Here is a 57,671-nt window from a genome sequence, read left to right on the forward strand (position 1 = left end):
ACGCGTCGTCCGCCTTGACTGCCGGCTGGTTGTCCCGTTCCGGAGGGGCGGGTTCGGCATTCTCCGTCGTCGCTGCCGGTTCGGGCTCGGGTTCGGCCGGCGCGGCGGGGGAGGAGGTCGCGGACGCCTTCGGCGCCTGCAGCCGCTCGTCCTTCGCGTATTCGGCCTCCGCCTTGGTCACGGCGTCGGCCAGCGTGACGACCGACGCCGCCTCGTCGCCTTGGGCGAACGCGGCCAGGGCCGACGCGTATTGGCCGCCGGTGTGTTCGATGAGTTCGCACATCGCGCGACCCAACGCTCGGATCGCCACCGACGGATCCCACGGAGACTTGCCCTCGGCCGATTTCACGGTGGCCTTCCAAACCTTCGGTGTGAACTGCGCGATGCCCTGCTCACCGGCCGGACCGAGTCTGTCCGGGTCGAAGCCGCTGGTCACCATCAACTGCGCCGCGACCCGGGCCGGCGGCATGTCGGTGCAGACCTTTCCGGCCGCGGCGACATCCGTCACGTACGCGTCCGGCACGGGCCGCACGACGCCGGGTTCGCCTGCGGGGCGAGATGCGGGCGCGTCGCCGCTCAGCGTCGGCTGCAGGGCGTACCAGTTCGCGTATCGCGCGACGGTGTCCACGTATTCCTTGGCCTCATCGGGAATGCGGTTGGCCGCGACCACCTTGTCCATGCCGGTCCGGTACGCCGCGAGCGCGACACGCCACGGGCCTTCTTTGACACGTACGGCGCGGGCCTGTCCGATGAGCCCACACATCAGATGGGCCAGAGCGGTGACGGCGGCTTCGCGATCGGTCGGCTTGGCATCGGGCCATGGCGCGTTCTGCTGCCACTGCACCGGGGTCAGCGCCGCCACCCCCGAGGCGCCGGCGCCGCGCATCTCGGCCACCGGCTGATTGCCGAAGTGCGAGGCGACCATGACCTGCCCGGCGAGCCGCGCCGGGGTGAGTGCGGGGCAGGCCGCCGCCGCGCCGTCGAGAATCCGCACGTCCTCGCCGGAGAGCTGGCTCCCCTGCAACGGCTCGGCGGCCTGGGCTGCCTGCCGCGCCACGAAACCGCCGGCGCCGGTCAGGACGGCAAGGGCCAGGGCGGTGCCCAGCGCCACCGGACGACTCAATCTCGGCATCCGCACGGTCAGGCCCGCGTTTCCGTCGTCGGGGGCTCGGCGCCGACCGGGGACATGTGCGCGAGCACCTCGTCCTCGGTGGGAATGTCGTCGCGGTTGCCCCAGCGCAGTGTGCCGACGATCGCGTCGAAGACCAGGACGACCGCTTGCACGGCGTCCGCCTCGACGTCGCCGTCGCTGAGCACCGTGAAGGTCAGCAGCCCCCACACCCCGGAAACCTCGGGGTGGGCGACGTAGTAGCTGACCCGCAGCGAAGGGGACGTACGCCGGAGGGCGGCGCTGTCCACGACCGCCGCGACGCGGGCCGCCGGCGCGCCGGCGATCTCCAGAGACGTCCCGTTCTCTCCGGCGTCGGCGAGGATCGAGCCCAGAACGGTCTCCGTGGTGACGTTGTCGTCGCCGCCCTCCAGCACCGACATGACCATCGAGCCGGGTAGCCGGACACCGTTGAATTCCCGCAGCGGCAGCAGCACCGCCCGGGCGCCGTTGCGGGCGGCCTCGTCGGTCGCTTCGGTGAGTTCCTTGCGCAGAATGCGCCGCCACGGACCGGCCTTGTCGCGGGGCAGGGAATCGGGCAGGTGATGCCGGACGATGTCGTCGATGATCCGTTTCCGGACCCGCGCGAACTCCGGCGTCGTCGGAATGTTTGCCCATCCCTCAGGCACCACCACATTGAAATCGATCATGACGGGCTCCGCTCGGTGGCGAACTGCATCGGGGCCGGCCCGCCGTCCGGCTGGTCGGCGGCATCCGCGGCGATCATGTGCATCAGCGTTTCCACCCCGGAACCGATCACCGCCATCTGGTCCAGGCCGAAGACACGTGTCCGCAGCAGGACGTCCACATCGGGGACCGGTCCCGCGCCGGTCCCCGGCACTTCCAGGCGAAGGGCCGCATCCACCCGGCCGTACGTCCCCTCACGCGCGGATTGGGCCAGCGCGAAAACCCGCAGCCCGTCGCCGTGATCGGTGGTCACGTAGTCGACCGTCGGTTCCCGGACGTCCTCGGCGAGGCCGTCGACGCCGACCTCGGCCATCAGGTAGGCCGGGTCGTCGGCACGAGGTCGGCAGAACTCGGCCAGCACGAGCACGGGCATCCAGCGCAGGTCACCGCGGAGGAACCCGGCGCCCCAGAAGAGCCGGGCGTGGGCGGGCATGTGGTCGGCGCGTGCCAGCAGGCTGTCCGTCACGGTCGGTCCCAGCTCGTCGATCGCGAACGGGAATTCCTCGTCGGCGTCGGCGGGCCAGGCGGCCCGGGCGGCGGCCACTTTGTCCCCCACCCACTCGTCGAGCAGGGCGGACACCTGTGCCTTCCACGCCGCCACTTCCGCAATGTCGCGCCCGGCGGCCGGAACGGCGTTCCAGAACCAGGACACGTCAATGGACGCGGCGCTGTCGTGGTCCCCGGCGGTCGCTCTGTCGATTCGCGGTACCGCCATCATCCCCACCCCTCCTTCTGCTGGTGTCCCGCAAAGCCGAGACCCGCACCGAGGCTGAAGAGGATGTTGGGGATCATCCAGGCCAGCCAGACGCCGTCCGCGAGGCTGGCCGATCTGCCGAGGAGTTGAGCGGACTCGGCGAAGAAGTTCCTGCCGATCGTGCCCTCCCACCACAATCGGGCGAACTTTCCGAAATCACGAGTCTTAAAAAGGTCCTTCCACATGTCCCAGCCCGCCCAGAAGTTCTTCCCGTCCGAGGCGAAGAAGCCTGGCCTGGCGGCGGGAAATATCTTTCCGGTGCTGCCGAGTCCCTTGAAGAAACCGGGATTTTTGAGCACCTGAAAAACCCCCTTGACGGATTCGAAGATCTTGGAGCCGAACTTGGCGAACGCCAGCCCGGCTCCGCCGAGAGCGAGTCCGACAACGCCGAGGATGACGTCTTCTACTCCAGCCTCTCCGGCGGCGTAGAGGACGCTGTCCGCTATCAGCGCGATCCCGCCCGCGATTAACCCGCCGATCACCAGCACGTTGAGCCCCGGGATGAGCAGGGCGAGCCCGGTGATGACCATCGCGAGGGCTCCGAAGATCCCGCTGATCCACTCGAACGCCTCATGCATCCGGTCCTTCCAACCGTCGCTCAAGCCGTCCTTGTACTGCTTGCAGTTGACCGCGTCACCGAACCGCTTGCCGGCCACATCCAACGCGTCCAGCGCCGCGGTCAGGCGATTCTTCGCCTGGTTGACCTGCGATTGCGCTTCGTCCTGCGCGCGTTGCCTGTCGGCGGCCTTCTGCTGTTCCTCGGGCGTGATCGTGCCATCCGGGTCCGGGACCGGTCCCGGCATGCTGTTGGCGCGCGTGACGGCGTGCACCGCCTCCGTGCGATCGTCCAGCGCGGCGGCGACCTCGGTCTGGGCGTGTTCCAGGTCGGGCTCGTACTTGGCGATCTCGGTGGCGACATCCTCGTATCGCACGGCGGCCTTGGCCAGGTCGTCGCGGATCTCGCCGGCCTTCTCCTTGAGCGGGCCGACGTATTCGCCGCGTAGGCCCTCGCTGCCGCCGTCGACGATCATGGCGAGTTTGGTGAGCGCGTCGTCCAGGGTGGTGGCGATGCCCGCATATCGCCGTTGCGCCGCGCCGATATCCGCGAGGTCGGCCCGGTACAGCGTCGAAAGCCGGTTCTTCTCGGCGATGTCGGCGAAGTCGTAGTCATCGAAGCCGAAATAGCCGATCATTTTTTCTCCAAGCCCTTGACCATTTCGCTCTCCGCCTCGGACCAACTGTTCTCGGCAGAGCTGACTTGCCCCTGGAATTCCTTCATGGCTTCGATGATCTTTTTGCGGTGGAGTCGCCAGTTGAACGCGAAGTCACCCATCGAGAGGTTGGCGTTGAGCTGACCCCATCGACCCTTGTAGTCGTCCTGGAATTTGCTCGCATGATCGAATTCATCGATCAATATCGCCAGGTCATCGACCAGCGCGCCGAGGTCCTGCACCACGATGTCTGCCATCAACTCACCGTTCCTCTCGTCACCTGCGACGGCCCGGACCCGGTCTCGGGCAGGGGAATTTGGACGGTCTGCAATTCGCCGTCGCCGAGGTGCGCCCGGGCGATTCCGGGAACGACCCGGTCGCTCAGTGCGGCCCGGCTCAGGCGTACGCCGATCAAGTCGCCCGCGCTCAGCGCGGGCGGCGACAGCAGCGCGCCGCGGCGGTTCTTCTTCACGTCGACCTGCCAGCCGGAGAATCCCATCGCCACGGAGGCGACCTCCCCGGCGATGACGACCGCTCGCGCGTTCCCGGCCGCGCCGCGCACCAGTCGGCGCAGCCAGTCCTTGCACCGCACATCACGCCACGCCTCGGCGTCGTCCACCAGCAGAGCGACCGGACCGTCGCCCGGATCGATCAGGGCCGCGAACTCCTCCTCGGTGGGGTCGTCGCCGGTGACGACCCCGCGCACCCCGGCGCGGCCGGCGAGACCGAGCAGCGGCGTCCGGATCGGAGCCCCGATGACCAGCTCGGTGCCGGACCGCAGCAGCGACTCCGCCATCACCCACAGCGCGGTGCTGCGCCCGGACCGGGACGGCCCGGCGATCAGGAAGGTCGGCTGGTCGGCCAGCAGATCCGCGCCCATCGGCTCCAACTCGTCGCCCCCCACGCCGAGCAACGCCCACATCGGCCGCGGCTGCCCGACCTGCTCCCACGCCTGGTCGAAGGTCAACCGGCTGGGCAGGACCGCGATCCGGCCGGGCCGCTGGGCCTTCGGCACCGCAGCCTCGCGGTCGGTCAGGGTCGCGGCGAGTGCATGCATCGCGGCAACCTGCGCCGGCCCGGCCGGGTCGGCGGCCACCAGGTCGACCTGCACTTCCACCGCGGTGACGGCGCGATACCCGCGGCCCGGCGGCATGCTCTCCGGGATTTTCCGCGGATTGAGCCCGGCGAGCGTGGCATCGGTGCGGTCGGAGAGGCGCAGCACCAGCTTGTCTTCGCACAGGGAGCTCATCCGGCCGCTCAGCAGGCCGTGGTCGCCCGTCACGATGAGGTGAATCCCGGCGCTGGCACCCTCCCGCATCAGGACATGCACGAGGTCGGTCAACGCCCCGCCGTCGTGCTCGCTGAGGGTGCCCAGGAAGCCCTCCCAGCGGTCCAGAAGCAACAGGATGTGCGGCAGGCGAGCGTCCGCTGAGACGGCCGCGCGCTGTTCGGAGAGGTCGGCGAAACCGCCGTCGCCGAGGACTCTCTGACGCTGCTGCAATTCCTCGTGCAGACGGCGCAACAGACGGCTGGCACGCTCCACATCGGTGCGTTGTGCGACCGCGCCGCAGTGCGGGAAGCGGGTGATCGGCAGAAGAGCTCCGTTGCCGCAGTCCAGTCCGTAGAGGTGCAGGTCGGCCACGCTCGTGGCGGCAGCCGCTGCGGTGGCTATCGTGCGTAGGGCCTGCGAGCGGCCGGACCGGGGAGCGCCGACGATGTGCAGGTGGCCGAACGCGGACAGGTCGATCGTCATCGGCACCTGCTGCTGAGTCGTCGGCAAGTCCTGTACCGCCCACGCGAACGAGGGCTCGCCTCGTGCATCGCGCAGCGGTTCGTCGGGCAGGTTCACCACCGACACCGTCGGCAACGCCGGCAGCCAGGGGCGGCGCTGTGCGGGCAGACCCAGCATGTCGTTCGCCCGCCGGATGGCCGACACCAGCACCGACAGGTCGGTGGCCTCGTCGGTCTCGGCCGCGTTCCGGGGGCGTTGCGGCACCGGCCGGCCCAGGTCGGGCCACCGCACCGGGTGCAGGAACGGCGCTGCCACCGCCGTGGAGTCCCGCTGCGGCCGGCGACCGCCGACCCGGCCCGTTTGGAACGGGATGAGCGAACTGTGCCCGAGCCGGGCGTACGCGCGTCCGGGGTGGGACGACGAGATGCTCGCCGCCTCCCGGGCATCGATCACGTCGGCGCTCTCCCCGGCGTCGGTCACCCGCAACGCGACGCGCAAGTTCGTGTTGGCGCGGATCTCCGCGGACACCACGCCGCTCGGGCGTTGCGTGGCAAGCACCAGATGGATTCCCAGCGATCGACCCCGCTGCGCGATGTTGACCAGGCCGGTGACGAAGTCCGGCAGTTCCCTGGCCATCGAGGCGAACTCGTCGATGACGATCAGCAGCCGCGGGACCGGGGCCGGCACCGGCCGCCGGGTCGCATAGTCGACGTAGTCCTCAAGGTCCTTGGCGCCGACCGCGGCGAGCAGGTGCTCCCGGTGGGTCAACTCCGCGCCGAGCGAGGTGAGAGCCCGCTCGACCAGGTGCGTGTCCAGGTCGGTGACCATGCCGACGGTGTGCGGCAGGTCGACGCAGTCCTTGAACGCGGCGCCGCCCTTGTAGTCGACGAGCACGAAGTTCATCGCGTCGGGCCGGTTCGCCACGGCGAGCGACGCCACCACCGTCTGGAGGAACTCCGACTTCCCGGAGCCGGTGGTCCCCGCGACCAGTCCGTGCGGACCGTGTTGGACCAGGTCGAGTGCGAACGGGCCGTCCAGGCTGTACCCGACGATCGCCCGGGTGCTGCGCGGTGCGGCGTTCCACCGGGCGCTGATGTCGGACACCGACGGGTCCTCCATGCTCAGCACCTCAAGCAGACGAGCGGAGGCGGGGAGCGCGGCGTCGCCGTGCGAGTCACTGATGTCGCGTACCGGGGCGAGTCGGCGTCCGGTGATCGGGAACCAATCGTCGATCACCTCATCGACTCGGACGTCCTCGACCATTGCCGCCCGTTGTTGACGCAACGTCGTCGGCCGCCCGTCGCCGCCGACCACCACGGTCGTGCACTCCTCGGGAAGCGTGCGCTCATCCGCGTCGATGCAGAGGAAGTAGACGCCCACGGCCGGACCGCTCAGCAGCAGAGAGACCATGCCCGGCAGGGCACGCAGCCGGCGGGCCCCGTCCAGCACCACGACGACATCGGGGTCGGTGAGAGACGCGCCTGATCCGGCGTTCAGGCGGGCCTGACGCCGCACCTCGATCAGCTCGGTCAGCTCGGCGATCCGGCGCGCGATCGTCTCGGCATCGGTGCCCAGCAGCGTGAGGGTTTGCTGGCCCAACGCCGGTCGGGTGTGCGGCAGCCATGCCGCCCATTCCCACAACGCTTCGCCGTCCGGGTCGGTGAGCACATAGAGCTGCAGGTCGCGGGGGCTTTGCGCGACGGCCAACTGTCCGGTCATCCAGCGTGTCAGACGACGTGCCCACGCGCCGCGGCCGGCGACGCCGACCACGCCGGCGTGCTGGATGGAGAAGGCGACCGGCACATCGACCAACTGCCGCGGCTCGGCTCGCCGGTCCTGGCCCGCCGCCTCGACACTGATCATGCTGGGGAGGTCGGCGACGCCGATGCGCACCATGAGGTGGTCCGGATCGGTGCGGCGGCGTTCCCACAGCCGGGCATGCGGACCGGTGGCCACGATGAGCAACTCGGCCGGATCGGGCGCGGCGACCCGGCGGTCGTGGCGCTCCAGCACGATCGTCTCGGCGATGTCGGCTTCGATGGCGGCGACGCGCGCGGCGTGCTCGGCCACCTGTCTGCGGTGGCTGCGGCTGCCCTGGCGGCGGCCGGTCCACCAGTTGGCCATCACCATGAGCGGCGACATGCCCGCGAACATCAAATACATCGGGTTGCCCAGGACCAGCGCCATCGCACCGCCGAACGCCGCCGGAAGCGCGGCGGCCAGCCACGGCAAGGCGTTCGGCGTGGGAGCCTTCGGCTCGGACGGGATCTTGAACTTGTCGGGCCGGGTCGGTGGAAGCAGCCGCGGCGGGCGGTTGTAGTCGAGATACTCGCTTTCCGGGGACGGCCCGACCACCGCGTCGGGACAGCACACCGGGTGTGCCTCCAGCGCCGTTCCACCGGCGGTCAACTGGGCGGTCTCCCGCCAACGGACCTCGCCGGCCGTCAGCGCCTCCCGGTCCAGCAGCAGGCCACCACCGACCCCGCGCACGTGGACCTCGGCGTCGAAGGTGACCCGGACGACGCCGGCCACCGCCGGCACGTCATCGGTGAGCCGGACGGCGCAGCCCCGGGCCGAACCGATGCGGTGCTCGCCGGGGCCGAGCGACCAGATCCGCCCGGCCCCGGTTCCCGTCACCGCTCGGACCGTCACCAGGCCACCGATGGTGTAGGGCACCGGCCCCGGCCCGCCGATCCACAAGATCGAGCCGTCGCGCACCCCGCTGGACGACAGCGGCAGGTCGAGGTCGAGTGGCCGGTCCTCAAGATGGACCGGGCCGGGGGACGCTCCCGGTGTGGCATACGACGGGCCAAGGCCGTCCAGCAGGTTCTTGACGATGTCCCGCACCGGGGTGCCCGGGTCGGCGTCCACGACCACGTCGGCCGACCACGCTTGCGGGGACGCGAGGGTGATCAGCATGTGCACGGCGTATCCCTTGGCTACTTGTTCAGCGAGTTGGCGAGTTGGGAGTCCATGTCGCGCAGCGCGTCGACGGCCTTGTCGAGCCACTGGGAGAGCAGGTCGAGGCTCTCCATCACTTCGTTCGCCGAGTTGACGAACTCGGTGTGGACCTCGTCGAATTTTCCGGAAGCCTGGTCGGTGACGAAGCCGGATCCGGTCAAGCTGTCCACAATCGACTTACATTCGGTCAGCCGGGAGTCGATCTCGTCCTTGTTGTTGCGCATCCGAGTCGCGCTGTCCGACATCTCCGCGTAGGTGATGTTGAGGTTCGCCATCGGGCCGTCCCTTCGAATGGTGCGGGCCGCGCAGCACGCACGTCCCAGCGATAAGCGACGCGGACCAACGTAGGAAGGACGTCCACGCGCGGTCCAGATCGGAGGGTGCGGATGTGGGTCCCTGGGCCCACGGTTCGCGTTGACAGTCGTCTCCCCATCCGTCGACGATTTCGGCTGACCCGGGAGTGGCGTTGTCAGGGGGGTGCGATGAGCTACCAGCAGTCCGGGGCCTGGGCCGTCGACCAGGCCATGCGTGTGCTGGCCACCGGATGCGCCGCGGAATGCCGGCCGGCGCCCGCCGCCGGCGCGGTGGTCCTCGGCTCGGAGTCGATGCTCGTACGCATGACCACCCCCGACGAGGCGGCGCCGCCCGGCTGGACGGTGGCTGACCACGGCCGCACCTGGCGGACGGAGCTGCGCCGGCTACAAGACGCGGCCGTGGACGACCGGATTCCCGATCCCTACCCGCTGCTCGTGTCCCTCGGTCTGATAGACGACGGGCGGCTGCTGCTCAACCTGGCCGCGGCGGGCGGCCCGATCAGCGTGGAAGGCGAACCCGATCTGGCCCGGAGCCTGATCCGGGCATGGTCGCGGAGGCTCACCACCAGCCCGTGGGCGACCGGGAACCGGGTGATCCGGGTGGGCTTCCCCCACGATCCGGACTTCTGCGGATGGGACGTGTCCCGCCTGGTGGCGGCGGCGCCGGTGCTGGACGTCCCGGAAGGCGGCATCGTCCTGTTCGCCGCCCCGCCCGCGGGCCGCGATCTCTACCTGGTGGACCGGTTGCTCCGCGAACCGGTGCGCCGCTGGTCGGTGGTGGCCGTCGGCGCCGGCGACGCGACGTGGCGCTTCACCGTGCGAGCCGACGGCACCGCGGAGACCGGTCTGCTGGCCGAGCCGGTACGTCTTCGCCCGTGAGAGCCGTATGAAGCGTTCCTGAATCGGGGCCGAGCAGACTGGGCGCATGCTCACGGTTTCCGTTCCGCCGGGCCCGACAGGCGGCCGGCTGCGCATCGCGATCTCCAGCCCGGAGATCCTCGCCCACATCCGGCACAAGTTCGCCAGCAGGGGCCTGGACGTGCGGATCGACGGCCTGCCCTCGGTCGAGGTGATCGTCACTCCGGTGACCGGCGCCAGGCCCGCGGCGAGCGCCCTCGCCGACGCGCTCAACGTGCTGGCCGGGCCGCAGACCCGGCGGCGGGACCCAGCCACCGCGCGTTATCGCCTGGCGCTTGTCGCACACCACCGCCGGGTCGACGATCCGCCCCGCACGGCTCACCAGGTGGACCGGCACCGGCCGCTGTCGCCACGCGAGGTGGAGGTCATGGAATCGATCAGCCGGGGTATGGGCAACGCCGACATCGCCGCTCTGCTGTGCGTCCGACAGAAGACCGTGAAGAACCACGTGAACCGCATCTTCACCAAGCTCGGCGCCCGCAACCGGGTCGAGGCGGTGCTGACGTGGCAGCGCATCCAGGCCGCCACGCCCGGATGACCGCCGACACGATCACGACGGCAGGCCGGCCAGAAAGGCACGCACGTCGGCCGCGTCCTCGGCGTCCAACTCCTCGAACCGGGCGAGTGCGCGGCGGGCGAGACCGGCTGCGACCACCGCGTTGCCGGCGCCCATCCGCGCCAAGCCGAACAGGGCCAACCCCTCGTGATAGCGGTCGCCGGCCTCGGCGCTGATGCGTAGCGCTTCACCGAAGGTCATCTCGGCCTCCGCATGGCGCCCGAGGCCGAACCGGGCCAGTCCCACATTGATCAGCAGGTTGGTTTCGATGATCTGGCTCTGCGAACGGCGGGCGTGCATCAGCCCCGGCAGCCCCTGCCGCAGAGCCTCGTCCCACCGCCCGGTCTCGGCCTCCAGCTCGCAGAGGACGTCGTAGGTCGCCGCCAGGTAATAGTCGACCCCCTCCCGGCTTGCCAGCTCCAGCGCCTCGCGGGCCGGTGGACGCGCGGCGTCGTACCGTTTGGCCTCGCGCAGCGTCGATGCCAGGTTGCCGAGCAGACTGATCCGGTGCTGCCAGTCGCCCGGCTCGACGAGCAACTCCAGGCCGCGGCGCAGGTGGAACACCGCGGTGTCGTTGTTCCCCAGCCGGGAATGGGCGACGCTGGAATGGTTGAACAGGATGGCACGGCCCACGCGGTGGCCCGCGGCCTCGGCGGCGCGCATCGCCACCTGCAGCAGCTCCAGCCATTCCACCGGACGGCCGGTGGTGTAGAAGTAGTCGAACAGCACGAAGGTGAGATGCCACGCTGGCCCGTACTGTCCATTGCGGCTGGCCCGGCGGATCAATGCGGTGATGTTCTGCCATTCGATGCCGCACCAGCGCACGAAGTCGCTCTGGCTGTGGAACAGCACCGGCGGAACGTCGCTCTGCGGCGGTTCGATCCCCATGCTGCGGCCCACCGGCCGGTCGGCGATCGTGGAAAGGGAGACCCGGTACCACGACAGCACGCGTGCCAGGGCCTCTGCGCGCTCGCCGGGCGGGAGCTCACCGGACAATTCCGCGGCGTACGCGCGGACGAGATCGTGCAGGGTGAATCGGTCTCCGTCGCGTTCCATCAGACACAGCGCGCACAATGTGTCGAGTAGCGTCGCCGCCCGCTGCATGTCGACGCCGAAGAGCGCTGCCGCGGTGCGCCGGGTCAGGCTCGGCCCGGGAAAGATCCCGAGGCGCCGGAACGCCGCGGCGGCGTCATCGTCCAGAGCCGCGAACGACCAGGACAGGACGCCGCGTACGGAGAAGAGCGGATCGTCGGACATCTGCAGGGTGTCGAGTCGATGCTGGACATCCTCCAGCTCGGTGACGAGGTCGGCGATGCCCACACCCGTGGTCGACACGACCTGCTCGGCGGCGATCTGCAGCGCCAGCGGCGACCGGTCGCACAACGCCGTGAGGCGGCGGGCCGACGGTGACTCGATGCGCACCCGGTCCGCGCCGATCAAGCTGGTGAGCAGGGTCAGCGACTCCTCGTCGCTCAGCGCGCCGAGTGGAATCCGCCGGGCTGCGTGCCGAATGGCCAGTCCGGACAGCCGATTGCGGCTGGTCACGATGACGAAACAGGTGTCGCCCCCGGGCAGCAGATCCTCGACCTGGTCGGTCGAAGCGGCATTGTCGAAGATCAGGAGCATGCGTTTGTCGGCCAGCACGCTGCGCCACAACGCCGCCCGCTGCTCGCGCCCACTGGGCACATGCCGGACACCAGCCGAGGTCAGCAACTGGTGAAGCGCGGCCTCGGGAGTCAGTGCGGCGTACGACGGGTCGAACCCACGGAGGTTGATGTAGACCTGCCCGTCCGGATGGCTGTCTCGCAGCATGTGTCCACCGCGCACGGCGAGTGTCGTCTTCCCGATCCCGCCGACGCCCGAGATCATGACTATTCGTCGTCGCGGCGCCGTCTCCCTGGCCGCGCTCCGCAGCAGGATGAGCAACTCGGCGGCACGTCCGACGAAGGCGTCGTTGTCGTGCGGGAGCTGAGCCGGCCGCAGATCCCCGTGCGCTCGTGGACGGGCCGAGGGCCGATCGTCCGCCAGAATTGTGGCGTAGATCTCCTGGCTCGCCGGTGACGGGCTGATGCCGAGTTCGGAGGCGAGCGCGCGGCGCAGTTCCTCGAACTGAGCCACGGCCTCGGCCGTGCGGCCGGTGCGGTGCAGCGCCTTCATCAGCACGCCCCGCAGCCGCTCGTCGAACGGATGGGCCGGAACCTCGGCGAGCAGTCGTCCGATCACCTCCGGAAGCATGTCGGACCGCGCCCGTTCGGCGTGTCCGATCAGCATGTGCAGCCGCAGGCCGGTCAGCCGGTCGCGGGCCTGCGCTGCGAACGGCCCGGGAATCCCGGGCAGGATCGTCTCGGTCGTCCACGGTGTCAATGCATTCTCGTACGCCTCCAGCGTGCCGTTTTCCCGTGCCCGCGCCCCCAGGTCCTCGGCGTGTGTCACGTCGAACATCTGCGGCTGGAGCAGCAGCGAGTAGCCGCCACGAGTGCTGACCAGCCGGTCCTGCGCCGGTCCCAGGGCGCGGCGAAGCCCGGAAAGATATGTGTGCAGGCTCCCCGCCGCCGTGGAGGGAACCGACTCGCCCCAGACCCGGTCGACGAGTTGCTCGCGAGAGACGGTCTCGCCCGCGCACAGTGCCAGCACGGCGAAGACCGCGCGTTGTTTGGGCGGGCCGAGATCGATCTCGGCGCCGTCGACGAAGACCCGGAGCGGTCCGAGGGCGGACACCCGCAGCCGACTGTCGATCGAACAGGTAGCCATGAGGCCTCCTCTCGGTCGCCGTCCGGCACCGCGCCGGCTCTTCGGGTCCGCCGCGCCCAGCCGAGGGCACGGTGGAGAGACGCAAGAACGGCAGCCGCGAGCGTAAAGGAGCTATGTGGACTATGTACCCTTTCCGTCACTCTCCGGACACCGGTCGAGAGTGGACGAAACGGGGCTCAGATCCGGAACTCACGTGCCGCCGGTCAGGTGGAGGCCGATGCTAGTGGGGCGCTTCAACACGGTGCCCGCGCAGTTCGCGACAGGTGCCGGCGCCGGGCGACGGGTCCTTGCCCCGTGACCTCGCCCGGCACAGAATCGTCCGCATGGCGGCTACCGGATCCACCACCACGGCCGCGACGCGACAAGAGGGCGAGGCGAAGAGACTCATCGAGGGGGTTCGGGGCCTCGGCGAGCGGATTCGCGACAACGCCGAGCAGATCGAGGCGGTGCGCCGGGTACCTGCGGAGATCGTCGACGAACTCGCCGCCCTGGGAGTCTTCCGGATGGTCGCGCCCGGCCCCGGCCAGGCCGACCCGGTCACCTTCGTCGGGGTGTGCGAGGAATTGGCGTACGCGGACGGGTCGACCGGCTGGATCGCCGGGATCGCGGGTGCCACCAGCGTCGTAATGGGCTACCTGGGCCCGGACGTGGCCGACCGGATGCTGGCCGACCCGAAGTTCCTCATCGCGGGCGTCGCCGCACCGGTCGGCCTGGCCACGCCATGCGACGGGGGCTATCGGGTGCGCGGGCGGTGGTCGTTCGCGAGCGGATGCGAGCACGCCACCTGGCTGGTCGGCGGCTGCCGTGTGCCGGGAGACCGGCCCGTCCGCCGGATGATGATCATGCCCGCAGCGGCGATGAGCATCCACGACAACTGGGACGTGGCCGGCCTGCGCGGCACCGGCAGCCACGACATCGAGGCGGACGACGTGTTCGTACCGCAAGAGCACAGTTTCTCGCTCGCCGACCCGCACGAGGGTTTCCCGGTCATGTCTCAACTGGCCCTCGGCCTCGGTGCCGTGCCGCTGGGCATCGCGCGGGCCGCGATCGGCGAGTTCATCGCGCTCGCCCAGGTCAAGAACGATCCGATGACCGGCCAGTCCCTGGCCGGCAAGGGGTGGGCGCGGGCCGCGGTGGCCGAGGCCGAGTCCCTGCGCGCGTCGGCCCTGGCCTACCTGCTGTCCGAGGCGGCGAAGCCCGATCCGCGTGGTGTCGACGACGTGGCCCGGCTACGCCTCGCCATCGCGACCGCCGCCCGCAGCGCCGCCCGCGCGGTCGACCTGATGTACGACGCTGCCGGCGGCGCCTCCCTGTACACGTCCAGCCCGCTGCAACGCCATTTCCGCGACGTGCACGCCGCGACCCAGCACGCGATGGTCGGCCCCGACCTGCGCGAGACCGTCGGCGCGGTGCTGCTCGGCGAGGACGTCAACACGGCCCGGCTCTGAGACTTGCCGCCGGGATACACGCCGGACCCGAGGGGCTCCACGAGGAATAGGCTCACGTCGCCGCCGTGACCGGCACCTCCCAGAAGGCACCGACTGGCATGGCGCGGAGTTTGTCGCCGAACGGCAGCGTCGACGTTCCCGTGTAGAGGACGATGCCGGCGATGAAATCGTCGCCGAGACGGTCGGCGAGGCGTCGTAGTCCGCGGAAGTCATCGGGTCCGACCGTGGTGGCCGCCTTGACTTCGATGCCGACGACGTGACCGGATCTGTTTTCGAGCACGGCGTCGACCTCGTACCTGTCTCGGTCGCGAAAATGTGACAGGTCGACCAGTTCGCCGGACCAAGTGAGCTGGCGTGACAGCTCGGAAAGGACGAAGGATTCGAGCAGCGGACCGAACGGGGCGCCGGGCCTCAACAGCCCTTGAGCGTCGGTGGCGACTTCGTTGGACGCGATGCCAGAATCGACGAATATCAGTTTCGGTGCGGCGGTGGTTCGGGTGCCCGGATTGCGTGACCAGCCGGGGATTCGTTTGACGAGGAAGATCTCCTCCAAAGCTTGGAGGTAACGCGCGATCGTCGGTCGGCTCAGCCCGAGCGCGGACTCAAGAGAATTCGCCGCGATGATGGTTGCGGATCTGGCGGCGAGTAGGCGTACCAGCTTCCGTAGCTCCCCCTTGTGCTGAATATCGGAGAGCTGCCGGACGTCGCGGTCGATGAGCGCCTGGACGTACGCATCAAAGAATCTTCGGCGACGCCGAGTGTCGTCGCGGGCTGTGGCTTCGGGCAGGCCGCCTCGTACGACTCTGGCCGCGTAATCGGCGCGCGTCAGCCGCGACTCGTGCCGTAGGTCCGGCCCGGTGGCGAAGATGGCGTCGATGAACCCGTCCGGTTCGCCGCCGAGTTCCCCCTGGGACAACGGCCAAAGCTCGACCGTCTCCATCCAGGTCCTGCGCACGGTCCAGGTCGCGGCGCTCGGCGAGCCGATCTCCGGCGACGACGCGGACGAGGGTGCTCTTGCCAACTTGACGCACTCCGCTGACCAGCACGACTCGTGTGTCGCCCAGCGCGGCGTCCACCTGCGCTGCGGCGCGGCGAGGTATCAAGTGTGAGGTTGGCACACCTCATGGTAACCACGGGGTTTCGATTTGCGGGCCGGCCGGCTTTCGATTTGCGGGACCCTCCGTGTTCGATCCGCGGGGCTACGGACGTTCGATCTGCGCACCCTTGGCCGCGTCGTCGGCCGAGGTACGAGGCCCGTGCATGCGCCAATCTCCATCGACTGCCATGGCTAGGCTGACCCCGGCCGGACCGAAGAACTGAGGAGCACGGACTGCGGTGTGGCAATCGTCGCCGGGCCGGACAGGTGGAGGGTATGAGTCACCACCGAGGAGCACCTCAATGAGGGGGCCCGACGCCGACGAGCGGTTCCGGAAACTCCACCGGGACACGTACGCCGACCTGCTGCGGTTCGTCGAGCGGCGGATCCCGGCGGACGAGGCGGAGGACGTCGTGTCGATGGTCTTCCTGACCGCCTGGCGGCGCTTCGACGAGCTACCCGACGACACCCGGCCATGGCTGTTCGCCGTGGCCCGTAACACCATGGCCAACCGCACCCGCGGCTGGCTGCGGCGGCGGGCCCTGGACATACGGCTGACGGCCGCCGAGACGCCGCAAGTGCCGGACGACAGCGCCGGCGCGGCGGCCCGCATCGACCTGGAACGGGCGTGGCGTTCACTCAGCGCCGCCGACCGCGAGGTGCTGGCGCTCGTCGCCTTCGACGGCCTGACCTCCGAGCAGGCGGCCACCGTGCTGGGCTGCCGGAGATCGGCCTTCGCGATGCGGCTGGGCCGCGCCCGTCAGCGGCTGCAGGCAGCCCTCAACCCCGCCCTCCCGGACACCGTCAAGGAGCAGACATGGACGACGGCATGAACGACCTGAAGCGTCTCGCCCTGCTCGACCCCGCGCGGGGACGCGAGCCGAGCGCCACCGAACGGGCGCGATCGGAGGCGTTCATCGAACGTACGATCGTCGGCGGTGTGCAGGCCGCGCCGGCGCACCCGGCCCGGCGTCGCTGGTTGATCGCCGGGGCCGTGGCGGCGGTGGCGACCGGCGTGGTGGGCGCGATCGCCGTGCCCATCCTGATCCCCGGGGCGGCCGAACGCGCCGTGGCGTCCTGGACGGCGATGCCGACCGCGCGCACCGGCGACCAGGTGCTGCCCCAGGCAACGAGGTGCGGCGAGAGCGACGTCGGCGGTGCGACCAAGCCGACCGCGGCGGACGTCCTGCTGGCCGAGCAACGCGGCGAAGCCACCCTGCTCATCATGCGCAAGGGCGAGACCATCGTCGAATGCCTGAGCGCCGACGGCGACCAGTTCGCGTCGATGGGTCTGGCGGACGGCTCGGCCACCCCGGCGTTGCCCCCCGGCGTACCCGCAGACCTGCAGACCATGAGCTCCGTGGGCGACGGCGACGACACCTGGTCGAACATCGTCGGCCTGGCCGGTCCGCAGGTGACCGGCGTCGAGGTGCGCCTGAACAGTGGCGCGGTGCTGCAAGCAAGCGTGAAATCGGGCTGGTGGGCAGCATGGTGGCCGGGCCCGGAAGGCGGCGAGGTGGACGCGCTAACCGTCACGGTGCACACGGACGGCAAGGCGACAAGCTATCGCCCGTCCGACATGGCCTGACCCCCGAGTCCGGCCGGAGCGACAGGCCCGGCCGGACTCACCGGGTGGCGAAGAAGGCCGCGCATGAGCGCTCGTCGGCGTTCTCAACCATCGCTACTCTGCAGTCCATAGCCGTCCGACTTTGACGTAATCGGCATCGGCGCGATCCACCACAAGGATGGTTTCGCCGGTTCGCCGCGTGCGCGGTGTCGGGTGATCGACGCCCAGAACGTGGATGAGGTGTCCGCTGGCGCCATCACGCAGGCGAGGAATGCCAATGAAGTCGCCGTTGCTGGTCGACCCAACGGCGATGAGGCCGCCGCGTGTAGGAATATCAAAGATCTCGTTGACGTGAAACTGCACAGCGGTCATGGCGAGTCGTTCCTATACCGTTCCAAGGCGGGCATCTCGCTGTCGTAGGCCAGATCCTCAAGCTCCCTCAGCGGCCGGTGTAGATGCGCCCCGGCGCGCTGCTGCATGACATGAGTGTGTTCGTGGGCGATAGTAGCCGCCAACGTTTCGTCGTCGGCGAAGCTGGCTGGCCCGAATCGAATCTGCGCTCCGTTGAGCTCGGAGGGCGTGTACGCGCTTGCGTCCATGTGATCGAGGTAGCGGATCTCTTCTGGTTCGCTGATGATGACGACCTCCACGTCTCGCAGGTCGATGTCCATCCGACCTGCGACGACGTGGACGTTGTCAAGTGTCATCGGCGTGCCCGCGCCGCTGTCGAGGATATCTTGATTGCTGCGTACCGGGCTCTTGCTGAAGAATTCCGGCCTGGACGGCATACCACCGGCCGTGGGGTCCGTGCGGCTGAGCCGTCGTAGCGTCTGCCGGAGGCGTTCAAGCAAGTCGGTCAGTTCGGTGAGCTTGCCGCTCAGCCGCCGCAGGCTGTCGAGCAGGGCGCGGATGAAGCCCTGAATCCGGTCGACCCACTTGGCGACCAGCGCAGCCACCTGGCCGACGACGACCGGGGTAGCCAAGCCCAACGTCAGACCCTCCTCCGCCAGCCACTGAGGTAGGCGGGCCGCGAGCGTGCCCACGAACTGCGCGATCAGGTCACGGACGATGCCCCGGACGAGGCCAACGATCAAACCGGCGCCTTCGACCGCGTACGAGATCCCCTCGGACACCTTGGCGATGCCACCGAGGGCGTCGGCCTGCTGGGCCGCATGGCTGCGGTAGGCGTCGCCGGAAGCGCCGGACCACTCGCCGGTCTGAGCCCGGACCAGTTCGGTGTAGTGCTGTTGGCTGGCGGTCGTGGCCGCGGCGACGTTGCGCCAGGTCGCCGCGTGCGCGGCCACCTCATCCGGGTTGCCGGCCAGCCAGTCCAGCGCCTCCTGCAGGGGTCGGACGTGTTCCATCAACCACGAGACTCCCCAGGCCATCAGCGAGCCGAGCGGATCGATCGCCATGCCGAGGATGTCGAGACTTCCGCCGACGCCACCCAGCGTGCCGTCCACCCAACTGTTGTCTTGAATGCCGCTGCTGATCTGCTCGGCGTCCTCTATCAGGCCGAGCCCGGTGTACCAGGTGGTCGAGCTGTGCACGTCGGCGACCAGCGGGTTGTCGGTCACAGCGGTAGCTCGATGGTCGGGCTCGCGGCCGCGGTCAGCTTTTCGGCGCTACCCGTGTCCGTGGCCGTCATGGTCGACGCGGTGGCGCGCAACTTCAGCGCGGTCTCCCCGAGCGCATCCACTGCATCGTTCATGGCCTCGGTGGCGTCGCCGAACAGCGGGCTCAGCAGGGTCGGCAGGAACTGGCAGAGCTGCCCGTAGGCCTGGCTGTCCATGACAACCTGATCGACCGCCGCCCGGGCCTGCGCCATCTCCTCGGACACCCCGCTCACCGCGGTGGCGTGCCGCAACACCGCGTCAGCCGGAAACTGCACGCCCGAGCTCACCACTTCTCCTCAGCGGCATCGACGTCGTCCATGGCTCAACCCCCATCGACATCTTCCGATAGGTTATCGAGCTGGCGCCAACTACCCGGCGCGGCGAGATGGAGGAGCCGATGGCCGGCATCTTGTACTACCCCTTCGCCAACGCACCGTTGCCGATCCTGCACCAGGCTGTGCTCTATTGGGATGATCTTGCGACGGTGGTCGCGCCCGGTTGGGAACGCCGGCTGACGCCCCACATGCGGGAATTACGCGAGTCCGGCCTCTATCGTCCGGTCGGGCCGTTCTTGACGTACGAACCTGTCGATCTCATGTCCATGCGAGAGGAAATCGCGCAGGCGATTGACGGCGTTCCGCTGGAGGACCTGACCCCGCCGGATGATCGCGGCTATACACGCGGCCACTCCGACATCCTGCACGCCCAGAAACTCGACCCGGCGATCAGCAAGGATCTGATCCGCAGGGGTCTGGTGCGGGAAACCCCGGGAGCGCCGTGGCGGCTGGTCGTCTCACCTACCCTGCTGAACATCGTCGTCAGCATCATCGCGAATTCGATAGCCCGCTCCGCCAACGCCGAGTCGGGCTGTTCCGGGCGTACCGGCCTGAGGCCCCACACGGACGTGCTGCACGCTCACCGGATTGGCACATCCCCGATGTCCGGGATTGACGTTACCGGGTGCTGGCAGGTTGACCTCAGCCCTCTTCTGCCGGTCCCCGAGGGCGACGTGATGATCGCCGACGTCCTCGACTTTCGCCGCCGCTACGAGAGCGAGCGAGCTCGCATGATGGCGGCGATAGACGACCTCCTGCACGAGCTGTCGCAGACGCGACGCCACCCCCAGGATGCATTTGGACGCGTGAAGCGCGAGATGGAACAAGCCGTGGCCGACCTTCATGGTGCCGCCCGAGCATCGAAGATCACCTGGGTGGTTCGGCCCCTGTCCGTGACGGTCGCGCTCGTGGCGTCGGCGTCGGCGTCGATCCTTCCGGCCGAGGCGGCGATTCCGCTGAGCATGAGCAGCACCGTCGGCGCCATCATGGTCAACTTGGCCACCAGTCGAGTCCGCGAGAAAGCCACCGGACCGGCGAATCCCACGGACTATCGATACCTGCATCGCGTCCAAGGGGAACTGGGACTGACCTTCCCAGAGCCTCCGTGATCGCGAAGAATCGATGAAGACCATCCTGTCAGCGACGCCCCGGTAGTCCACAACGAGGCGCACCCGACAGTCTCGTTCGGTACGCGTCTGGTTCGCATGGTTGAGCGGTCCTACTCTCAAGGCTCATGGAGGAGGCGGGGCTCGCATGGACGGACCTGGATTCCACGTCGAGATCGGCACCCTGAAGTCGGCATCCGCCGGCATTGAGGAGAGCGTGGCCAACCAAAATGGATCAACGCTGTCGCATCTGGACCGCGCGGAGAGCGTCTACGGTCACGATCGCCTGCGCGAGTCGATGGAGAATTTCTGCGTCGCTGGAGCGATGGTATCGACATCCTGATCAAGGATGCCAAGACGATTGGGGACGTGCTCGACAAAGTCGCGCAGGCTTATCAGTCGGCTGACCATGCTGCAGCCGGCCGCCTGCGGGTCGACCCGGGCGAGGAAGCCGTCGATGGCTGAACTCGGCCAGACGCACGACCCGCGGGGACTGATCCAGGGCGACCCTGCCGCGATCCGGGCGAACGTCGAGGCGCTGCGGGCGAGGTCGGCACATGTCGAGAAGGCTGGCGACGGACTTGGCGACATCGATACCGGAGCATGGACCGGCCAGGCGGCCGAGGACTTCCGGGACAAATTCAGCTACGAACCGAACAAGTGGTACGTGGCGGCCGATTCGCTGGCGACCGCGGCGAGTGCCCTGAACACGTATGCGCATGTCTTGGAGTGGGCGCAGCAGCAAGCGGCCGAAGCAATACGGTTGTGGGACGAGGCCCAAGCGGAGACTCGGAAGGCTCAGCAGGGGTACCAGAAGGCGGCCGCGCAGGCGCCGCCCGAGCATCCGGTGGGCCCGTTCGTCGACGTCGGCGCAACCAGACGGCAGAGTGCCATCGATACTCTGGGTGCCGCCCGTCAACAGGTCGCAACGGCGGGTGATGTGGCCGCTGGCTTCCTTGACGAGGAGGCAGAATCGGCTCCGAAGAAGTCGAGCTGGCTGGGCAAACTCGGTGGTTTCCTTGAGACTGCAGGAGCGCATGTCGTCAACGGCCTGGCCTCCTTCGGCAACGCGATGGCGCACCACCCCGGCGAGACAGCTTCGCTCGTCGGTGGCCTACTGCTGACTGAGGTCAGCACCCTTGGTGAGGGTGCTGGCTTCGCTCTCGACGCGACCGGGGTTGGCGCGATCGGCGGTGTGCCGTTGAACGTGGTCTCGGCGGCGGGAATCGCTGCCGGGGCAGGCATGACGGCCACAGCGAGTGGACTGCTGATGCAGCACGCCGCCTCGGACGATGCGATGAGGCCCGTGCGTACCGGGAGGTCTGAGCCGGCCGGACCGACGAAGACCGACAACTGTAAGGAGCATCTCACCGAAAAGGACCTCGACGCAGCCCGCCGTGAGCTGGACGGCGAGGTGGTGGCGACCAAGTCGACCCGAAAGCCTTGGGATCATGTGGACGAAGTGCGAAATGCCCAGGATGGCTTGGTCAACCGCCTCGGTCAGCTCAAGCGCTTGCTCGGTGATTCGAGAGTGTCGGCCGCCGACCGCGCGCAGTATCAGTCCGAGCTCTCTGAGGCCAGTCGGCTGCTGGACTATTCCGAGCAATTTGTTCCACGGTCTTAAGATCGTTCTGCCGATGACGGGTGAAACGGGTAAAGGAGAGCAGGTGTACGAGCCTGACAAGAGCCGGACGCTCGAGGAGATCGAGGACGACTATTGGGGCGAACCGCCGACCGACGCAACCCGGTTGATCAGCACCGCGTACGCGCTACACAAGCAGCCGATCGGCGCGCTCGGCGTGGAAGGCCTGCGCCTGCTCATCTCGCAGCAGATCGGGCTGGAAGCGCTCGTCCCCGTGGCGCTTGACCAGATCGAGCGTGATCCGTTGGCCGAGGGCGACTTCTACCCGGGCGATCTCCTCGATGCCTTGATGCGACGTGTGCCCGAATCCCATTGGCAGGCCCACGAAGATCAGCGGGCTCGCGTGCGTACCGTGGCTGAGTCGCTCGATCCCGAAGAGACCTTCGATCTCTTGTACGCCCGCGCCACCGAATTCCTGAGCCGGTGAGAGGGTCATAAGTTCGGTTATGGCCGGTTGGGGTGAGTAAGGGTTTTCGCGGTCTATCGAGCGGTTCGTCGTCGCTCGATGTCGTGACGTTCTGGCCGCGGGTGATACCGGCGCGGTCGCGGCGCGTAGGGCCTGGTCATGGCACGTCGCGCGTATTCGACTGATCTCACCGACGCCCAGTGGGCGTTGATCGAGCCATTCCTGCGGGTCTGGAAGGCCAGACGGGTGTCCCCGTCGGGTTACGAAGGCGGCTACGACCTGCGGGAGATCGTCAACGCGTTGTTCTACCAGAACCGGACCGGTTGTCAGTGGGCGTTGCTGCCGCACGATCTGCCGCCGTGGTCGGCGGTGTACTACTACTTCGGGTTGTGGCGTGACGACGGGACTGACCAGGCCATTCATGATCTGCTGCGCTGCCAGGCGCGGGAGAAAGCCGGTCGGGCGGAGGACCCGAGCGCGGTCGTGCTGGACACCCAGTCCATCCGGATAATGACCTTGGCAGTCACCCGTTCCAGCGCGCGCTCAGAGCAACCCAAACGGCTCGACTCGCGACTTCGGACGCCAGTGCTGGGTCCGCGAAGGCGATGACGTCGTCAACGACTTGTTCGAAGGTCCCGGGGAGCTTGGCGGCGTCTGGTCCGAGGCGTCGTCGGTAGGCGGTATAGGCGCCGGCCCGGTCACGGCCGTAGTCGCCGATGACCTCGGCAAGCGGCCGAAGGGCGACACCACGATGCTCGGACGTCGCGGCCAGCGCGGTAAGCAGGTCTGCCGCGGTGATGTCGTGGCTACGGGTGAGCGTCCAGATGTCGGCGTAGTCGCGGACTCGGCTGTTGCCAGCACCGAGCTCAACGGCGGTGCAGAGCTTCTCGGCCAGGACGACCGGTAGCGGGTACCCCAGAATGCTCAGGCGCGGATGGCCGTCGAGCAGGGTTGGGTAGTCGACGAAGGTCGGTGGCGGGGCAACCGGGTCACCGGTGCTGATGTCCAGGCGCAGCTTCACCACCGCGCCGGCGACGGTCGCATCCATAGCGATCCGAAACCCGCCATAAAGGTCCCCGTCGCGGATGCTGCTCGCCGTAACGGTGTCGGGGTGAAACTCCACCCCGTCTTCGGCCGGCGCGGGCAACGCGGCGATCTCGACGACCCGCCGCAGGACCGATTCCACGTCAAGGTTCAGGTTGCGGACGAGAAAGTCAGCGTCGACGGTGGCACGGCGGGCGTCCCAGGCAGCCAGCAGCATTCCGCCCTTGAGGACGAACCGGTCCGCATACTCGCTGACCTCAAGGCGGGCGAAGAACCGCTCAAGAACGTAGATGACCATCAGCGTCTGGGTCTGACGGCCTTGCCTGCGGGCCAGGTTCTGCAGGTCCAGATAAGCGCGGCCACCCGCGTCGGCGCGGGTAGGTCGGGTCACGGCATCCCCTTCATGACGCGGCCAAGACGTCAACCGCGGCCCGGACCGGCCCGAGCACATCCAACGCCTTCGCGTACGCAAAGAGGTCAGCCACCCGAGCGTCACGCCGGGCCAGGTAACGGCGCAGGGCGATGTGCGCGACCGACTCTCCGAGCTTGTTCCGCATGCGCATCAGATCAACGGCGGTCCGGCCCGGCGAGTAAATCCTTACCCGCTCTCCCGGCGCAACCTCGACTGAGTCCAATCCCAGCTCGAAGGTCGCCGGGTCCCAGACGAACACCTCAACCGGCGGGTGGTCGAGCTTCGGCGGCCACGTTCCGCGCGGTACGGCGATCTGCACCGCCATCGGGATCTCGTCGGTCAAGTCGTGCACCGCCGCCGCTGACAGCAGACACACCACCGCCCGCGGGGCCCGCAGCGAGACTGCCAGCAGATCCGGGTACGCCGCCGCCGGTGCATCCGCGCGACGAAACACCCCCCTTGACAATTCGACGAGCCCGCCTCCGTCTCGAGCGGCGTACAGGTCGCGTGGGTGCACACCTGCGTCCCGCGCCTGCCCCGTCGTGAAGGTCGACGGAAGTCCTGACAGCTCCCCCATGGATAAAATCCTAGACATGTCACTGTTGAATGACAAGTAATCTATCCGAGAGCTGTTCCGCTCGACCACGGGCATCCTGCCCTGGGGGTGCAAAGCTGACCGTCTCGACGTTCGGATTTATGGCCACCTACGCTGCCGACGGGACGGCAGGTGAGCGTACGCCACCCGGGTCTAGCGAGTTGGCCTCACGCTCGTCCGCTGCGGCCAGCAACCCAGTGAACCTCGACATGGACCGTTCGTACCAATAGTGCGACGAACGCTCCAGTCGTCGCCGAGGTCGGCACGCCGGCGTGGCGGAAAGCCACGCGCCGGGCACCTCGTGCGCGAGGCGCCCGGCGACGCTGCCGCGGGAGGCGCACCCCCGCGGTACCGGTGGCACGAACCATCGTGCTACCCGCGAACATCAAGTCGACCGCGAACCCGCTTACACCTGTTCAGGAAACGTTGCGAAGGTGAGCGTCACTTCCGTGAGGATGTCGCGATTGAGGACGGCCAAGTACACCTCGTCGACGCTGCCATAGCTGGCATGGGCGAAGTCGAACCCGAGCGCCTCGGCGGTGACGCGTACGGCGTCCTCGCTCGGTCCCTCGATCTCGATGTAGGTGGAAAGGCCGGGCCAGGTGTCGATGTCGAGGGTCACCGCGCCGAGCTTCCACTCTTCCCGGTAATTCTCCTGGTCATCGTGATGCGGCGGCCCTCGTCGCGTAACCGGAGCCAGCCGCCGCGTTCGGCGATGTCCTTGTTCTTGAAGACGATCCGCCGCATCAGGGTGCGCGGCATGACACAGACGCCGCCCTGCGCGGCGAGATTGTCGCGGATGGAATGAGTGTCGATGTTGAGGAAGCGGGCCTCGAACTCGGTCTCCATGAAGTCTCTCCTACGGCCGGGTCGCGATGATCAGGCCCATCCGGTGGACGTGTTCGGTGAGTTGTTCGACGTGTGGTGCCTCGACAAAGGCGGGGGTGTAAGTCTCCCAATCGATCGACCAGCCGGGCAGGTGGCTGCGGAGGTTCCCCTCGCCGGGGTAGTGCTCGATCGTGAAGTGCCGCGGTTCGACGGGCATCATGTACTCCGCGCCCAAGATGCCGCCGCGCGGCCGGCAAAGCCGGATCATGCTGCCGATGAACTCGGACAGTCGCCGTAAGCCGGGCATGACGGTGTCGGTCGGGCCGGGAAGCGTGATCGGGCCGCCATCCACCGCAGTCTGATTGCGTTCGATCGCGAAGACGTGAATCCCACGCCGTGCGAGCGGAAGCACGAACTTGCCGTCGGAGGCGCCGACAACGCATGCCGACCGCGCCTGGCGCTTTTCGATTTGGCTCAGAAAGAGCGGGAAGAACGTCCGAGTCTCTTCCCATACGCTCGCGGTCGTCATCAGCCGACCGCAACGGTTCGGTAGTTCACGTCCGGAATACCAAGTGCGAGCTCGTCATTCTCGCGGGGCTCGTAGCGGATCGCCTGGTGCTCCTTGTCCCACCGGAACGCGTTGACGTCCTTGCCGACAGCCTTGCAGGAGACGGTGAGGCCGCCTCGAGGGTCGGCTTCGATGCGGTCGAGCCATCCACCGGCCACGAGGTTCGAGCAAACCTCTCCCCGCGGTTCCGGTGAGAGGTCGGAGTCGTAGATGACCTTGATTGACAGCTCTGCGGCCTTGATCTCCGCGTGGAGGGCGGCGTAGCGGCGGGGGTCGGCTACTTCCAGGTCGGGATGCAACTGCGCATTGCCGACCATTCGCAGGGCATGCAACTTCAGCTCGCCGACGCCTCGCTGTTGCAGATGTATGGCCAGGGGCACCACCTGGTCGAGGTTGTGCTGGGTGATCGTCATCGTCGCCCCCACGCGGACGCCGCGACTGCTCCGGACGTGCTCGGGGAGCGAATAGCACCCGCCGTCAGCGCTGGGCACCCGTGGTCACCGTCGGGCACGCCGGGCCGCGTGTGCCCGGGGTTTGCTCCGGACGCGCTCCGACCAGCGACGAAACCCCCACCGGGCGACCAGATGGCACCAGCGGGCATCCGATGGGACGCCCGGGCACTCCGGGGAACGCCCTGGTAGGTACGATATGGGCCGCAGGCCCTCGTAGCTCAGGGGATAGAGCATCGGTTTCCTAAACCGTGTGTCGTAGGTTCGATTCCTACCGGGGGCACTACCGGGGGCACCAAAAGAGATCTGCGCAGCAGGTGGTCAGGCGCTGACAGTCACGCGACCTACCGGTCGTAACCGGCCGGTACGCGGTCTTCCCAGTGTCGGGTTACTCGACCACCGGCTCGGACTCATCGCGGCGGCGCAGCTCGTCCCACGTGACCCGCTGGGCTGGGTCGGCGAGGTCGCTCTCGAACCGGATGCCCTGGTGCTCCAACAACTCGCGGCAGTATTCCGGCCCGCGATTCTTGCTGTCACGCCACTTCGGATTGATGCGCCCGCCGTCCATGAGCACCCGCTCCGGGTGGGGGAAGTTTGCAAGTGCCGCAGCGGCCTGTCCGACGCCTCGGGCTGCCTTAGTGTCGCCACGTACGGCGATGGAGATGTCGCCGTAGGTCGTCCACTCGCCGTCGCGAAGCCGAGACGCCATGCGCATGAAAACAACGCTGGTCGTGCGGTAGCGAGGCGCCAGGCGCCACCGTTGCGGGGTCACGCCGGGCACGAGTTCGACGAGGCCCGCTTTTTGCAGGGCTTGCAGGGAGGTATGGGTGTTCGGCCCGTCGTAGTCGATGGCTAGGGCAACGTCGGCGCTCTTCATGCCGTCTTCGGTGGCGAGGCCCGGCACCGCGAGGATCTGCTGTTGCCGCTGGCCACGGCCGGTAGGCACCTCGACGTCGCCATCAGCGGTCAAGTTGGGGACCTGCGCGGCAGCTTCCAGCTCCGCCGCCAGATCACCGAACAGTGCAGCTTGCGCACGAGCAAATTTCGCCAGCGCAAGCATCGATTCAGTCATGTGCACTCCTTTCAAAAACAAAGACAGTGCAACACTGTGACGCCTTTGGCTTCATGTCAAGTGCTTTGACAAGATCACAAACTCGATCAAGGGGCACTCACGCACGGTGACGAGATCCTGCGCCTACCCGCCACAGCGATGCCACCCTGACCGCATGCCCATGCCTATGAATATCTCCTACGACATCCAGATCATCGACCCCGGATTCGCCCTCTGGGGACGGTGGCGGTAGCCGGGTCACGGGGTGACGGCGCGTAGCACGCAGTCGCGCAGCAGGGCGCGGCGGCGGGCGTGGTCCGCCTCCGGCTCTTCGAACTGCTGCCCAGTGCCCGCGTGTCGGAGGCGCTCACCCGCCTGGACGCCGGCGACGTGCGGTACCGCTTCGTGCTGGACATGTCGGACCTCGACTGACGGCGAGGCTTGTCCGCGGGGCGGTTCGGGAAATACATCGACCCTTGACGATGCCCTGCGGCGCGGCGTTCACTGGCGGTCCGACAACGTTGTCATGCACGACGACGGACCGAGGAGGCGCACGTGTCGGTGGTGGACGGTGGAATCTCCCGGCGTACGTTCCTGAGCGCGAACGCCACCGTGCTGGCCAGCATCGGACTGGGCGCCTCGACGGCGGAGGCGGCGCGGGCGGCGCCGCGTGAGCCGGACGCCGCGGACCTGGCGCGGTTCCGGCCGGTGCGGGCGTCCTCCACGGCGTACGCGGCGACCCCGGCGTGGTTCGCGCTGGACGGCCTCTACGAGACGGGCGTGCGCGGCTCCGGATGGCGCGCGGAGGCCGGCAGCGATCCGCAGTGGATCGAGGTGGACCTACAGACGGAGTGTCGCGTCGAGGCGATCACCCTGACCTTCGAGGCGAAGCCGGGCGATCCGGCGTTCGACTCGGGCGGCGCGAGCGATGTCAATCCGCGCGCCGGCACGACCGGTTACGAGGTGCTGTCCAGCTACCCGGTGGCGTACCGGGTCGAGGTGTCCCGGGACGGCTCGACCTGGACCACCGCCTACCGCACCGAGCAGGGCACCGGCGCGGTCACCACGATCACCCTGGACGCCCCGGTGGCGGCGCGCTGGGTGCGGCTGACCGCGACCGCCCGCGCCACCACCAACCCGCTGGGCGTCAACGGCATCCAGATTTTCGGCACCTGCGCCCACCGGCGGCCGGACGCCACCGGATGGACGGACTGGGGCACGCACCACGAGGCGCCACCGCCGCTGCGGGTCGGCGCGGACCAGACCGTGGCGCTGGACTCGGGCTGGACACTCACGTACGACTCCCGGGTCGGCGAGGCGGACGGCGCGCGACTGGCCCGTCCCGGCGTGGACACCTCGGCGTGGCTGCCGGCCACCGTGCCGGGCACCGTGCTGGCCGCGCTGGTGGAGCGGGGCCACCTGCCGGATCCGGTACGCGGGTTCGGCAACCTGCGGGTGCCCGAGGCGCTGTCCCGGCATTCCTGGTGGTACCGCCGTCCGTTCCGGCTTCCGCCGGGCCTGCGCACCGGCGACGACCGGCGGGTGTGGCTGGAGTTCGACGGCATCAACCACCACGCCGAGATCTGGCTGGACGGCGACCGGGTGGGGGAGATGACCCACCCGTTCCAGCGGGCCCGGTTCGACGTGACGGCCCAACTGGGCGCCGGTGGAGGTGAGCATGCGCTGGCGGTGCGCATCGATCCGATGCCGTTCCCCGGCAATCCGGGGGACCGCGGGCCGGACGGCTCCTCGTACACGGACGCGGGCTCGGACATGATGAACCGCAACTCGCCCACCTACCTGGCGGTCTCCGGCTGGGACTGGATGCCGGCCGTGCGCGACCGGGTGAGCGGCATCTGGAACCACGTGCGTCTGCGCACCACCGGCCCGGTGCTGGTGGGTGATCCAGGGGTGCAGACCGTGCTGCCGGACCTGCCGGACACCTCGACCGCGCGGGTCACCGTCACCGTGCCGGTGCACAACCCGTCGCGGAACGACCGCCGGGTCACGGTCCGGGGCCGGCTCGGCGGCGTGCGGCTGGGCGACCGGACCGTGACGGTCCCGGCGGGCGGGCGGGCCGACGTCAGCTTCGCGGACGTGCCGGTGCACCGGCCCCGGCTGTGGTGGCCCAACGGCTACGGCGAACCGCACCTCTACGACCTGCGGCTGGATGCGCTGACCGGCGGGACCCTCAGCGATCGCCGCACGGTGCGGACCGGCCTGCGGCACATCGCGTACGAGACCATCCCCGGCCTGTCCGTGCCGCCCGGCGGATCCACCGCGAAGACCAGCACGTTCCCCCGGCAGACCGGGCGCTACCTGCGGGTGCAGTGCGACAAGCGGGCGACCGGCTGGGGCGCGTCGATGTTCACCCTGACCGTGGCGGACAGCGCGGACCCGGGCACCGACTTGGCTCTGCACCGGCCGGCCACCGCGTCCTCACAGGACAACGACGCGAACAGCCCGGACAAGGCGGTCGACGGTGATCCGGGTACCCGATGGTCGTCGGCCTACCGCGACGGCGAGTGGATCCAAGTGGATCTGGGCGCCGGCGCCACCTTCGACACGGTCACCATCGTGTGGGAGACCGCCTTCGCGTCCGAGCTGCGCATCCTGGTGTCCGACGACGGCGCCGACTTTCGCGAGGCGGCGGCGGTGAGCAACGGCGACACCCCGCTGCGGCTCGTGGTGAACGGCGTTCCGGTGTTCTGCCGCGGCGGCTCGTGGGGCTGGGACGAGTTGCTGCGCCGCGCCCTGCCCGATCGCCTGCCGGCGGCGGTGGCGCTGCATCGCGACCTCGGCTTCACCATGATCCGGGCCTGGCTCGGGTCGATCCTGCGCGACGAGCTGTTCGCCGAGTGCGACGAGGCCGGGATCCTGGTCTGGGGCGAGTTCCCGTCGGCCTGGTTCCTCGACCCGCCGGATCACGACGTCTACCTCGCGCAGGCGCACGACCTGGTGCTGCGGTACCGCCACCATCCGAGCGTCGCGCTGTGGTGCGCCAAGAACGAGGGCGATCCCTCGGCGGCGATCGATGCCGGGCTGCGCTCCTCGATCGCCGAGCTGACCGACGTGTACTACCTCCCCAACTCCATCGGCGGCCCGGTCCGGGGCAGCGGCATCTACGGCTGGGCCAGCCCGGAGAACTACTTCAACGGCAACGCGTCGTGGCACAACTTCGGCTTCCACACCGAGATCGGCATGCCGACCGTGCCGGTCGAGGAGAGCATGCGCAACCTCCTCGGCATCGACGCCGCATCCGATGCCGGCTGGCCGATCGGCGACGCGTGGTTCATGCACGACTGGTGCACCAAGGGCGCGCAGAATCCGAACGCCTACAAGGACGCCATCGACGCCCGCCTCGGGGAGTCGTCCAGCCTGGGCGAATTCTGCCGCAAGGCGCAACTGGTCAACTATGAGACGATGCGGGCGCTGTTCGAAGCCTGGAACGCCCGGCTCTGGCACGACGCCAACGGCGTCCTGCTCTGGATGTCCCATCCCGCGTGGCACAGCACGGTGTGGCAGGTCTACGACTACGACCTGGACGTCAACGGCACCTACCAGGGCGCGCGGGTGGCCAGCGAGATGGTGCACGTGCAGGCCAACCTGCCGGACTGGGACGTGATCGCGGTCAATCACACGGCGACGGCGATTCCCGGCGCGGTGGTCACCGCCGATCTGGTGGACCTGTCCGGCCGGCGCCTGTCCGAGCCCCGGCAGACGACGTTGACCGCGGCGGCCTCGGCCGTGACCGCGGCGTTCACGGTGGACTGGCCGGACGACGCGCCGGCCGTGCATCTGCTGCGGCTGACCCTGACCGACGGGTCCGCTCGGGTGCGGTCTCGCAACGTGTACTGGCGATACCGCCGACCCGCGGACCTGCGGGCGCTGAACGACCTGGCCGCGACCACCGTGCGGGTCACCGTGCGCCGACGGCCCGGCGGTCTGACCGCCCGCGTCACGAACACCGGCCGCACGGTCGCGGCGATGCTCCGGCTGGCGCTGCGCGACAAGCACACTGGCGAGCGGGTGCTGCCCGCCACGTACGACGACAACTATCTCTGGCTGCTGCCCGGCGAGACCCGCCAGGTGGCGGTCACCAGCCTGGCCGATCATCCAGCCGGGCGTCTGGCGGTCACCGCCGAGGGCTACAACGTGGCCCGTACCTGACTCCGGTGACCTCCCGGCATCGGGCCGTTCCCCCATCGGCGGCCCACCATCCCCATCGAAAGAGGTCCGATGTGAAGCACACACCCCGCCGCGCCGTCCTCGCCGCCGCGGCGGCCCTGTCCCTGGCCGTGGGCGCGTTCGTGGTCGAGTCCGGCGTGGCCGAAGCGGCAAGCGGCGTCACCATCGTCGGGATCGGCGGCAAGTGCGTCGACGTGGACGGTGACGACGTCGGCGGCAACGGCCGGGCGGTGCAGCTCTGGGACTGCCAGTCCTACGCCGCCGACCAGCACTGGACGCACAACGCGAACGGTTCGCTGAGCACCCTGGGGCGTTGCCTGGACATCGCGGGCGACACCACCGACATCGGCACGAAGGTCCAGCTATGGGACTGCATCGGCGTCGGCGAACAGGTGTGGCAGTCCCGGTCCGACGGCTCGCTGTTCAACCCGCTGTCCGGCCGCTGCCTGGACTCGCCGAGCAGTAGCACCGCGAACGGCACACAACTGCAGATCTGGGACTGCAACGGCACCGACGCGCAGCGGTTCACCTTCGGTGGCGACGCCTCCGCGGGCCCCTTCGTCTACCCGGCGCCCGACCAGAGCACCGGGTCCGGCGTGCTGCCGCCGTCCAACGAGAGCACCGAGTATCTCGGCCGCCAGGACTACGGCCGCGAGGTGGCCCGCGATCTCGGATTCTCCGGCGTGGTCAACGGCCAGTCGGTGTGGACGTACGGGGACACGCTGATCCCCACCGGCGGCGGCGACTACGCGTTCACCGCCTCGGACAGCGTCGGCCTCGGCGTGCGCGACAACCCGATCCGGGTGCGTGACACCAACGTGAACAGCAGCGGCTGGCCGCAGGAATGGATCCCGCTGAACGCGGCGGAGAACGCCAACGGCGGCCTCAGCCGGTACGGCATGGGCGGCACCAACGTGGTCGAGTACGCGCCGAACCGCGGACTGGTCTGGTATCTGAAGAACGACCGTGGCAGCGGCGGCCAGGGCATCGTCGGCGCGGGTGTGGCCACGGTGACCGCGGACGCGAACGGCGCCACGGCCACCCGTGCCGGTGACGTCATGTGGAGCGGCTCGGAGCCGCACTGGGGCGACGTCGGGGTCACCTACAACCCGCGCGACGGCAAGGTGTACGTCTACGGCTACGGCCCGGCCGGCGCGTACGACACGAACGTCTATCTGGCCCGGGTCGCCGCGACCCGCGCCACCGACGTGAACGCGTACGAATACTGGAACCAGTCCACCCGGACCTGGAGCACTCAGCGCATCACCCACCCGGACAACTCGCAGGCCCTGTTCACCAACCGTGAACTCGGCCAGTCGAACGCGTTCTGGAGCAACTACTACAACACGTGGATGTTCGTGGCCGGCGCCAACGTCGGTTACACCGACATCATGGTGATGACCGCGCCGAACCTGGAAGGGCCGTGGACCAAGTCGTTCACCGTCGCCTCCACCTGCCCGAACAACCAGTGCAGCGCGATCCGGTACGCGATCGCACCGCATCCGGAGTACGACCCGACCGGACGCACCCTGCTGGTCACCTGGACCGACTCCAACGTCATCTATTCGGCGCGCCTGCACTGGCGCTGACCGACGCCGGGCCCGCAGCGGCGAACCGCCGGCAGCTCGCCCCGTTCGAGGGCGGGCTGCCGGGGGCGTGCGCGAGTCGCACAGTCCGCTGACAACACCGCACGGCGGTCGATCTAGGGTCTTCGGGTGCGACGATTCCTGACCGCGTCCGTTCTGGTGCTCGGGCTCGCGGCGTGCACGCCCCACACCGGGGGTGCCGCGCCGAGTCCCAGCGCCTCGCCGTCCGACCGGACCAACATCGTGTTCGTGTTGACCGACGATCTCGCGATGAACCTGGTGCAGTACATGCCACATGTGCAGGCGTTGGCCAAGGCCGGCACCTCGTTCGCGAACTACACGGTCACCGATTCGCTGTGCTGCCCGTCCCGTTCCTCGCTGTTCACCGGCAAATATCCGCACAACACGGGCGTTTTCACCAACGGCGGTGTGGACGGCGGGATGGCGATGTTCAACCGCCGCGGCAATCAGAAGTCGACCTTCGCCGTGGACCTGCACCGGGCCGGCTACCGGACCGCGTTCATGGGCAAGTACCTCAACGGATATCAGCCCAAGGACCGCCAGATTCCGCCCGGCTGGGACGAATGGGACACCGGCGGCAACGCGTACGCCGAATTCAACTACAACATGAACGAGAACGGGCAGGTCAGGCATTACGGAGAGACGCCGGCCGACTACCTGACCGACGTGGTCAGCGGCAAGGCGTCGGCATTCATCACCTCCTCGGCCAGGTCCGGCAAGCCGTTCATGATCGAGGTGGCGACGTTCGCGCCGCACGCCCCGTACACCCCGGCGCCACGGGACGCGAACGCCTTCCCGGGGCTCACCGCGCCCCGCGGCAAGGCGTACGACCAGTTGCCGGAGAACCCGCCGAAGTGGCTTGCCGGGCGGACCCCGCTGACCGCGGAGGAGAAGGGTCAGATCGACGTGGCGTTCCGCAAGCGGGTGCAGGCCGTGCAGTCGGTGGACCGGATGCTCGCCTCGCTGCGGCAGACCCTCACCGACGAAGGCGTCGCGGACCGCACCGTGGTGATCTTCAACTCCGACAACGGCTACCACATGGGCGACTACCGCCTGATGCCCGGCAAACAGACCGCGTTCGACACGGACATCCACGTGCCGCTGATCGCCGCCGGACCGGGCATCCCCGCGGGCGCTACGGTCGCGCAGCCCGCCGAGAACATCGACCTGCGCCCGACGTTCGACGAGATCACCGGCGTCACGCCGCCGTCCGACGTCGACGGGCGCAGCCTGCTGCCGCTGCTGCGCGGCGAATCGCCGGACGACTGGCGGTCCACCGCGCTGATCGAACACCACGGCCCGGACTTCGACCCCACCGACCCGGACCGGCCGCGCAAGCACGCCGGCAACCCCACCACGTACGAGGCCCTGCGCACGCCGGACTTCACCTACGTGGAGTACGCGGATGGCGGGCGCGAGTACTACGACCGGCGCACCGACCCGAACGAGATGCACAACACCATCGCGGAGTTGCCGACCGACCAGGCGAGCCGGCTGCACGCCACGCTCGCTGCGGTGAAGGGCTGCCGGGGCGAGGCCGCATGCACCACGGCGGCGACGTTCTGACCGGCGCGGCGGCGCTCACCGACGGACCTCGATATGCCGTCTTTGATCGCCGCCGCTAGCCTGGTCCGAGTGAAACGTCGCGAACACTCCCTCTTCACCAACGCCGGTTCCCTGCTGATCTGCGGATTGCTGGCCGGCGTGGTGGTGGCCGCCGCTTCCTTCCCGGCGGTGGCCATGTCCGGACTGGCTGCCAAGGCCGGCTCGGAAACCTTCGCCGAGTTGCCCAGCCAGCTCAAGGAGCAGTCCGCACCGCAGGTGACGAAGGTGTTCGCCTCCGACGGCAAGACGCTGCTGTCGGTCTTCTACGACGAGTTCCGCAGCGACGTGCCGATGCGGGAGATCTCCGTCAACATGCAGAACGCCATCGTGGCGGCCGAGGACCACGAGTTCTACCACCACAACGGCGTCGACCTGAAGGGCGTCGCGCGCGCGTTCGTGAACAACAACAACGGCGGCGACAAGCAGGGCGCGTCGACCCTGACCATGCAGTACGTGCGGATGTCGCTGGCCTATTCGGCGACCACGCCGCAGCAGGCGGTCGATGCGACGAAGGACACACCCGAGCGCAAGATCTCCGAGATGAAGTACGCCATGCAGGTCGAGAAGCAGCTAACCAAGAAGCAGATTCTTGAGCGCTACCTGAACATGGCGCCGTTCGGCAACGGCGCGTACGGCATCTACGCCGGCAGCCAGGTCTATTTCAAGAAGAAGCCGAAGGATCTGACGGTCGCCGAGGCGGCGTTGCTGGCCGGCATGGTGAAGGCGCCGACCACGAACGACCCGACGACTGCGGACGGGCGCAAGCGCGCCACCGAGCGTCGCGACTACATCATCGACAGCATGCGCGGCCTCGGCTACATCACCGCGGACCAGGCGGCCGAGGCGAAGAAGGAAGACGCCCCCAGCAAGACCAACCGGCCGGGCAACGGCTGCGTGTCGGTGGCCAAGAACAACTGGGGCTTCTTCTGCGACTACTTCTACCGGTGGTGGCTCGGCCAGCCGACGTTCGGCGCCAACGCGTACGACCGGGAGCGGCAGCTCAAGAGCGGCGGCTACCACGTGGTGACGTCGCTGGACGTGGATGCCCAGGCGGACGCGCACAAGGAGATCAGCAAGCAGATCAAGAACACCGACAAGAACGCCCTGCTGCTGGCCGGGGTGGAGCCGGGCACCGGACGGGTGCGCTCGCTGGCGGCCAACCGCAACTTCAAGCTGGACGACCCGGCGCATCCGAAGAACAAGATCTCCTCGGATCCGAAGAAGGCGGCCAAGGACATCCGGGGCACCTATCCGAACACCACCAACCCGCTGATCACCGGCGGTGGCGGGATCAACGGCTACCAGGCCGGCTCGGTCTTCAAGATGTTCACCATGGTGGCGGCGCTGGAGAACGGTCTCGGGCTGGACCACACCATCGACGCCAAGGACCCGTACAAGTCCGGCTACATCATCGATCCGAGCTCGGACGCGGCATGTCAGGGTACGCACTTCTACTGCCCGACCAACGCCGCGAAGGGGGAGACCGGCCCGTTCAACATGTGGACCGGCTTCGGCAAGTCGGTGAACACCTACTTCGTGCCGCTCCAGGAGGAGGTCGGCGCCGAGAAGGTGGTGGACGTGGCGAAGCGCTTCGGCGTGCAGTTCCGGCAGCAGCGGGAAGCCAACATGGCGAACAACCAGCAGGCGGCGCACCAGTGGGGCGCGTTCACGCTGGGCGTCTCGGCGTCCACGCCGCTGGACATCGCTAACGCGTACGCCACGCTGGCGGCGGACGGGAAATACTGCAAGCCGACGCCGATCGAGTCGATCACCTCCAGCGACGGCAAGAAGCTGGACATCGGCCAGCCGCAGTGCACCCGGGCGACAAGCGTCGACGTGGCGCGCAAGGCGCTGGACGCGGCACGCTGCCCGGTCGGCGATCAGGCACAGCTCGGGCATTGCGGCGGCGCCACCGCGCCGGAGGCGCACTCGGTGGTCGGGCATCCGGTCTTCGGCAAGACCGGCACCACCGACGGTGACAAGACGGCCGCGCTCGTGGTGGGTACCCGGTCGCTGGTGGTCGCGGGATACCTGGTCAACCCGGACTGGGCGGATCACACCGACCACATGTCGCACGGCATCGTGAACCCGGCTGTCTATCGCACGGTCGCGGACTACATGAAGGGCAAGCCGAAACAGCAGTTCAAGACTCCATAGCGAGCCGGTTCACTCCGTCAGTCACTCATGTCCACGTCGCAGGGGTGACTGGCCGGAACCGGCGGATGACCGGCAGGATCGTTTCATGACCACCTCCGGGCGGCTGCCCTTCCCGATCTCGTTGGCCGGTGAGGGCATCATGCTGCGGGAGTGGCGCCCGGACGATCTGGACGACCTGGTCGCCCTGCTCGACGACCCGGACATCGCCCGGTGGACGCCGATGCCCTCGCCGTTCGATGTCGAGGAGGGCATCGCGTATCTCAAGCGCGCTCACCAGAGCCGGCTCACCGGGCGCCGGATCCAACTGGCGATCACCACCGATGGTCGCCAACCTCTGGGCGAGGTGCTGCTGTTCGGTGCGGACGCGGGCATGAAGGAGGCCGAGCTGGGCTACCTCGTCGGGGCGCGATACCGGCGGCGGGGTCTGGCCTGCGCCGCACTGTCCGTGCTCGGCGGGTACGCGCGGGAAACGCTCGGCTTCACCCGGCTGCTGTTGCGCATCGACGCGTGCAACACGTCGAGCACCTCGGTGGCCCGCCGGTGCGGGTACCGGCCGAGCGGTGAACCGCCCATCCTGCATGCCGGCCCGTACGGCTCCAGCAATCTGGAGACCTGGGAGCTGGTGGACGAACGCCGGGTGCACCGGGACCGGCAACGCAACGTGGCACGCGAGCGGTACGGGCGCAACCAGCGTTTCTGAGCCGGACCCGAGGGTCGCGGGGGACGCTCACCAGGCCGGCGGCAGCGGCTCCGGGCCGGCGGATCTGCGGTGGGCCCGGCAGCGCAGGGCGATGGCGGCCCCGGCCCCGGTGGCGGCCACGACGCCGGCGGCGGCGGCCACCCACCATCCGAGCGTGCCGAAGACCAGGGCCGCGGACCAGGCCAGCACGGCGGCGACGATCAGCGCCACCGGCGGCCGGCGGCGACGGTCGTCGCCGCCGGTCATGCGTCGGCAGAAGTCCGGGTCGTCGCGGCGCAACTGCCGTTCCATCTGCGCCAGTCGCCGGCCGTCCTGCTTGCTGAACATCCCACCGCCACCCTCGGGTCCGGCTCGCCCAGTGACGAGCAGGTAACCATCTGTACCCGAGGTGATTGTTACCCGACGGATGGATTCACGCATACCGATTTTCGGCGCTCGTCGTGGGACATTCCGCGCACGCCGTTCACGCGCGCGCCCGCGCCGCCCGGAACACCCACACGCGCATCAGCAGGAACCGCACTCCGGTCGCGACCAGGTTCGCCACCACCAGCACACACAGCTCCAGCCAGCGCGGATGCCCGTCGGCCAGCGCGTCCAGCAGCGCCAGCGAACCGCTGGTCAACCCCAGCCCGACCGCGAAGACCGCCAGGCCCTGTGCCTGATGGCGGAAGACGCGATCGGTTCCGCGTACGCCGAAGGTCAGCCGCCGGTTGGCCGCCGTGTTGCCGATGGCAGTGACCAGCAAGGCGATCAGGTTGGCGGCCTGCGCACCGGATCCGGTCCGCAGCAGGGCGTACAGGAGGAGGTAGGCGAGCGTGCTGGCCACGCCCACCACGGCGAAACGCATCAGTTGGCGGGCCAGCCCGGCGGGCACCCCGTCGACCGGCGGCCCGGGGAGCGGGTTGCGGCCGAGCTGCTCGCGCAAGGTGGCCAGCGGCAGCCGCCCGGTGCCGAGCGCACGGGCGAGCCGGACGATCCCCTTGAGGTCGGCGACCGCCGTGGCCACGATGTCCACCCGGCTGTCCGGGTCGTCGACCCAGTCCACCGGCACCTCGTGGATGCGCAGCCCGGCCCGCTCGGCCAGCACCAGCATCTCGGTGTCGAAGAACCAGCCGGTGTCCTCAACCATGGGCAGCAGGCGCGCGGCGACGTCGGCGCGGATCGCCTTGAACCCGCATTGGGCGTCGGAGAACCGCGCCGACAGCGTGCCGCGCAGCAGCAGGTTGTAGCTGCGTGAGATGAACTCGCGTTTGGCGCCCCGGACCACCCGGGAGCCGTGCGCCAGCCGGGACCCGATGGCCAGATCGGAATGCCCGGAGATGAGCGGCGCCACCAGCGGCAGGAGCGCGCCTAGGTCGGTGGAGAGGTCGACGTCCATATAGGCCAGCACGGCCGCGTCGGAGTGCGTCCAGACGTGCTTTAAGGCACGACCGCGGCCCTTCTCGCCGAGATGGGTGAAGGTCACCTCGCCGATCGAGGCGTCCAGGTCACGGCCCACCTCGGCGGTGGTGTCGGTGCTGGCGTTGTCCGCGATGGTGATCCGGAACGGGTAGGGGAACTCCTGCGTGAGGTACGCGTGCAGGCGGCGCACGCACGGTTCGAGATCGGTCTCCTCGTTGTAGACGGGGACCACCACGTCCAGCACCGGAGCGGAGGTCCGGGCCGGTGAGGCAGAGTGCGAGGGCAGTGTGGAGAGATTCATGACATCGGTCCTCACGAAGCCGCGGTCAGGTCGTAGACCGTGGTGCCGTCGACCGTCTGCGCGGTGAAGGTGTCGGCGACCCACTGTGCGATCTCGGAGCTGGCGTTGCTGCCGCCGGAGTTGCCGCCGCCGAAGCCACGACCGCCGCCGAAGCCCCCGTCGCCGATGAAGTAGTGGATCTTCCCATCGGCGACGTACTGCTGGAACTGTGCGAGTGTGGGCGAGGGGTCGCTGCCGTTGAAGCCGCCGATCGGCATCACCGGGTCACCGGTGGCGAGCTGATATCCGGAGGCGCTCTGCGAGCCGACCGCCGCGGCAACCCAGGTGTACTTGTCGGCGTCGGTCTCCAGCAGGGTCTTCATCTGGGCGCTGACCGTGGCGGCTTCGAGCAGGCCGCCGCCGGGACGCCCGCCGAAGTTCCCTCGCTGCCGTGTCCGCTGACCGGTCCCGTTCTGACCGGTCCCGTTCTGGCCGGTCCCGTTTTGGCCGGTCCCGTTTTGGCCGGTCCCGTTTTGGCCGGTCCCGTTCTGGCTGGTCCCGTTCGGGCCGGTCCCGTTCGGGCCGGTCCCGTTCTGCTGCGTGCCGCCCGGGAATCCGCCGCCGGGTCCGCCACCCGGGAATCCGCCGCCACCCGGGAAGCCGCCGCCGCCGGGGAATCCGCCGCCGTTCTGGCCGCCACCGCGGAACCCGCCGGGACCACCGCCGGGGAAACCGCGCCCGCCGCCGGGACCGCCGAAGCCGCCGGCCACCGCCGGACCGGCCGACGGAATGGAACCGGTGTGCGGTTCCGAGGCGGTCTGCACCGCGTACGCGGCCGGCCCGGCCAGGGAGACGCCGAGCGCGGCACCCGCGGCGACCACCGCGACGCGTGCCGACAGGCGCAGCGTGGCCAGCACGCCGAGCGCAGCGAGCAGGCCACCGATCAGCACCACCCAGCGCAGCCACGGCAGGAAGTCGGCGGAGCGGGCCAGCAGGCGGTACGACCACCAGGCGGTCACCGCGATCGCGGCGGCCAGGGTGACCGCAGCGAACACGTTGCGGCGTGCGCGCCACAGCAGCACCGCACCCATGCCGACCACCGCGCCCACCGCGGGGGCGAGAGCGACCGTGTAGTACGCGTGGAAGATGCCCTGCATGAAGCTGAACACCGCGGCGGTGCCGACCAGCCAGGTGCCCCACAGGACCAGCCCGGCGCGGAGCCGGTCGGTGCGCGCCGCACGCGCGGTCAGCACCAGCCCGGCGACGAGCAGGATCAACGCGGCGGGCAGCAGCCACGAGATCTGGCCGCCCTGCGCGCTGTCGAACATGCGCAGCAGCCCGGTCTCGCCCCAGCGACCGCCCTGCCCGCCGCCGGGACCGCCACCACCGCCGACGCTGCCGGTCTCATCGCCAGACAGCCGGCCCAGGCCGTTGTAGCCGAGGGTCAGTTCCAGCAGGCTGTTGTTCTGCGACCCACCGATGTAGGGGCGCATCGACGCCGGCACCATTTCCACGATCGCCACGTACCACCCGGCCGACACGACCACGGCGAGGCCGGCGAGCAGCAGTTGAACGATGCGCTTACCGAGCCGCGGCGGGCCGGCGATCAGGTAAGCCAGCGCGTAGGCCGGGATGACCAGCAACGCCTGCAGCATCTTGGTGAGGAAGCCGAACCCGACGAAGACGCCGGCCAGTACGAGCCACTTGGTGGAACCGTTCTCGATCGCGCGGACGGTCGCGTACGCGCCGGCGACCATGAGCAGCACGAGCAGCGCGTCCGGATTGTTGAACCGGAACATCAGCACCGCGATCGGGGTGAGCGCGGACACCGCACCGGCGAGCAGCCCGGCGGCCGGGCCGAACCAGCGCCGCACCGTGCCGAACAACAGACCCACCGTGGCCACACCCATCAGCGCCTGCGGCACCAGGATGCTCCACGAGCTGAGGCCGAAGATCCGCACCGACAGGGCCATCACCCACAGCGAAGCGGGCGTCTTGTCCACGGTGATCGAGTTGGCCGCGTCCGACGAGCCGTAAAAGAACGCCTTCCAGCTCTGCGACCCGGCCTGCACGGCGGCGGAGTAGAACGCGTTGGCCCATCCGGAGGCGCCCAGGCCCCACAGGTAGAGGACCGCGGTCACGAGCAGCAGCGCCAGCAGCGACGGCCGCACCCAGCCGGCGTCCTCGGGTCGGCCGCGCAGCAGCGTGGACCACCGGGACCGGGGTGGTGTGGCAGGCGTGGCCTCCGTCGGCGGCGCGGGTGTCGCCATCGGCGGAACGGGCAACGTCGATGTCATCGGACAGGTCCTCCGGGTAGGCGGAAGCGTTCTCCCCGACTGTCGGCGTTTCGGCTGTCCTACCCATATGCCCTACCTGTGCGCGGGCTGTGAACCCGCGAGGCGCCCGGCGACGAGCCGCCGGGCGCCTCGCGGAAACCGGCAGGTCAGGCGGTGCGGCGCTTCGCGGACGCGGCGGCAAGCCGCTCCAGCACGGTCACCGTCGGATCCCACCCCATGCAGGCGTCGGTCACCGACTGTCCGTACGTCAGGGTGCCGCCCAAGTCCTGGCGTCCGGGCACCAGGAAGCTCTCCAGCATCACGCCGGCGATGCCCCGCCCGCCCGCCTCCATCTGGGCCGCCACGTCCTCGGCCACCGCGGGCTGGCGCAGGTGGTCCTTGCCGCTGTTGCCGTGCGAACAATCCACCACCAGCCGCTCCGGCAACCCCGCCGCACGTAGCAGGCCGAGCGCCTCGCGCACGTCCTCGGCGCGGTAGTTCGGCCCGTCCGCGCCGCCCCGCAGCACCAGGTGACAGTCCGGGTTGCCGGAGGTGTGCAGGATCGCCGGGGTGCCGGAGAAGTCGATGCCGCCGAAGACGTGGGGGACGGCGGCGGCACGGATCGCGTCGATCGCGGTGGCGATGCTGCCGTCCGGCCGGTTCTTCATGCCGATCGGCATGGACAGGCCGGAGGAGAGCTGGCGATGCACCTGCGACTCCACCGTACGGGCGCCGATCGCGCCCCAGGCCACGGTGTCCGCGATGTATTGCGGGGTGATCGGGTCGAGGAACTCCACGCCGACCGGCAGACCGCGGCGCACCACCTCCAGCAGCAGCTTGCGCGCCACCCGCAGGCCGGTGCCGACGTCGCCGCTGCCGTCCAGGGCGGGATCGTTGATGAGGCCCTTCCAGCCGACCGTGGATCGCGGCTTCTCGAAGTACACCCGCATCACGATCAGCAGGTCGTCGGCCAGCCGGGCGGCCTGTTCCCGCAGCCGGTCGGCGTATTCGGCGGCGGCCTCCGGGTCATGCACCGAGCACGGCCCGACCACGACCAGCAGCCGTGGATCTCGGCCGGCGAGCACTTCCTCCACGTGGTGGCGGCTGTCCACCACGGCGTCGTGCAGGTCTGCGGTCAACGGCAGCTCGTGGTGCAGCAGCGCCGGGCTCATCAGCGGGACCACGGCAGTGATCCGCTGGTCGCGGACGCGTTGCACCTCGGGGATGGTCACGATCGATCGTCCTTCCGCCGGCCGCCCGTGGGGCCGGCGCCCCGAGTCGTGAACCGGCTGCTCACATGGGAAAAGGCAGCGACGGATGTCGCTGCCTTTGCGCCGGCTCTGCGGGGGTGCCTCAGGTCGTGGTCATGGCCGAGGCGCCGACCGGAGCCGGCGGACTAAATCCACCGGCGAGAGCCGGGCTGCAAAGCCAATACCAACGAAACACGCAGCACAGCCTAGCCGATGCGGCGCGTCACGATGTCCGCCGGGTGGGGTATGGGCGCATGCAAGTTGCGTGTGTTGCGATGGACCGATGAACGACCTGAACGCGCCGGATCTGCTGGACGGATTGATGGGGCTCGCGGTCGCGGACCGGCGGCAGGCCGTCAGCTCCGTCGTGCTCCGGGTGTGGGAATCGCCCACGGTGCTGCTCGGCGAGATCTCGCCGACCCAGGCGATCACCGCCGTCGCGGTGATCGCCGCGGGCCTGCCCGGCGCGGCCGGCCGGCCCTGGCTGGACGACCGGCTGGCCGCCGTGGCGCTGCCCGGGGTGACCAGCGAACTGGCCGGGCGGGCGCTGTGCGCGCTGGACGTGATCGTCGGCCGTGACCGGGAGTCGGTGCCGCTGGAATTGCACGTCAGCGACGGCGCGGCGGCTCAGGAGCTACTGGACGATCTGCGCGACGTGCTGATGGACGGCATCCGCCTCGGGCTGTGACGTCGGCGGCGCCTGCCCGTCGGCCGGCGCCAGCGGCAGCCGCACGGTGAACTCGGTGCGCCCCGGTCGGCTGTCCACCCACACGGTGCCGCCGTGCGCGGCCACCACCGCGGACACGATGGACAGTCCGAGCCCGGTGCTGCCGGCCACCCGGGACCGGGAGCTGTCACCGCGGGCGAAACGTTCGAAGATGTGCGGCTGCAACGCGGGCGGAATGCCGGGCCCGGTGTCGGTGACCCGCAACAGCGCGTCCCGGCCGCTCAAGGCCACTCCGACGGTCACCGTGGTGCCTTCCGGCGTGTGCGTGCGCGCGTTGGCCAGCAGATTGGCCAGCACCTGGTGGAGCCGCAACTGATCGCCCCGAACGAGCACCGGCTCCTCCGGCAGGTCCAGTTGCCAGTCGTGTCCCGGGCCGGCCGCGTGCGCGTCGCTGACCGTGTCCACCACCAGCATCGACAGGTCCACCGGATCGTGCGCCAGCGGACGCCCGGCGTCCAGCCGCGCGAGCAACAGCAGGTCCTCCACCAGGGTGGTCATCCGTTGCGCCTCGGATTCGACCCGGCGCAGCACGTGACTCACCTCGTCCGGCACCGGGCGACGGCTGCGTCGGCTCAGCTCGGCGTAGCCACGGATCGCGGCCAACGGCGTACGCAATTCGTGGCTGGCATCGGCGACGAACTGGCGCACCTGCATCTCGCTGTTGTGCCGCGCCTCCAGCGCGTTGCCGACGTGATCGAGCATCCGGTTGAGCGCCGCGCCGACCTGGCCGACCTCGGTGCGCGCATCGGTGTCCTCGGGCGGCACCCGCTGGGCGGCCAGATCCACCTCGCCACGGTCCAGGCGCAGCTCGGACACCCGGGTCGCGGTGCCGGCCACGCGCTCCAGCGGGCGCAGATTACGCCGGACGATCACCGCGCCGGCCCACCCGGCGACGACCAGCGCGAGCAGCACCGCCACGCCGGTGACGCTGGTGACCTTGAGCAGCGTCGCCTGCGTGTCGGCCAGCGAGAGCGCGGAGACCAGGACGACGCCGTCGCGGGCGACCGCGGTGACCCGGTAGTCGCCCAGGTCGTTGCCGAGATCGAGGTCCGTGTTGCCGGTGCCGGGTGTGACCGAACTCAGCGCCGCGGTCACGTCGGCGGGCAACTGCTGGAAGGTGTTGCGCGGCTTGAAACCGCCGCCATCGGCGTCCCGGCCGGCCCCGTCTTCGGCGTCCGGCTGGTATTGGACGATTCCGCCGCCGACCACCACCGGGTCACCCGTGGAGCTGCCGGTGAGCCAGAGATAGACCGAACCCGACTGCGCACCCGGCGGCGGTTCCTGCACGAAGATGAACGCACCGTTCGGGCCACCGTGCCCGAACGCCCGGTTGCTCGCCTCGTCGAGCCGGGTGTCCACCTGGCTGTACAACGTGTTGTGCAGGTAGATCTCCGAGGTCGCGCCCACGATCAAGCCGAGCACCGCCAGCAGGGCGATCATCAAGGCGACCAGCCGGGCGCGCAGGGACCAGCCGGCCGGCGAACGCCAGCGGGCGGCCCGCGCGAACGGGCGGTCAGTCGGCGGGCTTGAGAACATATCCCGCCCCGCGCATGGTGTGGATCATCGGGGCGCGACCCGCGTCGATCTTCTTTCGCAGGTACGAGATGTAGAGCTCCACCACGTTGGCCTGGCCGCCGAAGTCGTAGTTCCACACCCGGTCCAGGATCTGGCTCTTGCTCAGCACCCGGCGAGGGTTGCGCATGAGGTAGCGCAGCAGCTCGAACTCGGTCGCGGTCAGGGTGACCAGATCGCCGCCGCGGCGCACCTCGTGACTGTCCTCGTCCAGCGACAGGTCACCGACCATCAACTGGGACTCGGTGCGCATCGGGGCGCGGCCCATCCGGCGCATCAGCCCGCGCAGCCGGGCCACGACCTCCTCCAGGCTGAACGGCTTGGTGACGTAGTCGTCCCCGCCCGCGGTCAGCCCGGTGATCCGGTCCTCCACGGCGTCCTTCGCGGTGAGGAACAGCACCGGCACGTCCGGCGCCTCGCCCCGCAAACGGCGCAGCACTTCCAGCCCGTCGATGTCCGGCAGCATCATGTCCAGCACGACGGCGTCCGGCCGGAAGTCGCGTGCGGTGCGGATGGCGGTCATGCCGTCGCCGGCGCTGCGCACGTCCCAGCCCTCGTAACGCAGGGCCATGGACAGCAGCTCGGCCAGCGTCGCCTCGTCGTCCACCACGAGGACCCGGACCGGGCTGCCGTCCGGGCGCCGAAGCTCGTTGCTGGTGTCCGCGTTCGCCATCGTCATGCCCCTACTGTCGGCGCTTGTGCTTTGCGCCGGCTTTCCGATTCCTGTGTAGCACCTGTGAGCCTGCCATGCACCGCGGCCGGCGAGTCGCGTCACGGGCCGTCACGCTTTCGCGTCAAGTCGGTGGCCGTGAACACTCGCCGTCGGCCCGATGTTGTGCCAGCGTGGTTCATGAGCACGAGCCGAGCGTGGGGGAGCGTGTTGGTGGATCTGTTGGAGGAGTACCGCAAGGCGAACGTCATCTTCGAGTCCGGTGACCCGCGGCGCGCCGCCCAGGTGCTGGAACCGATCGTGGCGGCGGAGCCGCACAATTCCGCGGTGCGGCAACTGCTGGCTCGGGCGTACTTCAACTCTGCCCAGCTCGCCGGGGCGGAGGCACAGCTACGCGCGCTGATCGAGCATGATCCGTCGGATCATTACGCACACCATGTGCTGGGCCGCACTCTCGAACGGGGCGGCCGTTTTCGCGAGGCGTTGCCGCATCTGCGGCTGGCCGCCGCGATGAAGCACCATCAGGACTACCGCGAGGCGGTGCAGCGGGTCGAGACGTGGTTGGGCAAGTCGGACCCCGCTTAGGATCGCGGGCGTGAAGCTCAAGCTGGATCTGCACGACATCTTCAACAAGGGACATGAGATCGACCGCGCCCTGCGCGGCATCATCGACGAGGCGATCGAGAAGAAAGCCACGCTCGTCGAGATCATCCCGGGCAAGGGGAGCGGCCAGCTCAAGAAAAAGGTGCTGCGGTTCCTCGACCAGAAGGAGATCAAGCAGCTCTATCACCGGGTGGAGAAGGACGGCGACAACTGGGGACGGCTGTTCGTGCATTTCCGGCACGACGCGCCGACCGGCCGCCGCGGACGCAGACGCTGACACCCGAGCCCGCGTCCGACCGAGATCCGCCCGAGGGAAACCGCTTGACCTGGGAAAGCTCGTGGTGCCAGGGTGACCGCATGATCCGGTTCACGCGGCATCCACCCGATTGACGCTCGACCGCTCGGCGGTTCTACGCCGTGCGCGCCTGTCAGGGCGGCGTCCTGCTGTACCCGGTCTACGCCCTGCTGTTCGCCGACGCCGGCGTGTCGGCCGCCGGGATCTCGACCCTGTTCGTCGTCTGGTCGGTGGTCGCCTTCGTCGTCGAGGTGCCCTCCGGTGCCTGGGCCGACAGTTGGTCGCGTCGCCGGCTGTACGCGATCGGCGCCTTCCTCACCGCATCCGGTTATGCCTCGTGGCTCGTGTGGCCCGCCTACCCCGGATTCGCCCTGGGTTTCGTGCTGTGGGGGCTGGGCGGCGCGCTGGCCTCCGGGTCGATCGAGGCGCTGATCTATGACGAGCTGGCCGCCGACGGCGCCGCCGGACGGTACGCCGCCGTGGCCGGCCGGGGCGGCACCGTCGAGATCCTGGCCATGTTGTCCGCCACGGTGCTCGCCGCACCCGCGTACGCCTGGGGCGGATACCGCCTCGTCGGGGCGGCAAGTGTCGTCGTCACGGCGGCCGGTGGACTTGTCGCACTCGGGTTCGTCGAGGCCCCGCGCCGCCAGACGAGCGACGAATGGGGTGGTGCTGCCGGATATCTCCGTACGATCCGTGCCGGGCTCCGTGATGTCACCCGCAGCCGCCGCGTCGCCTGGGCCGTGGCGGTGGCCGCCCTGGTGCCGGGCTTCACCGCCCTGGACGAATATCTTCCCCTGGTCTCCCGTGCCGCCGGCGCGCCGACCGTGGCGGTGCCGCTGCTGTTCGCGCTGCCGTCGCTCGCCATGGCCGGCGGGAGTGCCCTGGCCGGACGGTTCGCCACCATCGGCCGCGGCCGGCTGGGCGGCGCCGTGGGCGTGGCCGCGGCGCTGCTGGCGGCGGGCGCGTTGAGCGGTCACCCGGCTGGCATGGTGCCGATCGCGGTGGCGTTCGGGGTGCTTCAGTTCGCCATCGTGATCACCGAGACGCGTTTGCAGGAGGCCATCTCCGGACGGGCACGCGCGACAGTGCTGTCGGTGGCCGGCTTCGTCTCCGAGGTCGTCGCGGTGCTGGTCTACACGCTGTTCGCGCTGGGCGCGCACGTCGCCGCGGTACCCCTGCTGTTCGCCGCCTGCGGCATCCCGCTGCTCGCCACCGCGGCAGCCATCGCGCGCCGCACGCCGGTCTGAGCCTCACACGGAGCGCGTCTGTGTCACGGCCACCAGCTCGGACGTGTGTGAGCCGACGATGCCGACGTTCGCCGGACGGGGCTGCCACCCGGGTAGCCCGCCCAGGCCGTCGCTGCCGTCCATCACGCGCAGGCGCACCGCTCCGGGCGCACGTACCGTCAATTGCACGGTGACCCCCTCGGGCGGCGGTGCGTGGAAGACGAAGCCGAAGCCCCACGCCCCGCCGGCGGACCGGTCGACGCCCACCCGCCGACCGGCGATGGTGGCCGCGGTGACCGGGGTGTCCGCGCCCACGTGCAGGGTGAGGAGCCGCACCGGGCGTCGCGGAGTGACCCGCAGGCGCATCGTGCGCAGCCCGCTCGACCGGTTGTCGCTCAGGACGGCGAGTTGCGGGGCGGGCAACGACGCCGCGGGCGCGGGACCGGTGTGCAGCGCCGTTTCGCCGAATGCGGGCAGTTCGTCGACGACCGGATGTGCCGCGCCGGAAACGTATCGGCCGGTCCAGCCGCCGGGCGCGGCCTCCGCGCTGAGCCACTGCGCCTTTCCGGTGCCGGCGTCCAGGGCGTACATCAGGTGGGTGGGCTCCGGGTGGGCGGAATCGAAACGGTCCACGGCAAGGCCGATCGACGCACAAACGATCACGGCGACCAGGGCGGTGACCGACGGTGCGGCGCCGAGCCGGCGGGCCCGCAACGCGGGCAGGCCCTGCCGGCGACCGGCGGACGGGTGGATCAGGTCGACGACGGGCAGCAGCGCCAACGCGAGCAGCGTGCTGAAGAAGGCGGCGGACGCGGCCAGGTTCAACCCCAGGGCGGGGAAGAAGAGCGCCACGGTGGGCGCCAGCACCATGGTGGCGATGACACCGCCGACGGCCACCGCGGCGGGCCCTGCCGAGCCGCCGGGCCGCGGCGGGACGCGGCGGGGTGCGAGGGCGGCCAGCCCGGCGAGCGCGCCGGCCAGCGCCGGTATCGCGGTGAGGTAGGAACCGCCGGGGGCCAGCGCCGCGAGCGCCACGCCGAGCAGGGCCAGCCAGCAGAGCCCACCGACGGCCAGGGCGGTCGGGCTCACCCGGCGACGCAGGAGGGCGTACCAGGCGAAGACCACCGCGGCGACCAACGCCACCACCGCGACGCGGTACCAGCCGGGCCGGTAGGGGTCGACGGGCAGATTCGCGTACCCGGGACGGATCAGCCGCAGCAGCGTCCAGAGTCCCTGAGCCAGTGCCGGCGCCAGGACGAGCGGGACAAGAGCGAGCAGAACCCCGGCGGTCAGGTGCCGGCCACCCACCCGTCCGCGGCGCCGTGCCAGCCAGCCCAGCGCGGCCACGGCGAGCAGGGCGGCCACCGCGAGCGGCCACACCAGGACACCCGGATAGGTGATTTGGCCCCAGGGGACCGGAAAATATGTGGCGTCCCAGGACGCGGACAACGTCGTGAGGTCCCGCGAACCCAGGGCGCGGGTCACCGAGAGTGCATTGGCGCCCAACTGTTGCAGGCTGCGCCGGTCCATCGCGGACGGCCGGTCGGTGGGCGCGTGATACACCGCCGCGCCGTCGATGTAGGCGCTGTTCAGCCCGGCGAATCCGGCCTCCCGGAACGGGGTGAAGTCGGTGTCGTTGGGCAGCAGCCGATAGACCTCAACGGCGAACGAGGTGCCGACCGGCCGCGGCGCGCCGCCGTAGAGCGAAACCAGCCGGGCGTTGTCCGCCGAGGTCTCGAACATGATCGCCGGGCCGGACGAGCCGCGGGCCTCCAGATTGATCACGATGCCGCCGTCGCGGGCCAGCGGGTGCTGGCCGACGAACGCCTGGGCGCCGCACAGGCACGCCTCCTCCCCGTCGGTGAGCACCAGCACGATGTCGTTGCGCGGCGTGGGACCCGCGGTCAGCGCCCGCGCGATCTCCAGGAGCGAGGAGACGCCCGCCGCGTCGTCGTTGCCGCCGGGGCCCGTCTGCACCGAGTCGTAGTGCGCCACCAGGAAGATCCGGCCAGTGGAGGCGGTCCCCGGGATCCGGGTGACCACGTTGCGCACGTGCGCCAGGCCGACGCCGCCGGCGCTGGACGACAGTTGACCGCCCTGCACCGAGACGGCGTCCTGCACCTGCGGATCGAGCCCCAGGCCGCGCAACTGCCCGATCAGGTGCTCGCGCACCCGTGTGTTCGCTGCGCTGCCGACCGGATGCGGCTTCGTGGCGATGGCCCGGACCTGCCCGAACGCGCGGTCGGCGTGAAATTCGGCATCCGGCGCCGATGCCGCGGGCACGTCCGGCGGGGTGACCGCGGCGAGCGACCACCAGCCGGCCGCGACCACAGCCAGGACGGCGGCGAGGGCGGCAAGCGCGCGGCGGCGGGGCCGGGCCAGGGCACGATCGGCAAGGTCACGCATGGATGTCATCCAACCCTGTACGGTCCGGGCCGGGTACCCCGGCGATCTTCATGGCCGGTGGCATAGCGTTGATGCGTGACCGAGCCGTTCGACCCCGCCGCGGTGCTGGCGGAGTTCATCGAGCGGGTCGCGGCGTACGACCCGGCGCCTTCCGCCGCCCCGGTCGGGGTGGTCGGGGTGCGTACGGCTCTGGGCGAGGCGACCTTCGCGATGACCGACCATGTGGCACGTGCGTTGTGTCGCGCGCTGGTTCAATATCACGATCCGCACGATCGGGGCAGGTGCGCCGGCTGCGGCGGCCGTCACCTGGATGAGAACCTGCATTGCCGGGATTGCGGCCGGCTTCATGGCATCCTCGGCGAGGTGATCGCTCAGCACGCCCGCCGGGTCGCCGCAGAGTCCACCGAGCAGACGTGACCATACCGATGTTGTGTCACGGACCGTGGTGGTACACGATCAGCCCAACACGCACCGCACTGGCAACCGTCGTCGACTGGGGTAACTGCACATGACTGAAGGGTCGGTCGCGCCCCGTAGCGTGACGGGCGCGAGCATGGGCACCGCTCCGGAGCGGCTGCGGGTCTTGCTGGTCGAGGATGACGAGGGTGACGCCTTCCTGGTCCGCGAGTTGCTCAGCGAGGCCGGCGCCCCCTTCGATCTGGTGGTGGCGACCAGCCTGAGCGGGGCACGACCGCTGATGCGGGGCGTGCACTGCGTGTTGCTGGATCTCGGTCTGCCGGATGCGGAGGGCATCGACGGCCTGCGCCGCTTCCTGTCCATCGCGGGCAGCGCGGCGGTGTGCGTGCTGACCGGCCGCTCCGACGAGCACCTGGGGGTGGCCGCGGTCGCCGAGGGCGCCCAGGACTACCTGGTCAAGGGCCAGGTGGACGGCGTGCTGCTGGTCCGTGCCCTGCGCTACGCGGTGGAGCGCAAACGTGCCGACGAGAACGCCCGTCGGCTGCGCGAGGTGGAGCTGCGCCAGGCCGAGTCCGCTCGCTTGGAGCGGGGCCTGTTGCCGCAGCCGCTCATGCAGACCACGCGCGTCGCGGTGCACACGTTCTATCGTTCCGGACGCGCCATGGGTCTGCTGGGTGGCGACTTCTTCGACGTGGTCCAGGTCGGCGACGACAAGCTGCATGTGATCGTCGGCGACGTCTGCGGGCACGGGGTCGAGGAGGCCGCGCTCGGGGTGGAGCTCCGGGTGGCCTGGCGCGCGCTGGTGCTGGCCGGCGTCTCGGACGACGAGATCTTGAGCGCCCTGGAACAGGTCCTGATGACCGAGCGCCGCGCCCGGGAGGTGTTCGCCACCGTGGCGTCCATCGCGGTCGATCTGGCCGGCAACCGCGCTACCGTACGGCTGGCCGGCCATCCGCCGCCGGTGCTGCTCGCCGACGGCAGCGCCCAGCCGGTGTCCGCCCGCACCGGCATCGTGCTGGGCGTGCGTCCGGCACCCACCCCTGCTACCGACGTGGAGTTCACCGGCCATGACTGGTCCTTGCTGATGTACACGGACGGGTTGATCGAGGGAAAGACCGGCGACGGCAACGAGCGCCTGGAGGTGGCCGGCTTGTGTGATCTGCTCGGCGAGACGTCCGCGGCCGACGTGCCGCTGTCCGCGTTGCCGGCCTGGCTGGTGGGCCGAGCCGAGCAGGTCAACGGCGGGCCGCTGGCGGACGACGTGGCGATGCTGCTGATCTCCCGCGGAAACGGGCGATGACGGTGTTCGCCTCGTGGACGCTGCGCCGCCGGGTGCTGGCCCTGTGCGTGACGGTGGGTCTGCTGCTCACCGCGCTGGGTGTGGTCGCCGTGCTGAGCGCGGCGGAGAACCGCCGGCAACTGGACAATCTGCTGAACCGGGCCGGGCCGATGCGGCTGGCCGGGGAGCAGCTCACCTCCGCGATGGTCGACCAGGAAACCGGCATCCGCGGGTACGCCATCAGCGGCAACGACGACAACCTGGAGCCGTACCGGTCCGGGCTGCAGCAGGAGCGGCAGTTGCTCGTCCGGCTGGAGAGCCTGACCCCGCCGGGGGACACCCGCGTCCGGGCCGCGCTGGAAGCGGTTCAGCAGCGCACCCGGGCCTGGCACGCGGAGGTGGCCGATCCGGTGCTCGCCGCCGTGCGCGCCGACGGGCCGGAGGCCGGCCGCGCACTGATCGAGGCGGCAAGCACCACCCAGTTCGACGACCTGCGCATCGCCATCGACGCTCTGCAGGCCGAGATCCAGGTGTTGCGCGACCGGGCCGCCACCACCGCGCGCGACACCAGCCGCACCCTGGTGGCCATCGAGATCGCCGCCGCGGCGATCATCGTGCTGGCCGGTGCGCTGTTGATGTTGCTGCTGGACCGGTTGGTGACGCGTCCGGTGCTCACCTTCGCCGAGCAGGTGCGCGAGGTGGCGGGCGGCAACTTCGAGCGGGAGATCTCCAGCGGCGGGTCGCCGGAGCTGGTCCGCCTGGCCGCCGACGTGGACGGCATGCGCCGGCAGATCGCCGCCGAGCTGACCGAGGTGCGTGACGCTCGCGGCCAGGTCGAGTGGGTGAACGATCAGCTCAAGCAGCAGGCCGACGAGCTCACCCGGTCAAACCGTGACTTGGAGCAGTTCGCCTACGTCGCCTCGCACGACCTGCAGGAACCCCTGCGCAAGGTGGCCAGCTTCTGCCAGTTGCTGCAACGGCGGTACGCCGGGCAGATGGATGAGCGGGCGGACCAGTACATCGCGTTTGCGGTGGACGGCGCGCAGCGCATGCAGCGGCTCATCAACGATCTGCTGGCGTTCTCCCGCATCGGACGGCTCACCAGCGGCTTCACCGAGGTCGACCTGAACGCGGTGCTCACCGAGGTGGCCTCGCAGATGGAGACCCGGCTGGCCGACGACGGCGAGATCACCTGGTCCGACCTGCCCACGGTGGAGGGCGAGGAACCGCTGCTCACCACGCTGTTCGTGAACCTGATCGGCAACTCACTGAAGTTCCGCCGCCCGGACGCGCCGCCGGTCATCCAGATCAGCGCGGAGCGCGACGAGGACGACGCGCACTGGCGGATCACGGTGCGCGACAACGGCATCGGCATCGAAGCCGAGTTCGCCGACAAGGTCTTCGTGATCTTCCAGCGGCTGCACGCCCGGGACGCATACGAGGGAACCGGCATCGGCCTGGCGATCGTGAAGAAGATCGTCGAATACCATGGCGGCCGGATCTGGCTCGACCTGGAGGTCGAGGAGGGCACCTCGATCAACTTCACGCTTCCGATGCCGGTGGTGCTCAGCCCGGCCGAGGAGAGCGGCCAGACAAGTCCGGAGAACCCGGCGCAGGATGACGAACTGAACGAGGTGACCACATGACCGGCCCGCTGCGGCACGATGGCACACCGATCGAGGTGCTACTGGTCGAGGACGACCCGGGCGACGTGCTGATGACCCAGGAGGCCTTCGAGGAGCACAAGGTCCGTAACCGGCTCACCGTGGTCTCCGACGGCGCCGAGGCGTTGTCCTACCTGCGCCGGGAGGGTCAGTACGCGGACGCCGTACGCCCGGACCTGATCCTGCTCGATCTCAACCTGCCCCGCCGCGACGGCCGCGAGGTGCTGGAGGAGATCAAGAGAGACGACGAACTGGGGCGCATCCCGGTGGTGGTGCTCACCACGTCGTCCGCCGACGAGGACATCCTGCGCAGCTATCAGTTGCACGCCAACGCGTACGTGACCAAGCCGGTCGACTTCGAGCGGTTCATCTCGGTGATCCGGCAGATCGACGAGTTCTTCGTCAGCGTCGTGAAGCTGCCGCCTCGTGGTTGATGGTGTCGACGAGCTGATCCGGGAGGTCGCGGCGACCGTCGTGCTGCCCCGGTTCCGCCGCCTCGGCGACGGGGACGTGCAGCAGAAGGCGCCCGGCGACCTGGTGACCGTGGCGGACCAGGAGTCCGAGCGTGCGCTGGCGCGCGGGCTGACCGCCCTGTTGCCCGGCTCCGAGGTGGTCGGCGAGGAGGCGGTCGCCGCCGACCCCGGCGTGCTGGGCCGGGTCGGCGACACCGGCGATGTGTGGGTGGTGGACCCGGTCGACGGGACCAACAACTTCGCCGCCGGAAAGACGCCGTTCGCGATCATGGTCGCCTTGCTGCGCGGTGGCGAGCCGGTGCAGGCGTGGATCCTCGACGTGGTGGGCGACCGGATGGTGACCGCGGAGGCGGGTGCCGGAGCTTATCGCGACGGGGTGCGGTTGAAGACGCGCAGCGACGACCCGGGACCGGCCGAGCTGCGGGGTGTGGTGGCGTCCAAATACCTTCCGCCGGACATGCGCGCGGTGGCCCGGACGAACGCCCGGCATCTGGGCGAGGTGACCGCGGGCCGGCACTGCGCCGGATACGAGTACCCCGCGGTCGCCACCGACGAGCAGCAGTTCTGCCTGTTCTGGCGGGTCCTGCCGTGGGATCACGTGCCGGGCGCGCTGATCGTGCGGGAGGCGGGCGGCACCGTGCTGCACCTGGACGGCAGCCCGTACCGCCCGGTGGATGACGACCGCGGCCTGCTGGTGGCGGCCAACCCGGAGATTTGGCGTACGGCCCGGGACACGCTCTTCCCCGACGGGGTGTGACGACCATGCACGACTATCTGGCCGAGCTGATCGGCCTGCACGGTCGGCTGGCGGTGGTGACCGGTGGCGGCACCGGCATCGGCCGGGCGATGGCCGTGGCACTGGGCCGGGCCGGGGCGCGGATCGTGGTGGTCGGCCGCCGGGCCGGGCCGCTGGACGAGACGGTGGCGGAACTGACCGGGCACGGCGCCGTCGCCGCCGCGGTCACCGCGGACCTGGCCGACCGGCCCGCGTTGCACGCCGCCGTCGCGGCGGTCGGTGAGCGGCACGGTTCGCCGGACATTCTGGTGAACGCGGCGGGCGTGAACCCGCGACCGCCGCTGGACGAGCTCGGCGCGGATGTCTGGGACGCCGTGCTGGCCGCCAACCTCACCGCGCCGTTCCTGCTCGGGCAGGCGTTCGGCCCGGCGATGGCGGCGCGCGGCTGGGGGCGGATCATCAACGTCGCGTCCCAGCAGGCGTTCCGCGCGTTCGGCAACAGCGGGGCGTACGGGGTCTCCAAGGCCGGCCTGGTGGCGCTGACCCGGTCGCAGGCCGAGGCATGGTCGCGGCACGGCGTGTGCTGCAACGCGGTGGCGCCCGGCCTGGTGCGCACGCCGATGACCGAGCAGGTGTTCGCCGAACCGGCGCGCGCCGCGACGCACGAGGCGCGCGCGCTGACCGGGCGCAACGGCGTCCCCGCCGACTTCGCCGGGTGCGCCGTCTATCTGGCCGGCAACGCGAGCAGCGCCGTGACCGGCCAGACACTCTTCGTCGATGGTGGATATTCCGCCACCTGAGCGCCTGCCGCTGCGACCGCGCGCGAGGTAGAGTCCGACGCCCGGAGACAGGGAGGAAGATCGTGGCGGCGGCACTCCTGCGGCGGACGGCGTGCGTGTGCGCGTCCATCGTCGCGTTCGCGATGCTCGCGGTGGCACCCGGTTCGCCCGCGTGGGCGGACCCCGAGGGCGGCTCGAAGACGCTGCGGGAGCAGCTCGAGTCGGCAGCCAAGGGACACGTCGAGGCGAAGCAGAAGCTGGACGCCTCCAAGAAGCGGCAGAAGCAATTGCAGACCGCGCTGATCGCCGCTCAGGTCGACGCCAAGTCGCTGGAGGATCAGGTCAAGGAGGTGGCCGACCGGTCGTACCGGCTGGGCCGCTTCAACACCATGTCGATGCTGCTCAGCAGCAGCTCGCCGAACACGTTTCTGCAGCGCGTGCAGGGCCTGGACATGATGGCGCAGATCAACGGGCAGGCGCTGGTGCGCTACCAGGCGGCGGTGACCACCGCGGAGCGCGCCAAGAAGGCGATCGACCTGGAGGTCAAGGAGCAGAGCAAGCAGGTCACCGTGATGGCCAAGAAGAAGGAACAGGCCGAGCAGGCGCTGGCCAGCGTGGGCGGCGGCGGCGCGGCGGGCGGCTTCGCGGGCGGCGGCTCCGCATCGGCCAAGGCGGCCCCGCGCAACTCCGACGGCTCCTTGCCCAGCGAGGGCTGCACGGTCAACGACCCGACCACGAGCGGGTGCATCACGCCGCGGCTGCTGAACGCGTACCAGCAGGCACGGGCGGCCAGCTTCAAGCGTTACACGTCCTGCTTCAGCCAGCGGTCCTCCGGGGAGCACCCGAAGGGCCGCGCCTGTGACTTCTCCGCGGCGGCGGGCGGGTTCGAGAACGTCGCGGCCACCGGCGACGACAAGTCGTACGGGGACAGCCTGGCGGCGTACCTGGTGAAGAACGCGTCCAGGCTCGGCGTGATGTATGTGATCTGGTACCGGCAGATCTGGATGCCGAGCACAGGGTGGCGCAAATACAGCGCGACCGGGGATCCGGCCGCCGTGCACACCAACCACGTGCACCTGTCCGTGCTGTGACCGCGCGGATGCCCGGGGACGGCCGGGCGTCCGGGTAGCATCCGCGCGATGGAGAATCCGCGTGCGCTGCCGTCCGCACTCGCCACCTCCCTGGTCTTCTTCGCCAGCGGCGCGGTGCTGGTCCTGGAGATCGTCGCGTTGCGACTGGTCGGCCCGTACGTCGGCGTCACCCTGCAGGTGAGTAGCTCGGTGATCGGCATTTCGCTGGCCGCCATCGCGTACGGCACCTGGCTGGGCGGCCGGCTGGCCGACCGGTTCGATCCGCGTCACCTGCTTGCCCCGGCGCTGATTCTGGCCGCCATCGGGACCGCGGTGACGTTGCCGCTGGTCCGGTGGGGCGGCGAGGTCCTGCGCGGCGGTGCGGCGCCCGCGGTGCTGCTGCTCGCCGCGATGGCCGTGTTCCTGCCCGCGTTCCTGCTCTCCGCGATCACGCCGCTGGTGGTGAAGCTGCAGCTCGGCGATCTGCGCCGGACCGGCCAGGTGGTGGGCCGCCTGTCCGCCGTCGGCACGCTCGGGGCGATCACCGCCACGCTGGCCACCGGGTTCATCTTCGTCGCCGCGATGCCCACCAGTTGGATCATCCTGACCCTGGCCGGTTTTCTGGCGGTGTCCGGTGCTGCGCTGGGCTGGTACCTGCGGGCGATGGTGCCTGCGGATCGCCGCACCCGTGCGGTGCTGGTGACCGTGGGCCTGGTCGGGGCGGGCCTGGGTGTGGCTTCGCCGACCCCGTGCGACGTGGAGACCGCCTATCACTGCGCGCGCGTGGACAAGGACGCGTCGGTGGCCGGTGGGCGGACGCTCATCCTGAATTCGGCCCGGCACTCGTACGTCGACCTCAACGATCCGCGGCACCTCGAATTCGCGTACGTGCAATGGATCGGCGCGGTGACGGACGCGTTCCGCCCGGCCGGTGCCCCGATCGCCGCGCTGCACCTGGGCGGCGGCGGGTTCACCGTGCCGGAGTATGTGCGCAGCACCCGCCCCGGCAGCGACCAGCTCGTTCTGGAGCTGGACGGCGGCCTGGTCGAGCTGGACCGCGCGGAGCTCGGCC

Annotated in this window: 51 protein-coding genes, 1 tRNA gene and 2 pseudogenes (2 of these 54 cut by a window edge); 28 read left to right on the plus strand and 26 right to left on the minus strand. The window is 69.7% G+C overall.

Features of this window, described 5'->3' with window-relative positions; all coding sequences use genetic code 11:
* The 7 genes in view from IEY73_RS16225 to IEY73_RS16255 are tightly spaced (at most 29 nt apart) and all read right to left on the minus strand, a layout consistent with a single transcriptional unit that may run on beyond the window.
* Positions 1-1,111, minus strand: the 5' portion of a protein-coding gene (locus IEY73_RS16225; protein WP_229715873.1) for an RICIN domain-containing protein. The gene continues 485 nt to the left of window position 1, outside the view; 1,111 of the gene's 1,596 nt are visible here — the first part of the coding sequence; it begins with the start codon at positions 1,109-1,111; its stop codon lies off the left edge, out of view.
* Between the two features lie 29 nt (positions 1,112-1,140).
* Complete coding sequence (locus IEY73_RS16230) at positions 1,141-1,818, minus strand: hypothetical protein (RefSeq protein ID WP_189080048.1); 678 nt, start codon at positions 1,816-1,818, stop codon at positions 1,141-1,143.
* Positions 1,815-2,570, minus strand: coding sequence for a hypothetical protein (locus tag IEY73_RS16235; RefSeq protein ID WP_189080049.1), 756 nt, complete (start codon positions 2,568-2,570; stop codon positions 1,815-1,817). Before IEY73_RS16235 ends, IEY73_RS16230 begins: the two co-directional genes overlap by 4 nt.
* Positions 2,570-3,847: a hypothetical protein gene (locus IEY73_RS16240; protein ID WP_189080050.1), complete on the minus strand. Its 1,278-nt coding sequence runs from the start codon at positions 3,845-3,847 to the stop codon at positions 2,570-2,572. The genes IEY73_RS16235 and IEY73_RS16240 overlap by 1 nt, the downstream gene beginning before the upstream one ends.
* Positions 3,799-4,077: a hypothetical protein gene (locus tag IEY73_RS16245; protein ID WP_189080051.1), complete on the minus strand. Its 279-nt coding sequence runs from the start codon at positions 4,075-4,077 to the stop codon at positions 3,799-3,801. The genes IEY73_RS16240 and IEY73_RS16245 overlap by 49 nt, the downstream gene beginning before the upstream one ends.
* A complete protein-coding gene (locus IEY73_RS16250; protein ID WP_189080135.1) occupies positions 4,077-8,471 on the minus strand; it encodes an FtsK/SpoIIIE domain-containing protein in 4,395 nt (1,464 codons plus the stop codon). The genes IEY73_RS16245 and IEY73_RS16250 overlap by 1 nt, the downstream gene beginning before the upstream one ends.
* 20 nt (positions 8,472-8,491) lie before the next feature.
* Entirely contained in the window at positions 8,492-8,788 is a 297-nt protein-coding gene (locus tag IEY73_RS16255; RefSeq protein ID WP_189080052.1) for a WXG100 family type VII secretion target, read from the minus strand.
* A 207-nt stretch (positions 8,789-8,995) separates the two neighbouring features.
* On the opposite strand from IEY73_RS16255, the gene IEY73_RS16260 reads away from it, so the two are divergent.
* Complete coding sequence (locus IEY73_RS16260; protein ID WP_189080053.1) at positions 8,996-9,706, plus strand: hypothetical protein; 711 nt, start codon at positions 8,996-8,998, stop codon at positions 9,704-9,706.
* A 46-nt stretch (positions 9,707-9,752) separates the two neighbouring features.
* Positions 9,753-10,283 carry a LuxR C-terminal-related transcriptional regulator gene (locus IEY73_RS16265; RefSeq protein ID WP_189080054.1) on the plus strand — a complete coding sequence of 177 codons (531 nt, stop codon included), beginning with the start codon at positions 9,753-9,755 and terminating at the stop codon, positions 10,281-10,283.
* A 12-nt stretch (positions 10,284-10,295) separates the two neighbouring features.
* Here the strand turns inward: IEY73_RS16265 and IEY73_RS16270 are convergent, their stop codons facing one another.
* Positions 10,296-13,052, minus strand: a complete 2,757-nt coding sequence (locus IEY73_RS16270) for an AfsR/SARP family transcriptional regulator (protein ID WP_189080055.1) — start codon at positions 13,050-13,052, stop codon at positions 10,296-10,298.
* A 323-nt stretch (positions 13,053-13,375) separates the two neighbouring features.
* Between IEY73_RS16270 and IEY73_RS16275 the strand changes: the two genes are divergently transcribed.
* Entirely contained in the window at positions 13,376-14,500 is a 1,125-nt protein-coding gene (locus IEY73_RS16275; RefSeq protein WP_189080056.1) for an acyl-CoA dehydrogenase family protein, read from the plus strand.
* Between the two features lie 52 nt (positions 14,501-14,552).
* On the opposite strand, the pseudogene IEY73_RS16280 reads toward IEY73_RS16275, so the two are convergent.
* Positions 14,553-15,618, minus strand: a pseudogene (locus IEY73_RS16280) (ATP-binding protein).
* Between the two features lie 280 nt (positions 15,619-15,898).
* Here IEY73_RS16280 and IEY73_RS16285 point away from each other — a divergent pair.
* Positions 15,899-16,429, plus strand: coding sequence for an RNA polymerase sigma factor (locus tag IEY73_RS16285; protein ID WP_189080057.1), 531 nt, complete (start codon positions 15,899-15,901; stop codon positions 16,427-16,429).
* Positions 16,414-17,184 carry a hypothetical protein gene (locus IEY73_RS16290; protein WP_189080058.1) on the plus strand — a complete coding sequence of 257 codons (771 nt, stop codon included), beginning with the start codon at positions 16,414-16,416 and terminating at the stop codon, positions 17,182-17,184. The genes IEY73_RS16285 and IEY73_RS16290 overlap by 16 nt, the downstream gene beginning before the upstream one ends.
* Positions 17,185-17,277: 93 nt before the next feature.
* On the opposite strand, the gene IEY73_RS16295 is transcribed toward IEY73_RS16290, so the two are convergent.
* The 3 genes from IEY73_RS16295 to IEY73_RS16305 are packed head-to-tail and all read right to left on the minus strand — an operon-like array spanning position 17,278 to position 19,066.
* Positions 17,278-17,535 (minus strand): hypothetical protein, encoded by a 258-nt coding sequence (locus tag IEY73_RS16295; RefSeq protein ID WP_189080059.1) that lies wholly within the window; start codon positions 17,533-17,535, stop codon positions 17,278-17,280.
* On the minus strand, positions 17,532-18,740 hold the full coding sequence (locus tag IEY73_RS16300) for an eCIS core domain-containing protein (protein ID WP_189080060.1): 1,209 nt from the start codon (positions 18,738-18,740) through the stop codon (positions 17,532-17,534). Before IEY73_RS16300 ends, IEY73_RS16295 begins: the two co-directional genes overlap by 4 nt.
* Complete coding sequence (locus IEY73_RS16305) at positions 18,737-19,066, minus strand: type VII secretion target (protein WP_189080061.1); 330 nt, start codon at positions 19,064-19,066, stop codon at positions 18,737-18,739. The genes IEY73_RS16300 and IEY73_RS16305 overlap by 4 nt, the downstream gene beginning before the upstream one ends.
* A gap of 110 nt (positions 19,067-19,176) precedes the next feature.
* Here IEY73_RS16305 and IEY73_RS16310 point away from each other — a divergent pair, with 110 nt between their 5' ends.
* The 5 genes and pseudogenes from IEY73_RS16310 to IEY73_RS16330 form a co-directional block, all read left to right on the plus strand.
* The gene (locus IEY73_RS16310; RefSeq protein WP_189080062.1) at positions 19,177-20,223 is read left to right on the plus strand and encodes a DUF6236 family protein; all 1,047 of its coding nucleotides are present in this window, start codon (positions 19,177-19,179) and stop codon (positions 20,221-20,223) included.
* Between the two features lie 145 nt (positions 20,224-20,368).
* Positions 20,369-20,563 carry a hypothetical protein gene (locus IEY73_RS16315; RefSeq protein ID WP_189080063.1) on the plus strand — a complete coding sequence of 65 codons (195 nt, stop codon included), beginning with the start codon at positions 20,369-20,371 and terminating at the stop codon, positions 20,561-20,563.
* Positions 20,564-20,677: 114 nt separating this feature from the next.
* Positions 20,678-21,844 (plus strand): putative T7SS-secreted protein, encoded by a 1,167-nt coding sequence (locus tag IEY73_RS16320; protein WP_189080064.1) that lies wholly within the window; start codon positions 20,678-20,680, stop codon positions 21,842-21,844.
* 43 nt (positions 21,845-21,887) lie between these two features.
* Positions 21,888-22,289 (plus strand): contact-dependent growth inhibition system immunity protein, encoded by a 402-nt coding sequence (locus tag IEY73_RS16325; RefSeq protein WP_229715875.1) that lies wholly within the window; start codon positions 21,888-21,890, stop codon positions 22,287-22,289.
* Between the two features lie 138 nt (positions 22,290-22,427).
* A pseudogene (locus IEY73_RS16330) lies at positions 22,428-22,779 on the plus strand (transposase); the annotation flags it as partial.
* A 12-nt stretch (positions 22,780-22,791) separates the two neighbouring features.
* Here the strand turns inward: IEY73_RS16330 and IEY73_RS16335 are convergent.
* From IEY73_RS16335 to IEY73_RS16355, 6 genes are all read right to left on the minus strand, one after another.
* Positions 22,792-23,703 (minus strand): nucleotidyl transferase AbiEii/AbiGii toxin family protein, encoded by a 912-nt coding sequence (locus IEY73_RS16335; RefSeq protein WP_189080066.1) that lies wholly within the window; start codon positions 23,701-23,703, stop codon positions 22,792-22,794.
* Positions 23,704-23,713: 10 nt separating this feature from the next.
* Complete coding sequence (locus IEY73_RS16340; protein WP_229715877.1) at positions 23,714-24,178, minus strand: type IV toxin-antitoxin system AbiEi family antitoxin domain-containing protein; 465 nt, start codon at positions 24,176-24,178, stop codon at positions 23,714-23,716.
* A gap of 547 nt (positions 24,179-24,725) precedes the next feature.
* On the minus strand, positions 24,726-24,941 hold the full coding sequence (locus IEY73_RS33585) for a CYTH domain-containing protein (RefSeq protein ID WP_229715878.1): 216 nt from the start codon (positions 24,939-24,941) through the stop codon (positions 24,726-24,728).
* A complete protein-coding gene (locus IEY73_RS33590; protein WP_229715879.1) occupies positions 24,938-25,168 on the minus strand; it encodes a hypothetical protein in 231 nt (76 codons plus the stop codon). The genes IEY73_RS33585 and IEY73_RS33590 overlap by 4 nt, the downstream gene beginning before the upstream one ends.
* Positions 25,169-25,178: 10 nt before the next feature.
* Entirely contained in the window at positions 25,179-25,676 is a 498-nt protein-coding gene (locus IEY73_RS16350) for an SAM-dependent methyltransferase (RefSeq protein ID WP_189080067.1), read from the minus strand.
* Positions 25,676-26,128, minus strand: coding sequence for a hypothetical protein (locus IEY73_RS16355; protein ID WP_189080068.1), 453 nt, complete (start codon positions 26,126-26,128; stop codon positions 25,676-25,678). The genes IEY73_RS16350 and IEY73_RS16355 overlap by 1 nt, the downstream gene beginning before the upstream one ends.
* 246 nt (positions 26,129-26,374) lie before the next feature.
* Between IEY73_RS16355 and IEY73_RS16360 the strand changes: the two genes are divergently transcribed.
* A tRNA-Arg gene (locus IEY73_RS16360) sits at positions 26,375-26,447 on the plus strand.
* Positions 26,448-26,552: 105 nt separating this feature from the next.
* On the opposite strand, the gene IEY73_RS16365 is transcribed toward IEY73_RS16360, so the two are convergent.
* On the minus strand, positions 26,553-27,236 hold the full coding sequence (locus IEY73_RS16365) for an MGMT family protein (protein ID WP_189080069.1): 684 nt from the start codon (positions 27,234-27,236) through the stop codon (positions 26,553-26,555).
* A 534-nt stretch (positions 27,237-27,770) separates the two neighbouring features.
* Here IEY73_RS16365 and IEY73_RS16370 point away from each other — a divergent pair.
* From IEY73_RS16370 to IEY73_RS16395, 5 genes are all read left to right on the plus strand, one after another.
* Positions 27,771-31,385, plus strand: coding sequence for a discoidin domain-containing protein (locus tag IEY73_RS16370; protein ID WP_189080070.1), 3,615 nt, complete (start codon positions 27,771-27,773; stop codon positions 31,383-31,385).
* 71 nt (positions 31,386-31,456) lie between these two features.
* The gene (locus IEY73_RS33595) at positions 31,457-32,992 is read left to right on the plus strand and encodes a DUF5005 domain-containing protein (protein WP_229715880.1); all 1,536 of its coding nucleotides are present in this window, start codon (positions 31,457-31,459) and stop codon (positions 32,990-32,992) included.
* Positions 32,993-33,118: 126 nt separating this feature from the next.
* On the plus strand, positions 33,119-34,576 hold the full coding sequence (locus IEY73_RS16385) for a sulfatase family protein (protein ID WP_189080071.1): 1,458 nt from the start codon (positions 33,119-33,121) through the stop codon (positions 34,574-34,576).
* 33 nt (positions 34,577-34,609) lie between these two features.
* Positions 34,610-36,772, plus strand: a complete 2,163-nt coding sequence (locus tag IEY73_RS16390; protein ID WP_189080072.1) for a transglycosylase domain-containing protein — start codon at positions 34,610-34,612, stop codon at positions 36,770-36,772.
* An 85-nt stretch (positions 36,773-36,857) separates the two neighbouring features.
* Positions 36,858-37,472, plus strand: coding sequence for a GNAT family N-acetyltransferase (locus tag IEY73_RS16395; protein ID WP_189080073.1), 615 nt, complete (start codon positions 36,858-36,860; stop codon positions 37,470-37,472).
* A 27-nt stretch (positions 37,473-37,499) separates the two neighbouring features.
* On the opposite strand, the gene IEY73_RS16400 is transcribed toward IEY73_RS16395, so the two are convergent.
* From IEY73_RS16400 to IEY73_RS16415, 4 genes are all read right to left on the minus strand, one after another.
* Entirely contained in the window at positions 37,500-37,799 is a 300-nt protein-coding gene (locus IEY73_RS16400) for a DUF3040 domain-containing protein (protein ID WP_189080074.1), read from the minus strand.
* A gap of 136 nt (positions 37,800-37,935) precedes the next feature.
* A complete protein-coding gene (locus IEY73_RS16405) occupies positions 37,936-39,174 on the minus strand; it encodes a bifunctional glycosyltransferase family 2/GtrA family protein (protein ID WP_189080075.1) in 1,239 nt (412 codons plus the stop codon).
* Between the two features lie 11 nt (positions 39,175-39,185).
* Positions 39,186-41,450 (minus strand): ArnT family glycosyltransferase, encoded by a 2,265-nt coding sequence (locus IEY73_RS16410; RefSeq protein WP_189080076.1) that lies wholly within the window; start codon positions 41,448-41,450, stop codon positions 39,186-39,188.
* Between the two features lie 146 nt (positions 41,451-41,596).
* Complete coding sequence (locus IEY73_RS16415; protein ID WP_189080077.1) at positions 41,597-42,661, minus strand: 3-deoxy-7-phosphoheptulonate synthase; 1,065 nt, start codon at positions 42,659-42,661, stop codon at positions 41,597-41,599.
* A 301-nt stretch (positions 42,662-42,962) separates the two neighbouring features.
* Here IEY73_RS16415 and IEY73_RS16420 point away from each other — a divergent pair, with 301 nt between their 5' ends.
* A complete protein-coding gene (locus tag IEY73_RS16420; RefSeq protein WP_189080078.1) occupies positions 42,963-43,367 on the plus strand; it encodes a hypothetical protein in 405 nt (134 codons plus the stop codon).
* Here the strand turns inward: IEY73_RS16420 and IEY73_RS16425 are convergent.
* Together IEY73_RS16425 and IEY73_RS16430 are read right to left on the minus strand one after the other, a co-directional pair.
* Positions 43,314-44,942, minus strand: a complete 1,629-nt coding sequence (locus IEY73_RS16425; RefSeq protein WP_189080079.1) for a sensor histidine kinase — start codon at positions 44,940-44,942, stop codon at positions 43,314-43,316. The two genes, IEY73_RS16420 and IEY73_RS16425, sit on opposite strands and share 54 nt — an antisense overlap.
* Positions 44,920-45,657: a response regulator transcription factor gene (locus tag IEY73_RS16430; RefSeq protein ID WP_189080080.1), complete on the minus strand. Its 738-nt coding sequence runs from the start codon at positions 45,655-45,657 to the stop codon at positions 44,920-44,922. Before IEY73_RS16430 ends, IEY73_RS16425 begins: the two co-directional genes overlap by 23 nt.
* A 204-nt stretch (positions 45,658-45,861) precedes the next feature.
* Here IEY73_RS16430 and IEY73_RS16435 point away from each other — a divergent pair, with 204 nt between their 5' ends.
* The 3 genes from IEY73_RS16435 (at position 45,862) to IEY73_RS16445 (ending at position 47,796) form a co-directional block, all read left to right on the plus strand.
* Complete coding sequence (locus tag IEY73_RS16435; RefSeq protein ID WP_189080081.1) at positions 45,862-46,233, plus strand: tetratricopeptide repeat protein; 372 nt, start codon at positions 45,862-45,864, stop codon at positions 46,231-46,233.
* A gap of 10 nt (positions 46,234-46,243) precedes the next feature.
* Complete coding sequence (locus tag IEY73_RS16440; RefSeq protein ID WP_189080082.1) at positions 46,244-46,528, plus strand: Smr/MutS family protein; 285 nt, start codon at positions 46,244-46,246, stop codon at positions 46,526-46,528.
* A 140-nt stretch (positions 46,529-46,668) separates the two neighbouring features.
* The gene (locus IEY73_RS16445; RefSeq protein WP_189080083.1) at positions 46,669-47,796 is read left to right on the plus strand and encodes an MFS transporter; all 1,128 of its coding nucleotides are present in this window, start codon (positions 46,669-46,671) and stop codon (positions 47,794-47,796) included.
* Positions 47,797-47,799: 3 nt separating this feature from the next.
* Here IEY73_RS16445 and IEY73_RS16450 read toward each other — a convergent pair whose 3' ends face one another.
* Positions 47,800-50,181, minus strand: coding sequence for a M28 family peptidase (locus tag IEY73_RS16450; RefSeq protein ID WP_189080084.1), 2,382 nt, complete (start codon positions 50,179-50,181; stop codon positions 47,800-47,802).
* A 75-nt stretch (positions 50,182-50,256) separates the two neighbouring features.
* On the opposite strand from IEY73_RS16450, the gene IEY73_RS16455 reads away from it, so the two are divergent.
* The 8 genes from IEY73_RS16455 to IEY73_RS16490 all read left to right on the plus strand — a co-directional run.
* Entirely contained in the window at positions 50,257-50,598 is a 342-nt protein-coding gene (locus IEY73_RS16455; RefSeq protein ID WP_189080085.1) for a hypothetical protein, read from the plus strand.
* A 91-nt stretch (positions 50,599-50,689) separates the two neighbouring features.
* Complete coding sequence (locus tag IEY73_RS16460; protein ID WP_189080086.1) at positions 50,690-51,898, plus strand: PP2C family protein-serine/threonine phosphatase; 1,209 nt, start codon at positions 50,690-50,692, stop codon at positions 51,896-51,898.
* Positions 51,895-53,523, plus strand: a complete 1,629-nt coding sequence (locus IEY73_RS16465; protein ID WP_189080087.1) for a sensor histidine kinase — start codon at positions 51,895-51,897, stop codon at positions 53,521-53,523. Before IEY73_RS16460 ends, IEY73_RS16465 begins: the two co-directional genes overlap by 4 nt.
* Positions 53,520-53,975, plus strand: coding sequence for a response regulator (locus IEY73_RS16470; protein ID WP_189080088.1), 456 nt, complete (start codon positions 53,520-53,522; stop codon positions 53,973-53,975). The genes IEY73_RS16465 and IEY73_RS16470 overlap by 4 nt, the downstream gene beginning before the upstream one ends.
* Positions 53,968-54,771 carry an inositol monophosphatase family protein gene (locus IEY73_RS16475; RefSeq protein WP_189080089.1) on the plus strand — a complete coding sequence of 268 codons (804 nt, stop codon included), beginning with the start codon at positions 53,968-53,970 and terminating at the stop codon, positions 54,769-54,771. The genes IEY73_RS16470 and IEY73_RS16475 overlap by 8 nt, the downstream gene beginning before the upstream one ends.
* Before the next feature lie 5 nt (positions 54,772-54,776).
* Entirely contained in the window at positions 54,777-55,550 is a 774-nt protein-coding gene (locus IEY73_RS16480; protein ID WP_189080090.1) for an SDR family NAD(P)-dependent oxidoreductase, read from the plus strand.
* Between the two features lie 122 nt (positions 55,551-55,672).
* Positions 55,673-56,620 (plus strand): coiled-coil domain-containing protein, encoded by a 948-nt coding sequence (locus IEY73_RS16485; RefSeq protein WP_189080138.1) that lies wholly within the window; start codon positions 55,673-55,675, stop codon positions 56,618-56,620.
* Positions 56,621-56,668: 48 nt separating this feature from the next.
* A protein-coding gene (locus tag IEY73_RS16490) for a fused MFS/spermidine synthase (RefSeq protein WP_189080091.1) crosses the window boundary here: on the plus strand, positions 56,669-57,671 show its 5' portion. The gene runs 485 nt beyond the window's last position; the window shows 1,003 of its 1,488 coding nt (coding positions 1-1,003); its start codon is at positions 56,669-56,671; its stop codon lies beyond the right edge, outside the window.

The sequence above is a fragment of the Mangrovihabitans endophyticus genome, from assembly GCF_014646155.1.
GTDB classification, from domain to species: domain Bacteria; phylum Actinomycetota; class Actinomycetes; order Mycobacteriales; family Micromonosporaceae; genus Actinoplanes; species Actinoplanes endophyticus.

Coding starts and splice junctions, on each gene's coding strand:
- IEY73_RS16230 (WP_189080048.1), bottom strand. CDS start 1,818: ATGATCGATTTCAATGTGGTGGTGCCTGAGGGATGGGCAAACATTCCG.
- IEY73_RS16235 (WP_189080049.1), bottom strand. CDS start 2,570: ATGGCGGTACCGCGAATCGACAGAGCGACCGCCGGGGACCACGACAGC.
- IEY73_RS16245 (WP_189080051.1), bottom strand. CDS start 4,077: ATGGCAGACATCGTGGTGCAGGACCTCGGCGCGCTGGTCGATGACCTG.
- IEY73_RS16250 (WP_189080135.1), bottom strand. CDS start 8,471: ATGCTGATCACCCTCGCGTCCCCGCAAGCGTGGTCGGCCGACGTGGTC.
- IEY73_RS16255 (WP_189080052.1), bottom strand. CDS start 8,788: ATGGCGAACCTCAACATCACCTACGCGGAGATGTCGGACAGCGCGACT.
- IEY73_RS16260 (WP_189080053.1), top strand. CDS start 8,996: ATGAGCTACCAGCAGTCCGGGGCCTGGGCCGTCGACCAGGCCATGCGT.
- IEY73_RS16265 (WP_189080054.1), top strand. CDS start 9,753: ATGCTCACGGTTTCCGTTCCGCCGGGCCCGACAGGCGGCCGGCTGCGC.
- IEY73_RS16270 (WP_189080055.1), bottom strand. CDS start 13,052: ATGGCTACCTGTTCGATCGACAGTCGGCTGCGGGTGTCCGCCCTCGGA.
- IEY73_RS16275 (WP_189080056.1), top strand. CDS start 13,376: ATGGCGGCTACCGGATCCACCACCACGGCCGCGACGCGACAAGAGGGC.
- IEY73_RS16285 (WP_189080057.1), top strand. CDS start 15,899: ATGAGGGGGCCCGACGCCGACGAGCGGTTCCGGAAACTCCACCGGGAC.
- IEY73_RS16290 (WP_189080058.1), top strand. CDS start 16,414: ATGGACGACGGCATGAACGACCTGAAGCGTCTCGCCCTGCTCGACCCC.
- IEY73_RS16295 (WP_189080059.1), bottom strand. CDS start 17,535: ATGACCGCTGTGCAGTTTCACGTCAACGAGATCTTTGATATTCCTACA.
- IEY73_RS16310 (WP_189080062.1), top strand. CDS start 19,177: ATGGCCGGCATCTTGTACTACCCCTTCGCCAACGCACCGTTGCCGATC.
- IEY73_RS16315 (WP_189080063.1), top strand. CDS start 20,369: ATGGACGGACCTGGATTCCACGTCGAGATCGGCACCCTGAAGTCGGCA.
- IEY73_RS16320 (WP_189080064.1), top strand. CDS start 20,678: ATGGCTGAACTCGGCCAGACGCACGACCCGCGGGGACTGATCCAGGGC.
- IEY73_RS33590 (WP_229715879.1), bottom strand. CDS start 25,168: ATGGAGACCGAGTTCGAGGCCCGCTTCCTCAACATCGACACTCATTCC.
- IEY73_RS16350 (WP_189080067.1), bottom strand. CDS start 25,676: ATGACGACCGCGAGCGTATGGGAAGAGACTCGGACGTTCTTCCCGCTC.
- IEY73_RS16355 (WP_189080068.1), bottom strand. CDS start 26,128: ATGACGATCACCCAGCACAACCTCGACCAGGTGGTGCCCCTGGCCATA.
- IEY73_RS16365 (WP_189080069.1), bottom strand. CDS start 27,236: ATGACTGAATCGATGCTTGCGCTGGCGAAATTTGCTCGTGCGCAAGCT.
- IEY73_RS16390 (WP_189080072.1), top strand. CDS start 34,610: ATGCCGTCTTTGATCGCCGCCGCTAGCCTGGTCCGAGTGAAACGTCGC.
- IEY73_RS16395 (WP_189080073.1), top strand. CDS start 36,858: ATGACCACCTCCGGGCGGCTGCCCTTCCCGATCTCGTTGGCCGGTGAG.
- IEY73_RS16400 (WP_189080074.1), bottom strand. CDS start 37,799: ATGTTCAGCAAGCAGGACGGCCGGCGACTGGCGCAGATGGAACGGCAG.
- IEY73_RS16405 (WP_189080075.1), bottom strand. CDS start 39,174: ATGAATCTCTCCACACTGCCCTCGCACTCTGCCTCACCGGCCCGGACC.
- IEY73_RS16410 (WP_189080076.1), bottom strand. CDS start 41,450: ATGACATCGACGTTGCCCGTTCCGCCGATGGCGACACCCGCGCCGCCG.
- IEY73_RS16420 (WP_189080078.1), top strand. CDS start 42,963: ATGAACGACCTGAACGCGCCGGATCTGCTGGACGGATTGATGGGGCTC.
- IEY73_RS16425 (WP_189080079.1), bottom strand. CDS start 44,942: ATGTTCTCAAGCCCGCCGACTGACCGCCCGTTCGCGCGGGCCGCCCGC.
- IEY73_RS16430 (WP_189080080.1), bottom strand. CDS start 45,657: ATGACGATGGCGAACGCGGACACCAGCAACGAGCTTCGGCGCCCGGAC.
- IEY73_RS16450 (WP_189080084.1), bottom strand. CDS start 50,181: ATGCGTGACCTTGCCGATCGTGCCCTGGCCCGGCCCCGCCGCCGCGCG.
- IEY73_RS16460 (WP_189080086.1), top strand. CDS start 50,690: ATGACTGAAGGGTCGGTCGCGCCCCGTAGCGTGACGGGCGCGAGCATG.
- IEY73_RS16465 (WP_189080087.1), top strand. CDS start 51,895: ATGACGGTGTTCGCCTCGTGGACGCTGCGCCGCCGGGTGCTGGCCCTG.
- IEY73_RS16470 (WP_189080088.1), top strand. CDS start 53,520: ATGACCGGCCCGCTGCGGCACGATGGCACACCGATCGAGGTGCTACTG.
- IEY73_RS16480 (WP_189080090.1), top strand. CDS start 54,777: ATGCACGACTATCTGGCCGAGCTGATCGGCCTGCACGGTCGGCTGGCG.
- IEY73_RS16485 (WP_189080138.1), top strand. CDS start 55,673: ATGCTCGCGGTGGCACCCGGTTCGCCCGCGTGGGCGGACCCCGAGGGC.